General features: G+C 45.3%; 34 protein-coding genes, 5 tRNA genes, 9 rRNA genes and 1 riboswitch (2 of these 49 only partly in view). Of the genes, 36 read left to right on the top strand and 12 right to left on the bottom strand.

The features are described 5' to 3' along the window. From rlmB to rplI, 4 genes are all read left to right on the top strand, one after another. Positions 1-537: the 3' portion of a 23S rRNA (guanosine(2251)-2'-O)-methyltransferase RlmB gene (rlmB, locus tag OCV44_RS13055; protein WP_009847889.1), read on the top strand. It extends 204 nt beyond the left edge of the window; 537 of the gene's 741 nt are visible here — the last part of the coding sequence; its start codon lies off the left edge, out of view; it ends in the stop codon at positions 535-537. A gap of 358 nt (positions 538-895) precedes the next feature. Further along, positions 896-1,309 carry a 30S ribosomal protein S6 gene (gene rpsF / locus OCV44_RS13050; protein WP_004735855.1) on the top strand — a complete coding sequence of 138 codons (414 nt, stop codon included), beginning with the start codon at positions 896-898 and terminating at the stop codon, positions 1,307-1,309. A 132-nt stretch (positions 1,310-1,441) separates the two neighbouring features. Beyond that, positions 1,442-1,669 (top strand): 30S ribosomal protein S18, encoded by a 228-nt coding sequence (gene rpsR / locus OCV44_RS13045; protein WP_000090472.1) that lies wholly within the window; start codon positions 1,442-1,444, stop codon positions 1,667-1,669. Between the two features lie 38 nt (positions 1,670-1,707). Continuing rightward, positions 1,708-2,160, top strand: coding sequence for a 50S ribosomal protein L9 (gene rplI / locus OCV44_RS13040; RefSeq protein WP_009847890.1), 453 nt, complete (start codon positions 1,708-1,710; stop codon positions 2,158-2,160). A gap of 201 nt (positions 2,161-2,361) precedes the next feature. Here the strand turns inward: rplI and OCV44_RS13035 are convergent, their stop codons facing one another. Next, complete coding sequence (locus OCV44_RS13035; RefSeq protein WP_139685858.1) at positions 2,362-3,252, bottom strand: DUF481 domain-containing protein; 891 nt, start codon at positions 3,250-3,252, stop codon at positions 2,362-2,364. A gap of 175 nt (positions 3,253-3,427) precedes the next feature. Here OCV44_RS13035 and OCV44_RS13030 point away from each other — a divergent pair, with 175 nt between their 5' ends. The 3 genes from OCV44_RS13030 to OCV44_RS13020 are packed head-to-tail and all read left to right on the top strand — an operon-like array spanning position 3,428 to position 7,153. Then, entirely contained in the window at positions 3,428-4,819 is a 1,392-nt protein-coding gene (locus OCV44_RS13030) for a replicative DNA helicase (protein ID WP_009847892.1), read from the top strand. Positions 4,820-4,825: 6 nt separating this feature from the next. Beyond that, positions 4,826-5,911 (top strand): alanine racemase, encoded by a 1,086-nt coding sequence (gene alr / locus OCV44_RS13025; RefSeq protein WP_017097257.1) that lies wholly within the window; start codon positions 4,826-4,828, stop codon positions 5,909-5,911. A 36-nt stretch (positions 5,912-5,947) separates the two neighbouring features. After that, positions 5,948-7,153 (top strand): BamA/TamA family outer membrane protein, encoded by a 1,206-nt coding sequence (locus OCV44_RS13020; RefSeq protein ID WP_032499458.1) that lies wholly within the window; start codon positions 5,948-5,950, stop codon positions 7,151-7,153. Between the two features lie 120 nt (positions 7,154-7,273). Here OCV44_RS13020 and OCV44_RS13015 read toward each other — a convergent pair whose 3' ends face one another. Further along, positions 7,274-7,693: a secondary thiamine-phosphate synthase enzyme YjbQ gene (locus tag OCV44_RS13015; RefSeq protein ID WP_139685859.1), complete on the bottom strand. Its 420-nt coding sequence runs from the start codon at positions 7,691-7,693 to the stop codon at positions 7,274-7,276. A 326-nt stretch (positions 7,694-8,019) separates the two neighbouring features. On the opposite strand from OCV44_RS13015, the gene pgi reads away from it, so the two are divergent. Then, the gene (pgi, locus tag OCV44_RS13010) at positions 8,020-9,672 is read left to right on the top strand and encodes a glucose-6-phosphate isomerase (RefSeq protein ID WP_009847896.1); all 1,653 of its coding nucleotides are present in this window, start codon (positions 8,020-8,022) and stop codon (positions 9,670-9,672) included. Positions 9,673-9,810: 138 nt separating this feature from the next. On the opposite strand, the gene OCV44_RS13005 is transcribed toward pgi, so the two are convergent. Both OCV44_RS13005 and zur read right to left on the bottom strand, forming a co-directional pair. Next, positions 9,811-10,272: a chemotaxis protein CheX gene (locus OCV44_RS13005; protein WP_009847897.1), complete on the bottom strand. Its 462-nt coding sequence runs from the start codon at positions 10,270-10,272 to the stop codon at positions 9,811-9,813. Positions 10,273-10,289: 17 nt separating this feature from the next. Next, entirely contained in the window at positions 10,290-10,745 is a 456-nt protein-coding gene (zur, locus tag OCV44_RS13000) for a zinc uptake transcriptional repressor Zur (RefSeq protein WP_012603115.1), read from the bottom strand. A gap of 251 nt (positions 10,746-10,996) precedes the next feature. On the opposite strand from zur, the gene OCV44_RS12995 reads away from it, so the two are divergent. Then, positions 10,997-11,176: a hypothetical protein gene (locus tag OCV44_RS12995; protein ID WP_139685865.1), complete on the top strand. Its 180-nt coding sequence runs from the start codon at positions 10,997-10,999 to the stop codon at positions 11,174-11,176. Positions 11,177-12,169: 993 nt separating this feature from the next. Here the strand turns inward: OCV44_RS12995 and OCV44_RS12990 are convergent. Further along, positions 12,170-12,481, bottom strand: a complete 312-nt coding sequence (locus OCV44_RS12990; RefSeq protein WP_139685860.1) for a tyrosine-type recombinase/integrase — start codon at positions 12,479-12,481, stop codon at positions 12,170-12,172. 161 nt (positions 12,482-12,642) lie between these two features. On the opposite strand from OCV44_RS12990, the gene dusA reads away from it, so the two are divergent. The 21 genes from dusA to OCV44_RS12885 all read left to right on the top strand — a co-directional run bounded on the left by dusA (position 12,643) and on the right by OCV44_RS12885 (position 36,966). After that, positions 12,643-13,644 carry a tRNA dihydrouridine(20/20a) synthase DusA gene (dusA, locus tag OCV44_RS12985; RefSeq protein WP_139685861.1) on the top strand — a complete coding sequence of 334 codons (1,002 nt, stop codon included), beginning with the start codon at positions 12,643-12,645 and terminating at the stop codon, positions 13,642-13,644. 253 nt (positions 13,645-13,897) lie between these two features. Then, positions 13,898-14,119 carry an envelope stress response protein PspG gene (gene pspG / locus OCV44_RS12980; RefSeq protein ID WP_009847904.1) on the top strand — a complete coding sequence of 74 codons (222 nt, stop codon included), beginning with the start codon at positions 13,898-13,900 and terminating at the stop codon, positions 14,117-14,119. Between the two features lie 135 nt (positions 14,120-14,254). Further along, entirely contained in the window at positions 14,255-14,977 is a 723-nt protein-coding gene (locus OCV44_RS12975; RefSeq protein WP_139685862.1) for a TIGR04219 family outer membrane beta-barrel protein, read from the top strand. A gap of 191 nt (positions 14,978-15,168) precedes the next feature. Beyond that, positions 15,169-15,399, top strand: coding sequence for a hypothetical protein (locus tag OCV44_RS12970; RefSeq protein ID WP_004735813.1), 231 nt, complete (start codon positions 15,169-15,171; stop codon positions 15,397-15,399). Positions 15,400-15,522: 123 nt separating this feature from the next. Continuing rightward, positions 15,523-17,388, top strand: a complete 1,866-nt coding sequence (locus OCV44_RS12965; protein ID WP_139685863.1) for an assimilatory sulfite reductase (NADPH) flavoprotein subunit — start codon at positions 15,523-15,525, stop codon at positions 17,386-17,388. Continuing rightward, the gene (gene cysI / locus OCV44_RS12960; RefSeq protein ID WP_139685864.1) at positions 17,388-19,115 is read left to right on the top strand and encodes an assimilatory sulfite reductase (NADPH) hemoprotein subunit; all 1,728 of its coding nucleotides are present in this window, start codon (positions 17,388-17,390) and stop codon (positions 19,113-19,115) included. Before OCV44_RS12965 ends, cysI begins: the two co-directional genes overlap by 1 nt. Then, entirely contained in the window at positions 19,108-19,884 is a 777-nt protein-coding gene (locus OCV44_RS12955; protein WP_102250087.1) for a phosphoadenylyl-sulfate reductase, read from the top strand. The genes cysI and OCV44_RS12955 overlap by 8 nt, the downstream gene beginning before the upstream one ends. A 699-nt stretch (positions 19,885-20,583) precedes the next feature. After that, positions 20,584-22,138 (top strand): 16S ribosomal RNA (locus OCV44_RS12950). A 370-nt stretch (positions 22,139-22,508) separates the two neighbouring features. Continuing rightward, positions 22,509-25,402: ribosomal RNA gene (locus OCV44_RS12945) — 23S ribosomal RNA — on the top strand. Positions 25,403-25,493: 91 nt separating this feature from the next. Further along, positions 25,494-25,609 (top strand): 5S ribosomal RNA (rrf, locus tag OCV44_RS12940). A 396-nt stretch (positions 25,610-26,005) separates the two neighbouring features. After that, a 16S ribosomal RNA gene (locus tag OCV44_RS12935) occupies positions 26,006-27,560 on the top strand. A 67-nt stretch (positions 27,561-27,627) separates the two neighbouring features. Then, positions 27,628-27,703 (top strand) — tRNA-Glu (locus OCV44_RS12930). 300 nt (positions 27,704-28,003) lie between these two features. Next, positions 28,004-30,897 (top strand): 23S ribosomal RNA (locus OCV44_RS12925). A 90-nt stretch (positions 30,898-30,987) separates the two neighbouring features. Further along, positions 30,988-31,103, top strand: a 5S ribosomal RNA gene (rrf, locus tag OCV44_RS12920). A 389-nt stretch (positions 31,104-31,492) separates the two neighbouring features. After that, a 16S ribosomal RNA gene (locus OCV44_RS12915) occupies positions 31,493-33,047 on the top strand. Between the two features lie 66 nt (positions 33,048-33,113). Further along, positions 33,114-33,190: transfer RNA gene (locus tag OCV44_RS12910), tRNA-Ile, on the top strand. A gap of 21 nt (positions 33,191-33,211) precedes the next feature. After that, positions 33,212-33,287 (top strand) — tRNA-Ala (locus OCV44_RS12905). A gap of 313 nt (positions 33,288-33,600) precedes the next feature. Then, a 23S ribosomal RNA gene (locus OCV44_RS12900) occupies positions 33,601-36,494 on the top strand. A gap of 100 nt (positions 36,495-36,594) precedes the next feature. Continuing rightward, positions 36,595-36,710 (top strand): 5S ribosomal RNA (gene rrf, locus OCV44_RS12895). Together the 16S, 23S and 5S rRNA genes with 5 tRNA genes alongside form the textbook arrangement of a ribosomal RNA operon. 67 nt (positions 36,711-36,777) lie before the next feature. Next, positions 36,778-36,854, top strand: a tRNA-Asp gene (locus tag OCV44_RS12890). 35 nt (positions 36,855-36,889) lie between these two features. Then, positions 36,890-36,966: transfer RNA gene (locus OCV44_RS12885), tRNA-Trp, on the top strand. Positions 36,967-37,070: 104 nt separating this feature from the next. On the opposite strand, the gene OCV44_RS12880 is transcribed toward OCV44_RS12885, so the two are convergent. Next, a protein-coding gene (locus tag OCV44_RS12880; RefSeq protein WP_157665725.1) for an IS630 family transposase occupies positions 37,071-38,106 on the bottom strand; the annotation gives its coding sequence in 2 pieces (ribosomal slippage) (positions 37,071-37,646 and positions 37,648-38,106; 1,035 coding nt in all). Between the two features lie 458 nt (positions 38,107-38,564). On the opposite strand from OCV44_RS12880, the gene OCV44_RS12875 reads away from it, so the two are divergent. Further along, positions 38,565-39,758: an ISL3 family transposase gene (locus tag OCV44_RS12875; protein WP_139686334.1), complete on the top strand. Its 1,194-nt coding sequence runs from the start codon at positions 38,565-38,567 to the stop codon at positions 39,756-39,758. Between the two features lie 52 nt (positions 39,759-39,810). On the opposite strand, the gene OCV44_RS12870 is transcribed toward OCV44_RS12875, so the two are convergent. Further along, positions 39,811-41,091, bottom strand: a complete 1,281-nt coding sequence (locus tag OCV44_RS12870; protein WP_139685664.1) for a cation:proton antiporter — start codon at positions 41,089-41,091, stop codon at positions 39,811-39,813. A 168-nt stretch (positions 41,092-41,259) separates the two neighbouring features. On the opposite strand from OCV44_RS12870, the gene metH reads away from it, so the two are divergent. Next, positions 41,260-44,937 carry a methionine synthase gene (gene metH / locus OCV44_RS12865; protein ID WP_139685665.1) on the top strand — a complete coding sequence of 1,226 codons (3,678 nt, stop codon included), beginning with the start codon at positions 41,260-41,262 and terminating at the stop codon, positions 44,935-44,937. A gap of 117 nt (positions 44,938-45,054) precedes the next feature. Here the strand turns inward: metH and lysC are convergent, their stop codons facing one another. Further along, positions 45,055-46,422, bottom strand: coding sequence for a lysine-sensitive aspartokinase 3 (gene lysC / locus OCV44_RS12860; RefSeq protein ID WP_139685666.1), 1,368 nt, complete (start codon positions 46,420-46,422; stop codon positions 45,055-45,057). A 108-nt stretch (positions 46,423-46,530) separates the two neighbouring features. Next, positions 46,531-46,708: riboswitch (Lysine riboswitch) on the bottom strand. Positions 46,709-46,884: 176 nt separating this feature from the next. Between lysC and OCV44_RS12855 the strand changes: the two genes are divergently transcribed. Beyond that, positions 46,885-48,024, top strand: a complete 1,140-nt coding sequence (locus OCV44_RS12855) for a pyridoxal-phosphate-dependent aminotransferase family protein (RefSeq protein ID WP_139685667.1) — start codon at positions 46,885-46,887, stop codon at positions 48,022-48,024. Between the two features lie 104 nt (positions 48,025-48,128). Here OCV44_RS12855 and OCV44_RS12850 read toward each other — a convergent pair whose 3' ends face one another. The 4 genes from OCV44_RS12850 to OCV44_RS12835 form a co-directional block, all read right to left on the bottom strand. After that, on the bottom strand, positions 48,129-49,892 hold the full coding sequence (locus OCV44_RS12850) for a PglL family O-oligosaccharyltransferase (RefSeq protein WP_139685668.1): 1,764 nt from the start codon (positions 49,890-49,892) through the stop codon (positions 48,129-48,131). Positions 49,893-49,988: 96 nt separating this feature from the next. Then, complete coding sequence (gene uvrA, locus OCV44_RS12845) at positions 49,989-52,820, bottom strand: excinuclease ABC subunit UvrA (RefSeq protein WP_139685669.1); 2,832 nt, start codon at positions 52,818-52,820, stop codon at positions 49,989-49,991. 150 nt (positions 52,821-52,970) lie between these two features. After that, a complete protein-coding gene (galU, locus tag OCV44_RS12840; protein WP_086050159.1) occupies positions 52,971-53,843 on the bottom strand; it encodes a UTP--glucose-1-phosphate uridylyltransferase GalU in 873 nt (290 codons plus the stop codon). 154 nt (positions 53,844-53,997) lie between these two features. Beyond that, on the bottom strand, positions 53,998-54,645 hold the full coding sequence (locus OCV44_RS12835; RefSeq protein ID WP_139685670.1) for a LuxR C-terminal-related transcriptional regulator: 648 nt from the start codon (positions 54,643-54,645) through the stop codon (positions 53,998-54,000). A gap of 278 nt (positions 54,646-54,923) precedes the next feature. Between OCV44_RS12835 and OCV44_RS12830 the strand changes: the two genes are divergently transcribed. The 3 genes from OCV44_RS12830 to OCV44_RS12820 form a co-directional block, all read left to right on the top strand. Further along, positions 54,924-55,484 (top strand): single-stranded DNA-binding protein, encoded by a 561-nt coding sequence (locus OCV44_RS12830; RefSeq protein WP_050651991.1) that lies wholly within the window; start codon positions 54,924-54,926, stop codon positions 55,482-55,484. A gap of 161 nt (positions 55,485-55,645) precedes the next feature. Then, positions 55,646-57,661 (top strand): RNase E specificity factor CsrD, encoded by a 2,016-nt coding sequence (gene csrD, locus OCV44_RS12825; RefSeq protein ID WP_139685671.1) that lies wholly within the window; start codon positions 55,646-55,648, stop codon positions 57,659-57,661. A gap of 2 nt (positions 57,662-57,663) precedes the next feature. Further along, positions 57,664-57,671 carry the start of an MSHA biogenesis protein MshI gene (locus tag OCV44_RS12820; RefSeq protein ID WP_139685672.1) on the top strand. Its footprint extends 1,435 nt past the window's final position, so the window shows 8 of its 1,443 coding nt (coding positions 1-8); its start codon is at positions 57,664-57,666; its stop codon lies off the right edge, out of view.

Raw genomic sequence — 57,671 nt, 5'->3', positions numbered from 1 at the left:
CAAGGTCTTATTGCTAAGGTGAAGCCTGCTAAGCAGCTTAATGAAACTCACCTAGACGATATCCTAGCGCAGCACGAACAGCCTTTGCTGTTGGTTCTAGACGGCGTAACAGACCCTCACAACCTAGGTGCTTGTCTGCGTAATGCGGATGCCGCAGGTGTCGCTGCTGTTATCGTACCGAAAGACCGTTCTTCTCCGCTAACGGCAACGGTAAGTAAGGTTGCTTGTGGCGCAGCAGAAACCGTTCCGCTAGTACGTGTAACCAATCTCGCTCGTACAATGCGTGCACTGCAAGAACAGGGTGTATGGTTTGTGGGTACCGCAGGTGAAGCAACGCATGATATCTACCAAGCTAAGCTAACAGGCCCTCTTGCAGTAGTTATGGGTGCTGAAGGTGACGGTATGCGTCGTCTAACGCGTGAAACCTGTGATGATCTGATTAAGATCCCAATGGCTGGTAGCGTGTCGAGCCTGAACGTTTCAGTAGCATCGGGCATCTGTCTGTTCGAAGCGGTACGTCAGCGTTTAGCTCAGTAAACCTAGGTTCAGCAACATTTGACTCAGTCACGCTTGGTTTAGTTGTGTGTCTCTATGTTGTTTAGAGGTACTTGCTATATAAAGAGTTAAATGACTTTAAGTCTATGAATTTATTAGCGCTCACCACTTGCTGGTGGGCGTTTCTTTTTAGGCTGTTATAGCAAAACCCATCGGTTTGTCGGATGGCTAGATGGCGACAGAAAAACTGTTTCATTATTAGCCAAATACCGCTTGCCAATACCGGGTTCTTTCTATAATATTTGCCGTCCTTAAAACTCGGTCATTTTTCTTTAGTTCCTTGCTTCCCTTGGACGACCGAGCCTTTCGTGGAAGCTAATAATCCGTAAGGAGCAACCAAATGCGTCATTATGAAATCGTATTCATGGTTCACCCTGATCAAAGCGAGCAAGTTGCTGGCATGATCGAGCGTTACACTGGTTCAATCACTGAAGCTGGTGGTACTATCCACCGTCTAGAAGACTGGGGCCGCCGTCAAATGGCTTACCCAATCAACAAACTTCACAAAGCTCACTACGTTCTTATGAACGTTGAAGCTGGCCAAGAAGTGATGGACGAGCTAGAAACTGCTTTCCGTTTTAACGATGCAGTTCTACGTAACATGATCATGCGCACTAAAGGCGCTGTGACTGAGCAATCTATCATGCTTAAGCAAAAAGAAGAGCGTGCAGAGCGTGCTCCTCGTCGTGATGACCGTGAAGAACGTGCACCACGTCGTGAAGAAGAAGCTAAGCCAGAAGCTGCTGCTGAGTAATTCTTTTTTGGCCTTTTAGGTCATTAAATTTTATTCAACTCGTTTAGGTATTCCCACTACAAGCATTTGCTTAGACTTATTTATAAGTTCGTGTGAGTACCGCATTATTAAATTTAGATCAGGAGATAGCCCATGGCTCGTTTCTTCCGTCGTCGTAAATTCTGCCGTTTTACTGCAGAAGGCGTACAAGAGATTGACTACAAAGACGTAGCAACTCTAAAAAACTACATCACTGAAGCTGGTAAAATTGTACCTAGCCGTATCACTGGTACAAGTGCTAAATACCAACGTCAGCTAGCTCGCGCTATCAAGCGTTCTCGTTACCTAGCACTACTACCGTACACTGACAAGCATCAGTAATCGGTAATAGTTAATAATAGTTTAAGAGGACTAAGATAATGCAAGTTATTCTACTTGATAAGATCGGTAACCTAGGTGGCCTTGGCGACCAAGTAAACGTTAAATCTGGTTACGCTCGTAACTTCCTTATCCCACAGGGTAAAGCAGTTATGGCAACTAAAGACAACGTTGCTATGTTCGAAACTCGTCGTGCAGAACTAGAAGCTAAAGTTGCTGAGCAACTAGCTGCTTCAGAAGCTCGCGCTGAGAGCGTTAACACTCTAGAAGGCGTTACAATCGCTTCTAAAGCTGGTGACGAAGGTAAACTATTCGGTTCTATCGGTACTCGTGACATCGCTGACGCTATTACAGCGGCAGGTGTTGCAGTAGCTAAGAGCGAAGTACGCCTACCTGAAGGCGCTCTACGTAACATCGGCGAATTCGAAGTAAGCATCCAACTTCACTCTGAAGTTTTTGCTACTGCGAAAATCGCTATCGTTGCAGCTGAGTAATTTCAGTACCAAGACGAATTCTTTCTTTTGAAAGTTTTAAACACCAGCTTCGGCTGGTGTTTTTTTATGTCTGCAATATGAGTTTTAAGCTTTTTGGAACAGGGACTATTGCAGGAATAGAAAGGACTAGAGAGGAGGTAGGTTTACATAGTAAGAACGAGGGGGTTCTTTATCGATACACCGTTATACCCGCTCTCAAATTTAGAATTGAAAAAGTAGATTTACAGACAGTACGGAATCTTCTTTGTTCAACCCTTCAGGTACCTTGTCGTGGTACTGTCGAGAGTGAGCAATTTTTAGTGCGATATTGTCGGTAATATCGTTGATCGCTTCTAGTTCAGTATCAAATTTTAGGTTGCTGTGACCAGACACCAACGTCACATCGGCTTTGAGCTTCAAATTTTTCAATACCTGCCATGATGTATTTACATTGCCACGGAAAATCGCTTCTTCAACGATCTCTGGGAAGATGATGTCATCGTCGTCTAATTCATCGAGATTAGGCTCTTGGTAACGAAAACCCGGCCCAACTTCGACTTCCAACACAAACTCTTCTGTATTCGAAAACTGATAACCTAGACCGCTAGAAACGGTGTAGTCCTTAAAATAAGCACTGTATCGTGAATCGACACCTTTAAAGCTGCCATAGAGATAGGTTTTCGGACTTAACTTGTAGTCACTCTGAGCAGAATACGTCGATTGCCTTTTATCTTCTTCGCCATCTTTGTAGAGATTGTAATATTTCCATTCGCCACTGGTTCTATGACGACCAGCCGTGTACTCACCGTTCAGGCGTGCATTTAGCGAGCGCGAATCAGAATTACCAGTATGCGACTGATATCCAAATTCGACTTCCGTATTCAGTGGGTTCAGCAGGTCTGAATCACTCGGTGCGATATCCAACTCTTTTTCTTCAAGTGTCGGTGCAACGACGATCGGTTCAGCAGCAGGTTCTGCTACCACTATCGAGTCGAGAATTGCATCAACAGAGGCTTTAGCATCATCCGCTAAGGCCAACGGAGTGCTCAGGAGGCCGATGCTTAGAAGACTAGAGCTTAGAACACCAGGACTCAGAGCCAATAATTTGGACACGCATACCTCAGTTATACAGTGAATGAATGGAAGGATCGTAATGCTACCTTTGGTTAATTCCGTCAGCAATAGGTAAATTCTTGCTGAAGAATAAAACAAACTCATAGGATCGGATTACAAACGGATGTTCTTGGGTATAATGAACGATCATTATTAGTTATTGAGTGTAGTCATAGTGGATACCAAAAGTCAGAAATCAGCCAACGATCAGGTGGACGCCATCAAGGTCCCGCCACATTCATTAGAAGCTGAGCAATCTGTTATTGGCGGTTTGTTATTGGATAACGAACGCTGGGATACGGTGGCCGAAAAGGTTGTGGCCAAAGACTTTTATAGCCGTCCTCACCGTCTGATCTTTGAAGCGGTAAAGGATATCCTTGAAGAAAGCTCTCCTCTGGATCTTATTACACTCTCTGAACATTTAGAGCTGCGTGAGCAACTTGAAGAAGTGGGTGGCTTTGCTTACCTTGCTGACCTAGCGAAAAACACCCCAAGTGCGGCAAACATCAATGCTTATGCTGATATCGTGGCACAACGTGCATTGGTGCGTAGCCTGATTGGTGTGGCAAATGAAATTGCTGATTCTGGTTACGACCCTCAAGGTCGTACATCGGAAGAACTTGTTGATCTTGCTGAGAGTAAAGTCTTCGCGATTGCCGAAGGCCGAGCAAGTGAAAATGAAGGCCCACAAAATGTTGATAGCATTCTAGAGAAGACGCTAGAACGTATCGAAATCTTATATAAATCGCCACAAGATGGTGTGACAGGTGTCGATACGGGTTTCAACGACCTCAATAAGAAAACGGCAGGCCTTCAGGGTTCTGACTTAATCATTGTTGCCGCGCGTCCATCGATGGGTAAAACCACGTTTGCGATGAACCTATGTGAAAACGCAGCGATGAAGCAAGACAAGCCAGTGTTAATCTTCTCGCTAGAGATGCCAGCTGAACAGCTGATGATGCGTATGCTTGCATCACTTTCTCGCGTAGACCAAACCAAGATACGTACCGGTCAGTTAGACGATGAAGATTGGGCTCGTATCTCGTCGAGTATGGGTATTCTGATGGATAAGAAGAATATGTATATCGATGATAGCTCGGGTCTAACGCCAACAGAAGTACGTTCTCGAGCTCGACGAATTGCTCGTGAGCATGATGGCATCTCTATGATCATGATAGATTACCTTCAATTAATGCGTGTACCTTCGTTATCTGATAACCGTACTCTAGAGATCGCCGAGATTTCTCGCTCATTGAAAGCACTAGCAAAAGAGCTCAACGTACCAGTTGTGGCACTTTCTCAGCTTAACCGTTCCCTAGAGCAGCGTGCTGATAAGCGCCCAGTAAACTCGGATTTGCGTGAATCAGGTTCGATCGAGCAAGATGCCGACTTAATCATGTTTATCTATCGTGATGAGGTTTATAACCCAGATAGTTCATTGAAAGGCATCGCTGAGATCATCCTTGGTAAGCAACGTAACGGCCCGATCGGTTCGGTTCGTCTTACATTCCAAGGTCAACATTCCCGATTTGATAACTATGCAGGTCCTGCATTTGATGATGAGTAATCACTAATGACTTACATGAAAGCAGCGACGGCGAGTATTGACTTAAACGCGCTTGAACACAACCTGAACCAGATAAAGTCGAAGGCTCCTCATTGCAAGGTAATGTCTGTTGTGAAAGCCAATGGCTACGGACACGGCTTACTGCATATAGCCAAGCATTCAAAAAGCTCTGATGCTTTTGGTGTGGCGCGTATTGAAGAAGCATTACAGCTTCGTGCTGGTGGCATTGTTAAACCTATTTTGTTGCTAGAAGGGTTTTACTCTTCGGGCGATTTGCCAATCTTGGTGACCAATAACATCCAAACTGTGGTGCACTGTGAAGAGCAATTAAGTGCGCTAGAGAATGCGGAATTAGAAACACCTGTCGTGGTTTGGCTAAAAGTCGACAGTGGTATGCATCGCCTAGGTGCTCGTCCTGAGCAATACCAAAACTTTGTTGAGCGCTTACATCAATGTGCGAATGTTGCTAAACCTCTGCGCTACATGAGCCACTTCGGTTGTGCTGATGAACTTGATAGAGCAACCACCGTTGAACAGACCGAGCTTTTCTTATCGCTCACCGACGGTTGTGAAGGTGAGCGTTCACTTGCTGCTTCTGCGGGTCTATTAGCTTGGCCAGACAGCCATCTTGATTGGGTTCGCCCGGGAATTATCTCTTACGGTGTTTCTCCTTTTGCTGATAAATCAGCGCAAGATCTTGGCTTTTATCCTGTAATGACTTTGACCTCTCACCTGATAGCCGTTCGTGATGTTAAAGCGGGTGAAAGTGTGGGTTATGGCGGTAACTGGACCAGTGAGCGAGATACCAAGGTTGGTGTGATCGCGATAGGTTATGGTGATGGTTATCCTCGCACTGCTCCTAACGGCACTCCAGTATTCGTTAACGGCCGAAAAGTACCGATCGCAGGACGTGTATCAATGGACATGCTAACGGTTGACCTTGGCCCTGATGCGGCAGATAAAGTCGGTGATGAAGCAACATTATGGGGTAAAGATTTACCTTCAGAAGAAGTCGCAGAACATATTGGCACTATCGCTTACGAGCTGGTCACTAAGCTGACTTCGCGTGTTGCGATGGAGTACGTGAAGTAGCTAATGTGAAGTAACTATGGATCCTATAAGTAAATGATGTTCATACGAACGACTCGACACTGGTTAATGTCTGCAATGGCATTACTCGGTGTCAGCTTGTCTTCTCCCGCAGTGAGTGAAGAAAAAGATTCAGCCTTTGTTCCTTTCTATTTTAGTACTGAAACCATGGGTAATACCTTCGGGGTTGCTGGTGTCGCAAAGGGTGTTTGGCAGCCTCAAGCAGCTCTGTTTGGCATGGCGCTTTATTCAGATAAAGACAGCTACGTCGGTTTCTTATCAGCCTTTAACTTCGCACTGTCTGAGAACGTATTGTTCAGTACTCAGATGTACCAAGCTCGCTTTAACGAAAACCCGTATTACATTGGCTCTCAAGGCGATAACGATTCATCCATTGATGATAAAACCATTGCCGACGGCTTAGAAGAAAACTATCAGGTTGAGTTTAAGTATCTGCTGCCTTGGGGCAATGTTGCAGAGCATGGCTTGTTAGGGGCTTTCCAACCCATCAAAGATGTGAGCTTTGCTTCCCCATTAGAGTCTGGTGTCAGTTCGATTGTCTTTACGCCTTTCTATACGGCTCGTGAGCTAGAAGGCTTAAACAATAGTGAACAAGCGACAGGTTTTAGTTTGGCGTTTGATTGGGACAACCGTGATAGCACACGCAACCCAACCAAGGGGTCTCATACCAATCTTGAGTTTACTACCGGCGCTGAAAGTTGGTCTAACGATGACTTATGGCTGAAGTGGACATTCCAAAACAGTCAGTATTTTGCATTGGGTCCTTTGGGGAACTTGTTCGATCAACAAGTCGTGGCATTTGATGTCTATACCGCTGACACACCTACGTGGGGCAACTGTTCAGGGCAAGATTGTGCTCGTCCACCGGAAACAGAGCAAGCTCGACTCGGTGGCTTATATCGCTTAAGAGGTTATACCGGAGGCCGTTACCACGGTCGTTCTGCTATTCACTACTCTGCGGAATATCGAGTGCTTCCTGATTGGCAACCGCTGGGCGATATCCCACTGATTAACTACTACGATTTGCCTTGGTGGCAGTGGGTGGCGTTTGCTGAAGTCGGGCGTGTTGCTGATGAGTACGATATCAAAACACTGCACACAGACATGAAATGGAGCCTAGGCGGCGCAGTTCGTTTCCAGGTTGAAGGCATTGTTGTACGTGCTGAATTAGCGCGAGGCGGTGATGAAGGGACCTTTAGGGTTATGATAAACCAGCCTTTCTAATTCTGGTTTTACCAACTCGACTCTCTTATATTTTTAAAGGGTGACACATAACTGTGTCACCCTTTTTTGTTTTCTACCATTATGTTCGTTAAGCGGTATTTCATTGTTGATGACGTAACGTTACTCACCTTGAATGGTCGCAATAACGGTACGGCTTCCACCACAATCCCGGTGTTCACCTAAGTAAATGCCCTGCCATGTCCCTAATGCTAGACGACCATTGGCAATCGGAATTGTCACACTGGTGCCAAGTGTCGATGCTTTAATGTGAGCGGGCATATCATCATCACCTTCGTAGGTGTGCTTGTAGTAGGGGGCTCGTTCGGGCACAAACTTATTAAAGTGTGATTCCATATCGGTGCGGACGGTCGGGTCTGCGTTCTCATTTAGCGTAAGGCTAGCAGAAGTATGCTGAATGAATAGATGTAATAAACCAACAGACAGTGAATGGATATCGGGTATCTGTTGTTCAATTTCATCAGTGATGAGATGAAATCCACGTTTTTGTGCGTGTAGGTGTATCGTCTTCTGAATCCACATACGCCATCCTCTATAATGTATTTGGAAAAAAAGTGGTTTAACGCTATCTTTTGAACTTGAATTTATCAGGTTTCGCTCACATTTAATGATGTGAGCGCTAGAGTCAGTACCGATTCTGCTATCAGGAAATCTAATTCTGATTTATCTCAAGGTACCGCTCTTCATATGCGGCATAATACGTCGTGAAAAAAAATTACAAAGAATCTTTCAGTGGTGATGCGATTTGGTCATCATAGAAAAATATAAACTTTCGCCTAATCGGGGGTTCTATTCATCACTTTGGTGACGTCTAGAATAAAACCTACAGTAACATCGGGATAGATACCATGTTGAAAAATATCAACCCAACGCAAACACAAGCGTGGAAAGCTCTAACTGCACATTTTGAGTCTGCTCAAGATATGGATATGAAAGAGCTATTTGCTCAAGATGCAAAGCGTTTCGAGAGCTTTTCTACTCGTTTCGGTTCAGACATCTTAGTGGATTACTCTAAGAACCTTATCGACGCTGAAACGATGCAGCACCTATTTGCTCTTGCGAACGAGACTGAAGTTAAGTCTGCAATCGAAGCAATGTTCGGCGGTGATGCAATCAACAAGACTGAAGGTCGTTCAGTTCTTCACACTGCGTTACGTAACCGTAGCGACAAGCCAGTAATGGTTGATGGCAAAGACGTAATGCCAGCAGTGAATGCAGTACTAGCAAAAATGGAACTGTTCACACACCGTATCGTTTCTGGTGAGTGGAAAGGTTACACAGGTAAAGAGATCACTGATGTAGTCAACATCGGTATCGGCGGTTCAGACCTTGGTCCATACATGGTAACTGAAGCACTTACGCCATACAAAACTCGCCTAAACATGCACTTTGTTTCTAACGTAGACGGCACTCACATCGTTGAGACACTAAAGCCTCTTAACCCAGAAACAACACTGTTCCTAGTGGCATCTAAGACATTTACCACTCAAGAAACAATGACGAACGCACACTCTGCGCGTGATTGGTTCTTGGCTGAAGCAGGCGACTCAGCACACGTTGCTAAGCACTTCGCAGCACTATCAACAAACGCGGCTTCAGTTGCTGAGTTTGGTATTGATACTGACAACATGTTCGAATTCTGGGATTGGGTAGGCGGTCGTTACTCACTATGGTCAGCGATCGGTCTTTCTATCTCACTATCTATTGGCTTCGATAACTTCGCTGAGCTACTCGATGGCGCACACGAGATGGATAACCACTTTGCTTCAACGGAATTTGAAAGCAACATTCCAGTGATCCTTGCGTTAATTGGTGTTTGGTACAACAACTTCCACGGCGCTGAGTCAGAAGCAATCCTACCTTACGATCAATACATGCACCGTTTTGCTGCTTACTTCCAGCAAGGTAACATGGAATCTAACGGTAAATTCGTTGACCGTGAAGGTAACCCAGTAGAATACCAAACAGGCCCTATCATCTGGGGTGAACCTGGTACAAACGGTCAGCACGCGTTCTACCAACTGATTCACCAAGGCACTAAGCTGATCCCATCAGACTTCATTGCTCCGGCTATCAGCCACAACCCAGCATCTGATCACCACCAGAAGCTAATGTCTAACTTCTTTGCTCAAACTGAAGCGCTAGCTTTCGGTAAGACAAAAGAGACAGTAGAAGCTGAATTCCTAGCGGCTGGCAAAACAGCTGAAGAAGTTGCTGAGCTAGTACCTTTCAAAGTATTTGAAGGTAACCGCCCAACGAACTCTATTCTTGTTAAGCAAATTAACCCTCGCTCTTTAGGTAACCTAATCGCGATGTACGAGCACAAGATCTTCGTTCAAGGCGTTATCTGGAACATCTTCAGCTTCGACCAATGGGGCGTAGAACTTGGTAAGCAACTAGCAAACCAAATTCTTCCAGAGCTTGCAGACGATGCACAAGTAACGTCTCACGACAGCTCTACTAACGGTCTAATCAACGCATTTAAAGCGCTGAAAGCTTAAGACTGTTTAAGTCACACCAAGTCATAACTGTAAACGCCAACCTTTCGGTTGGCGTTTTTTATGTCCGTTGATTTTACGGCAATAAAAAAGGCTGACGTATGTACGTCAGCCTTTCGTTTTTTATTTACTCGATTGTCTCTATTCGAAACAGATCTCGATGAAAGCATTACCCCACTGAGATGAGAAAGGCATGATGATGATAGCGCCTTCACACTTGTGACGAATAGTATGGCCTTTACCTGAAACCACGATTGGCGTTGCCATATCGAAGTCAAAGCCGCTTTCTGCAAGAATACGCTTTGCGCCACCGGTTACCATGTTAGTGATTTCACCCACCATGTCGGTCACTTCTTCGTTCAAACCGTTTGGTCGTTCACCTAGCATGTTTTCCATGATTTCTAGAGCAAGCCCTTCATCAAAGGTGATCGACATTGAGCCACGAGACTGTGTACCAACCATACCAATTAGGCCGGACACATCACCACGAGCGATTTCATCTTTCTTCACTCTTGGTTTCTGAGGCTTTAATTCTAGAGATGCCATCGTTTTTAGTACGTTCATCAAAGAAGCTAAAAACGGGTTTACAAATTCAGCGCGCATAATGTTCTTCTATAATCTTATTCTTTCATTTCGGAGGAGCAAGTTTGGCAAATGCCATGTGATTCAATGACATGGTTGGTCAACTTGAATCCATGCTGCTCGGCGTTACTCGCGAGTAGGGCGACAAGCGCATCGTCTTGTAATTCTATCACAGTGCCACATTTATCGCAGATCAGTAATTGGGAAAAATGCGTGTTGGCATTGCAAGAGCAGCAGCATATAAAGCTATTCGTTGACTCAACTCGGTGAATGAACCCTTGCTCTAACAAAAAATCCAAAGCGCGATAAACTGTAGGAGGCTTGGCTTGCGGTTCACTGACTTTCAATTGCTCTAATAATTCATAAGCACTGGAGGCTTTTTTATTAGATAGGATAAGCTCAAACACTCGCTTTCTTTGGGGTGTTAGCCTAACACCTCGCGATACGCATATCCCTTCAACTTGCTCTATTAATGTGTGGTCCAAATTTTTCACCGTTCAATCAAACATCCCCATTCAGCTCCTATTGCTAGGTAACCTTGTTTGAGGAGACATTGATTTTATTAAAGTCAGGTACAGAGCGTATTGTGACCTACGACTTTGAATAAGACAAGGTAACTCAAAACGACAGTGTGACTCAAGGCATAACTGATTAATCACGCTGAATTAGAGATCTGGTGAATGAGTTTTAAAATACAGTATGCAATAGTGCGCTTAATGGTCAAGGGTTGTCAATCGAGATTGGTCTGTCATCGACTAAAAATGGTTTAGTGTTATTTGGCGCTGGAGCGGCTTTGGTATCTGGTCACCCTGAACTTATCACAGCTAGCGTATCGGCAGATGGTGTTCAATTCGGTGGCATTATTGGCGCAAGTGCTCCAATAGTATTTGGCCTATGGGAAACCCTACGCAATGAGTTCAAGTAATGGCAGAGTATCAAACACTAATTATCACAGTGGTCAGTGCCTTATCTAGTGGGGTTGGTATGGGGATCACATTCAAAACTGATGTTAAGTGGTTGCGCTTGATGATGGAGAAAATGGACGAGCGAATTACAAGGCTTGAAAATTGTAATGGGTAAAAGAGACAGCCTTGCGACTGTCTCTTTAAGTTATTCTTTAATCAAGTCTGCGACTGTATTGACAAAGTAAATCAGACCTTTGACAAAAAAATTAGGTCTTAATTTGAAAATAGTAAAGCCAGTGTTGAAGACCTTACGTAGCAAAGCTTGGACGCTTTTGGGCAACATAATCACACCTATATGGTTGTGTTAATTTGATTGCCAAGCCTGTATCCACGTTCTATAGTCTCGTTGTCAGATATTGAGACTTAGATATCTAGTAGTCACTTTTTGAGTAATTGGCGTTACTCTAGACTTGGCTTCGAATTCGAACCCTGCCTTTTGGTGGGGTTCTTCGTTTCTGGTTAAAATAAATCAGATTCCCTGTACAACTCTCCTCTCTAAACGGTGAATAAAAAACACAATATCCTGTGTTTTTTCTTTCAAGGTTTACAAGATAGAGCTGCAAGCCACTATTTTCAAGGTAAAGAAATGGGGTGGTCTGTGGATAAGTGTTTGATTGAAAAAAAACTGTAAGTGACTACTTACTGACGGTGATACGAGCGGCTTGATTGTATAAAAACTGTGTTTTAATGATGCTTTACTTTTGCGCATCCATAAAAAAAAATCCCTTGATCTTTGTTCAAAACCCATAACCTTATTATTTAGCTGGTATTGCATTTAAGTTGTTAAGTTTTATTGATTTTTTATGGTTAACTAGCGTGAAAGTGTATTGTTGTGCGACAGGGCCTAAAAACTTATCGCCCGTAAATGTTGAAATTAGCCTTCCAGATCCCACCATAACTACAACAAAACTTGTATATCTAATAATGTCCTAATGCATATAAAGAAAATATATTTAAGGTTGTGCTTTTTCATGTAAATAATGCGGAAATAGTTGAGCATAAACCTGCCATAAAATATTCAAATTACGATGGCCAGTCACTTGGGCTACTTCTTCAATGGAGTAGCCCTTTTCAAACAACTGACTTGCTCCCTCTCTTCGTAGGTCGTGGTACCTCAAATCCTCAATACCCAACTCGTTTCTCACTCGCTGAAAGCCTGCACTAACACTGTGCGAGTTGTACGGGGAAATAAGTTGGTCTTTGTTCCTGAATGTTTTCGATTCCCTGTGTATAATCGCCCAATTATTTTTGACTACAATGTCCACTGTGAAGCGTGATTCACCGCTTTTGAGTGTTCTTTTTAATGCTAGATGCCTTCGTTTCACTCCACCAATACGTACTATAGGCGTAGTGAGTGGGTGAGCTTACGGCTGAACTAGCGAGTTTCTGTATATAAATGCAGTGTATAGATTTTGAGTAACGCTTTATGAAACCTGACAATACCAGTAAATACGCGGCTAACCGCTTATCCGTTGCACCCATGTTGGATTGGACTGACCGCCACTGTCGTTACTTTCACCGTTTGCTATCTCAGCAGACGCTTCTGTACACGGAAATGGTCACAACTGGTGCGATCTTACATGGTAAGGGCGACTTTCTAGAGTATAACGAGCAAGAACACCCATTAGCACTTCAACTTGGTGGTTCAAACCCGGTTGATTTGGCGGCTTGTGCCAAGCTTGCTGGTGAGCGTGGCTATGATGAAGTGAACCTCAATGTAGGTTGCCCTTCAGACCGAGTTCAGAATGGGCGCTTTGGTGCTTGCCTAATGGCTGAGCCTGAGCTGGTGGCAGATTGTGTTTCTGCGATGAAAGGAGTCACAGATATTCCAATTACGGTAAAAACGCGTATTGGTATCGACGACCAAGACTCTTACGAGTTTCTGACTAAATTTATTTCAACGGTGTCTGAAAAAGGCGGTTGTGAGCAATTTACTATTCATGCGCGTAAAGCGTGGTTGAGTGGCCTTAGCCCGAAAGAGAACCGTGAGATCCCACCGCTAGATTACGATCGTGCGTACCAAATCAAGAAAGACTTCTCTGATCTAGTGATTGCGGTAAATGGTGGCATTACTACATTAGAACAGACTAAAGAGCACTTGCAGCACCTTGATGGTGTGATGATCGGTCGTGAGGCATACCATAGCCCGTTTATCTTGGCTGAAGTTGATCAGCAGATCTTCGGTTTAGACACGCCAATCAAGAAGCGTTCACAAGTGGTTGAAGAGATGTACCCGTACATTGAGCGTCAGCTTTCGAATGGAGCAAGCCTTGGTCATATCTCTCGTCACATGCTGGGTTTGTTCCAAAGTATGCCGGGTGCAAGACAATGGCGTCGTTACATCAGTGAGAATGCACATAAGAAAGGCGCGGGCATTGAGGTGATTCAGACGGCATTGGCTAAGATCCCTAAAGAGCTAAATGTATAAACACCCTCAAGGTTAAAGCAAAAGCCAAAAGCTAAGAATTAAAAGTTAGAAGCTTAAGGTTTAAAGAACAAGGCTAAATTCGCCATTAGAGGCTAAATTTACCATTGTGAGTTTCCGAAAAGCCACGCATGAAGATGTGTGGCTTTTTATTTGCCTGATAAGTAAGGAGTTTATGGTTGTAGCTAACTTGGTATGGAAGCTGCAATGTTAGAAAGTAGGAAAGATAGGTCATGAACTCATTAGGGAGACCATTATGTTTGAATTAATCTTTGTTCTTATTTTCGTCGCAACTTTACTCGTTACTGGTATTACGTTTATGACGGTACTAGCGGCAACCGGAATCGCGTTAGCGGTCATGCTGGTCTTAGGTATGATGGGCGTTGTGTTTAAACTGCTGCCTTGGCTGATCGTGATTGCAGTGGGTGTGTGGTTTTTCAAAAACTATGTACACAGCTCTAACCAAAGACGTTATTAAGGTCATCGTGTCGTCAAATCTTTACTCGTCAGCGGTTTATCGTTTTAGAATTTAAGATGTGTGGTAGAATTTTCCCCAATAATCTATGAATGTGCATACAATTAGCACAACGATATGGAATTGGAGCTATCTCAAATGAATAAAATGCCATTAATTGCTTTAGTGGGAATGCTTTCTTTAAGCTCGGCAGTGTCCGCTGAAGAAGAGTTTTCTTACACGACTAAGATCGGTGCTGATATGTGGTGGGGAAGTACAAAGCTGAATGAAGCTAGGTCGAGTGACTCAAACTCACCTTCGTTGTATTTCGCATTTGAGCATAATGCCCCTAAGCTGCCAAATGCGAGTTTCCGCTACTCTACTGTTGATACAACATTGTTAGCGTTTGATAAGTATGACTACACGTTCTACTACACAATGTTGGATCACAAGTTGATGAACTTCGATGCGGGTGTGACATTTACTCAGTATGCAAACTCACATTACAAAGATCCGTACAGTTCGAAAACGACAAGTTTTGATGAGTTTACCTGGAGCTTCTACGGTAACGCAGAAATCAATGTCCCTAATACGCAGCTTGATATCATTGGTACGATGGAATTTGGTGATAGCAACGGTATTAAGAGTACCGATTTGATGGCGGGTGTTCAGTACCGTATTCCAGTGGCTGATACTGAAATAGCACTCCGTGGTGGCTATCGTGTGATCGACCTTGATTCGGACAAATTCTTCTCTTCAGAGCTGAATAAACCTCTTGAGACGGACAAAGAACCTGATCCGTTAGATGACCCAAAGCCAGCGCCACCTAAAGCGTTTGTTATGGTTGATGGCTGGTTTGCTGGTGTAGAAGTACGCTTTTAGGCAATTAAAGCGAATCTAGAACGAAATTTAAGAACGTCACTTTATTAAGTGGCGTTTTTTTATATCTATTGGTTATACCTTTCTGGAATTAGTTAGCACACTCATCACTTTCGACCATCCTTAATACAGAGGCCTAATTAGCGTCTATTATTATAAGGTCTATGTTGTGAGGTCAAAGCAAGGGATGGAATATGACACTCAATGAATTACGAAATTTATATCGAGAAAATCTGTTGGTTGAAGCGATCATAGAGCCCTCAATTCAAGAGGGGTCTTGGGTTGTGGAGTTTCGCCATATGGGAGGCGGCTTTGTTTTGCTTACTGATGTTCATGGTGAAGAGTGTCATTACGCGGATTTAGACCTCGCATCTAAGTCGGCAATGGCGGTTGGCTTTCAACAAGTTCGTATTGAAAACCAGTAACTCAATTGACATTTCAATCGGTTTTTACTTCCAAAAAGTTATAAAACATACTTTTCTATTCTTTCTTGTTATTAAAAGGAGTGGTTAATCTATCGTCACGCAATGATTAGGGATGTCGTGACCATGTCTTTAAATAAGAAAGAGTCTTCACAAAATAATAATGCACAGTCTGGGGCTAATGAGTTACCTGGGCTAGCAGCACCACTTAATGACCAACAATTGGGTCATCTTCAGCAAACTGTTTCTGAATTATCTTCTCAACAACTGGCATGGGTCAGTGGTTACCTTTGGGGTGTGAGCCAAACTCAGCCTGTGGGTGCCGCCGCGCCAATCGCTCAAGCAGCCGCTGCAGTAGCGGCAAAGCCTGCGGGTAAGCTCAGCATTATCTTCGCTTCCCAAACTGGTAATGCGAAAGGTGTCGCTGAATCGCTTGAAGCAGAAGCGAAAGCCTTAGGGATTGCTGTCGAGCTTTTTGATGCAAGTGATTATAAAGGTAAGAACTTAGCCAAAGAGACACACGTCATTTTTGTGGCTTCAACCAATGGTGAGGGCGAAGCCCCTGATAACGCTATTGAGTTGCATGAATTCCTTCAATCGAAGAAAGCGCCAAAATTATCAAACCTACAATACGGTGTGATCGGTTTAGGTGACTCAAGCTATGAGTTCTTCTGCCAAACGGCTAAAGACTTCGATAACTACCTCGCTAAGCTTGGTGCTAAATCGTTTGTCGACCGTCTTGATTGTGATGTTGATTACGAAGAGTCAGCAACGGAATGGCGCGCTAAAGCATTAGAGCAAGTAAAAGAGACGCTATCGACAGGCACTGAAGCCGATGTGGTTCAATTACCAGTAGGCCAAGCGGCTGCCGGTCATTCGCAATACACCAAACAAAATCCATACACAGCGACTCTATTAACGAGCCAAAAGATCACCGGTCGTGATTCGGGCAAAGATGTTCGTCATATCGAGATTGATCTTGATGAGTCGGGTATTACTTACCAACCGGGTGATGCGCTAGGCGTATGGTTTGAAAACAGTTCAGAACTCGCTAATCAGATCCTTTCTAAGGTTGGGCTGTCTGGTATCGAAAGTGTCGATGTCGATGGTGACAACTTGTCTTTGCATAGCGCACTCGTCAGTAAATTCGAGATTACATCTTCAAACCCTCAGCTTGTGACTAAGTTTGCTGAGCTTTCGGGCAGCAAGAAGTTAATTAAGCTGGTGGAAGATAAAGACAAGCTTCGTGAATATGCGGGTAATACTCAAGTTGTCGATGTTTTAGCTGAGAAGAAAACCAAGCTATCGGCTGATGAATTGATTGGCCTACTACGTAAGTTAACGCCACGTCTCTACTCTATTGCGTCAAGCCAAGCTGAAGTGGATGAAGAAGTTCACTTGACGGTTGGTCTGGTTGAATACCAAAAGGGCGATGAATCTCGTCTGGGTGGCGCTTCAAGTTTCTTAGCTCAACGCCTTGAAGAAGGTGGTGAAGTTAAGGTGTTTGTAGAGAACAACAATAACTTCAAACTGCCGCAAGACGACAACACACCAATTATCATGGTCGGCCCGGGTACAGGTATCGCACCTTTCCGTAGTTTTGTTCAAGAGCGTGAAAACAATGACGCTGAAGGTAAAAGCTGGTTGTTCTTTGGTGACCGTACCTTTACTCAAGATTTCTTATATCAAGTTGAATGGCAGAGGTATCTTAAATCTGGTGCATTAACCAAGCTTGATGTTGCGTTTAGTCGTGATCAAAAAGAAAAGGTTTATGTTCAAGACCGATTAATTGAGCAGGCAGAGCAGGTTTGGCAATGGCTTCAAGAGGGCGCGTACCTCTATGTATGTGGCGATGCAACTCGAATGGCAAAAGATGTTCATGAAGCGTTAGTTACGATAGCGGAAAAACATGGCAATCAGAGCCGCGAGCAAGCTGAACAATATATTAATGATTTACGTAAAGCGAAACGTTACCAAAGGGATGTGTACTAATGAGCAAGCAAGTAATAGAGCAAGAAGTGCTAGGTCAAGTACTGGGACCTTTGGCTGACAATGAACGTCTGAAGCGTGAAAGTAAAAATCTTCGCGGTACGATTGAACAAGATCTTCAAGATAGAATTACGGGTGGCTTTACTGCTGATAACTTTCAGTTGATCCGCTTCCACGGTATGTACCAACAAGACGACCGTGATATTCGTAATGAACGTACCAAGCAAAAGCTAGAACCTTTACATAACGTAATGCTTCGTGCGCGTATGCCAGGCGGCATCATCACTCCTAAGCAGTGGCTCGCGATTGATAAATTCGCAGATGAAAGCACCTCTTATGGTTCTATCCGTCTTACAACTCGTCAAACCTTCCAGTTCCATGGTGTATTGAAGCCGAACATTAAGTTAATGCACCAAACGCTAAACAGTATTGGTATTGATTCGATCGCAACTGCGGGTGACGTAAACCGAAATGTTTTGTGTACCACAAACCCGGTTGAGTCCGAGCTCCATCAAGAAGCCTACGAGTGGGCGAAAAAGATCAGTGAACATCTATTACCTAAGACTCGTGCTTATGCTGAGATCTGGTTAGATGGTGAAAAGCTAGCAACAACGGATGAAGAACCTATCCTCGGTAGTAACTACTTACCACGTAAGTTCAAGACGACGGTTGTAATTCCTCCACAGAATGACGTAGATGTTCATGCTAACGATCTTAACTTCATCGCGATTGCTAAAGATGGAAAGCTGGTGGGCTTTAACGTATTAGTGGGCGGTGGTCTTGCTATGACGCACGGCGATACTTCTACTTATGCACGTAAAGCTGACGATTTCGGTTTTGTGCCATTAGATAAAACGTTAGATGTAGCAGCTGCGGTGGTAACGACTCAGCGTGACTGGGGTAACCGTTCGAACCGTAAGAATGCCAAAACCAAATACACACTAGACCGTGTTGGTATTGATGTATTCAAAGCCGAAGTAGAAAAACGTGCAGGCGTTGAGTTTTCTGAAAGCCGTCCATATGAGTTTACTGGCCGTGGCGATCGTATCGGTTGGGCGGAAGGCATTGATGGTAAGCACCACTTAGCGTTATTCATCGAAAATGGTCGTTTACTTGATTTCCCAGGTAAAGCGCTGAAAACAGGTGTTGCTGAAATAGCGAAGATCCACAAAGGTGACTTCCGCATGACAGCGAACCAAAATCTCATTGTTGCAGGTGTACCTAAGAGCCAAAAGGCACAAATTGAAAAGCTGGCACGTCAATACGGTCTGATGGATGATGCCGTTTCAGAACAGCGCAAGAACTCAATGGCGTGTGTGGCATTCCCAACATGTCCGTTAGCAATGGCAGAAGCCGAACGTTTTCTTCCTGAGTTTGTAACGGATGTTGAAGACATTCTGAAGAAACACGGATTACCAGAAGAAGATAACATCATCCTTCGCATTACAGGCTGTCCAAACGGCTGTGGTCGTGCAATGTTGGCTGAACTTGGTTTAGTCGGCAAGGCTCCAGGGCGTTACAACATGCACTTAGGTGGCAACAAAGCCGGAACTCGTATTCCTAAGATGTATAAAGAGAACATCACGTCAGCTCAGATTTTAGAAGAGATTGATTCGCTGGTGGGGCGTTGGGCTACGGAACGAACGGATAAGGAAGGGTTCGGTGATTTTACAATCCGAGCTGGCATCATCGAAGAGGTGATCATTTCAAAGAGGGATCTGCATGCATAATTCTGTCGCTTCAAAATTGAAGTTAGCAGAGCTACTCGCATTGACTAAGACGGAGCAGATACTTCGTCTTGGACAAATTAATGCTGAGTTAGAACAGCTAACTGCATTAGAAAGAGTGAAGTGGGCTCTGGAAAACTTAGAAGGAACACATGTGGTGTCTTCTAGTTTCGGAATTCAAGCAGCATTGATGCTGCACTTAGTGACTCAAGCCAAACCCGATATTCCAGTTATTCTGACAGACACCGGGTACCTATTCCCAGAAACGTATCGCTTTATAGATGAGTTAAGTCAGAAATTGACTTTAAACCTTCAAGTCTTTCGCGCACAACAGAGCTCTAATTGGCAAGAAGCGCAATATGGCAAACTTTGGGATCAAGGTATAGAAGGAATAGAGAAGTATAACAAGCTTAATAAAGTCGAACCGATGAGAAGAGCGCTGGATGAACTAGAGGCTGGCACTTGGTTTTCAGGGTTGCGAAGAGAGCAATCTCAATCGCGCGCAAACTTGCCGATCTTATCTATCCAAAATGGTGTGTTTAAGTTCTTGCCAGTAATAGATTGGACAAATAAAGATGTTCACTATTACTTGGAAGAGCATGGCCTTAGTTACCACCCACTTCGTGAGCAGGGGTACCTTTCTGTTGGAGATACTCATACGACTAAGAAATGGGAACCGGGTATGACTGAAGAAGAAACCCGTTTTAATGGCCTAAAAAGAGAATGTGGTCTCCATGAAGACGATGGAGAGCAATATGGCTCTGGGATTTAGACTCATTGCCATTTAAAAAGCTGCCATAAGGCAGCTTTTTTGTTTTCTAGGATGAAAATTAGAGCAATTGTGGATAAGTCTGTGGTTATTCTGTAGGTACTTTGTAGTTAAACTTGCACAAATAAGGCTTTGAGTGTTTATTTGTCATCTAACCGTTATTTTTACATTTTTCTTTAATAAACACTTGCCAATGTGAGGAACATCTCTATAATGCCGCATCACTGACACGGTAGACGCCACAAGGCTTCAGCGAAGAATGTTAGTAAGGCAACTAGCTTTAAGCGATAATTCGCTTCTACTTTTAGAAAGTAGAAATTAATTTTCAAAAGTGTTTGACACTGAGAATTAAAACGCTAGAATGGCCGCCTCTTCCGAAGTGATGTAAGTCACAACGAAGAGAAGCTCTTTAACAATTTAAACCTATCAATCTGTGTGGGCACTCGTTGATGAATATCAAAACGTTTTATCGTTAGATAAAACAGATTCTTCGGAATCAAAATGATTTCAATGAACTGAGTGACCTGAGCTAGAAATAGTTCGAATGCTTTTTGGTTTTGCTTTTTATTAAAAAGTGAAAACAACAAGCGGCACAGTCAATTCATTACCATTCTGTTGGAATGGTAATAGCTTTAGAATTACATGTTCATGTTTACATGAATATTAGTTTTGAAGTCAGTATTCGTTGAGTCACAAAATCTTAAATTGAAGAGTTTGATCATGGCTCAGATTGAACGCTGGCGGCAGGCCTAACACATGCAAGTCGAGCGGAAACGACACTAACAATCCTTCGGGTGCGTTAATGGGCGTCGAGCGGCGGACGGGTGAGTAATGCCTAGGAAATTGCCTTGATGTGGGGGATAACCATTGGAAACGATGGCTAATACCGCATAATGCCTACGGGCCAAAGAGGGGGACCTTCGGGCCTCTCGCGTCAAGATATGCCTAGGTGGGATTAGCTAGTTGGTGAGGTAATGGCTCACCAAGGCGACGATCCCTAGCTGGTCTGAGAGGATGATCAGCCACACTGGAACTGAGACACGGTCCAGACTCCTACGGGAGGCAGCAGTGGGGAATATTGCACAATGGGCGAAAGCCTGATGCAGCCATGCCGCGTGTATGAAGAAGGCCTTCGGGTTGTAAAGTACTTTCAGTTGTGAGGAAGGGTGTGTAGTTAATAGCTGCACATCTTGACGTTAGCAACAGAAGAAGCACCGGCTAACTCCGTGCCAGCAGCCGCGGTAATACGGAGGGTGCGAGCGTTAATCGGAATTACTGGGCGTAAAGCGCATGCAGGTGGTTCATTAAGTCAGATGTGAAAGCCCGGGGCTCAACCTCGGAACTGCATTTGAAACTGGTGAACTAGAGTGCTGTAGAGGGGGGTAGAATTTCAGGTGTAGCGGTGAAATGCGTAGAGATCTGAAGGAATACCAGTGGCGAAGGCGGCCCCCTGGACAGACACTGACACTCAGATGCGAAAGCGTGGGGAGCAAACAGGATTAGATACCCTGGTAGTCCACGCCGTAAACGATGTCTACTTGGAGGTTGTGGCCTTGAGCCGTGGCTTTCGGAGCTAACGCGTTAAGTAGACCGCCTGGGGAGTACGGTCGCAAGATTAAAACTCAAATGAATTGACGGGGGCCCGCACAAGCGGTGGAGCATGTGGTTTAATTCGATGCAACGCGAAGAACCTTACCTACTCTTGACATCCAGAGAAGCCAGCGGAGACGCAGGTGTGCCTTCGGGAGCTCTGAGACAGGTGCTGCATGGCTGTCGTCAGCTCGTGTTGTGAAATGTTGGGTTAAGTCCCGCAACGAGCGCAACCCTTATCCTTGTTTGCCAGCGAGTAATGTCGGGAACTCCAGGGAGACTGCCGGTGATAAACCGGAGGAAGGTGGGGACGACGTCAAGTCATCATGGCCCTTACGAGTAGGGCTACACACGTGCTACAATGGCGCATACAGAGGGCAGCAAGCTAGCGATAGTGAGCGAATCCCAAAAAGTGCGTCGTAGTCCGGATTGGAGTCTGCAACTCGACTCCATGAAGTCGGAATCGCTAGTAATCGTGAATCAGAATGTCACGGTGAATACGTTCCCGGGCCTTGTACACACCGCCCGTCACACCATGGGAGTGGGCTGCAAAAGAAGTGGGTAGTTTAACCTTTCGGGGAGGACGCTCACCACTTTGTGGTTCATGACTGGGGTGAAGTCGTAACAAGGTAGCCCTAGGGGAACCTGGGGCTGGATCACCTCCTTATACGAAGATACTTACGATGAGTGTCCACACAGATTGATGGTTTAGATTTAGTTAAAGCCAGAGCTTTAATTAATAACGTAAGTTATTGATTAAAGCTTTTTGCTTTATGCTCTTTAACAATTTGGAAAGCTGACTGATTGATTTACTTACGAGTAATTCAATCAAATTTAAAAGTTCTCAATGTTTATCTGCTCTTAGTTAATAAGAACGGTATAAACACAACAAACACATTCAAGTGTCTTGTATTCGAATCAAACGTTAGTTTGATTCACAATTGAGTCCGGCAAACAGTCATTGAGAATTAACCCTTCTTAATGACAACCAAAAACCTTGGTTAGTTGCCATACACTAAGACCCTTTCGGGTTGTATGGTTAAGTGACTAAGCGTACACGGTGGATGCCTTGGCAGTCAGAGGCGATGAAAGGCGTAATAACTTGCGATAAGCCCAGATTAGGTAGTAATAACCTTTTGAGTCTGGGATTCCTGAATGGGGAAACCCACTTGCATAAGCAAGTATCCTGTTGTGAATACATAGCAACAGGAGGCAAACCGGGGGAACTGAAACATCTAAGTACCCCGAGGAAGAGAAATCAACCGAGATTCCGAAAGTAGCGGCGAGCGAAATTGGATTAGCCCTTAAGCTTTTAATGAGACAGATGAAGGCTCTGGAAAGTGCCGCAATAAAGGGTGATAGCCCCGTAATCGACATCTCATAATCAGTGAAAACGAGTAGGGCGGGACACGTGATATCCTGTCTGAATATGGGGGGACCATCCTCCAAGGCTAAATACTACTGACTGACCGATAGTGAACCAGTACCGTGAGGGAAAGGCGAAAAGAACCCCTGTGAGGGGAGTGAAATAGAACCTGAAACCGTGTACGTACAAGCAGTAGGAGCACCTTCGTGGTGTGACTGCGTACCTTTTGTATAATGGGTCAGCGACTTAATTTTAGTAGCAAGGTTAACCGTTTAGGGGAGCCGTAGGGAAACCGAGTCTTAACTGGGCGTACAGTTGCTAGGATTAGACCCGAAACCAGGTGATCTAGCCATGGGCAGGTTGAAGGTTGAGTAACATCAACTGGAGGACCGAACCGACTAATGTTGAAAAATTAGCGGATGACTTGTGGCTAGGGGTGAAAGGCCAATCAAACCTGGAGATAGCTGGTTCTCCCCGAAAGCTATTTAGGTAGCGCCTCGGACGAATACTACTGGGGGTAGAGCACTGTTAAGGCTAGGGGGTCATCCCGACTTACCAACCCTTTGCAAACTCCGAATACCAGTAAGTACTATCCGGGAGACACACGGCGGGTGCTAACGTCCGTCGTGGAGAGGGAAACAACCCAGACCGCCAGCTAAGGTCCCAAAGTATAGCTAAGTGGGAAACGATGTGGGAAGGCTCAGACAGCCAGGATGTTGGCTTAGAAGCAGCCATCATTTAAAGAAAGCGTAATAGCTCACTGGTCGAGTCGGCCTGCGCGGAAGATGTAACGGGGCTAAGCTATACACCGAAGCTGCGGCTACGTACCTTAGGGTATGTGGGGTAGGGGAGCGTTCTGTAAGCCGTTGAAGGTGGTCTGTAAGGGCTGCTGGAGGTATCAGAAGTGCGAATGCTGACATGAGTAACGATAAAGGGAGTGAAAAACTCCCTCGCCGGAAGACCAAGGGTTCCTGTCCAACGTTAATCGGGGCAGGGTAAGTCGACTCCTAAGGCGAGGCCGAAAGGCGTAGTCGATGGGAAACGGGTTAATATTCCCGTACTTCTTACAATTGCGATGGGGGGACGGAGAAGGCTAGGTGGGCCTGGCGACGGTTGTCCAGGTTCAAGTACGTAGGCGGAAAGTTTAGGTAAATCCGGACTTTCATTAACGCTGAGATACGATGTCGAGCTACTACGGTAGTGAAGTCATTGATGCCATGCTTCCAGGAAAAGCCTCTAAGCTTCAGATTGTAAGGAATCGTACCCCAAACCGACACAGGTGGTCGGGTAGAGAATACCAAGGCGCTTGAGAGAACTCGGGTGAAGGAACTAGGCAAAATGGTACCGTAACTTCGGGAGAAGGTACGCTCTTATCAGTGAAGTCCCTTGCGGATGGAGCAGACGAGAGTCGCAGATACCAGGTGGCTGCAACTGTTTATTAAAAACACAGCACTGTGCAAAATCGTAAGATGACGTATACGGTGTGACGCCTGCCCGGTGCCGGAAGGTTAATTGATGGGGTTAGACTTCGGTCGAAGCTCTTGATCGAAGCCCCGGTAAACGGCGGCCGTAACTATAACGGTCCTAAGGTAGCGAAATTCCTTGTCGGGTAAGTTCCGACCTGCACGAATGGCGTAATGATGGCCACGCTGTCTCCACCCGAGACTCAGTGAAATTGAAATCGCTGTGAAGATGCAGTGTACCCGCGGCTAGACGGAAAGACCCCGTGAACCTTTACTACAGCTTGGCACTGAACATTGAACCTACATGTGTAGGATAGGTGGGAGACTATGAAACCGCGTCGCTAGATGTGGTGGAGTCGTCCTTGAAATACCACCCTTGTAGTTTTGATGTTCTAACGTTGGTCCCTGAATCGGGATTACGGACAGTGCCTGGTGGGTAGTTTGACTGGGGCGGTCTCCTCCCAAAGAGTAACGGAGGAGCACGAAGGTGGGCTAAACACGGTTGGACATCGTGTGGTTAGTGCAATGGCATAAGCCCGCTTGACTGCGAGAATGACAATTCGAGCAGGTGCGAAAGCAGGTCATAGTGATCCGGTGGTTCTGAATGGAAGGGCCATCGCTCAACGGATAAAAGGTACTCCGGGGATAACAGGCTGATACCGCCCAAGAGTTCATATCGACGGCGGTGTTTGGCACCTCGATGTCGGCTCATCACATCCTGGGGCTGAAGTCGGTCCCAAGGGTATGGCTGTTCGCCATTTAAAGTGGTACGCGAGCTGGGTTTAGAACGTCGTGAGACAGTTCGGTCCCTATCTGCCGTGGGCGTTGGAAAATTGAAAGGGGCTGCTCCTAGTACGAGAGGACCGGAGTGGACGAACCTCTGGTGTTCGGGTTGTCATGCCAATGGCATTGCCCGGTAGCTAAGTTCGGAATCGATAACCGCTGAAAGCATCTAAGCGGGAAGCGAGCCTTGAGATGAGTTTTCCCTGGCACTATAAGTGTCCTAAAGGGTTGTCGTAGACTACGACGTTGATAGGCAGGGTGTGTAAGTGCTGCGAGGCATTGAGCTAACCTGTACTAATTGCCCGTGAGGCTTAACCATACAACACCCAAGGGGTTTTGTGGACTCAAAGACAGACCTTGAATGAGTTTGAAGAGATATTTTAGATAAGCTTTCCGAATTTTAAAATTTGCTTGGCGACCATAGCATTGTGGACCCACCTGATTCCATGCCGAACTCAGAAGTGAAACACAATAGCGCCGATGGTAGTGTGGGGTTTCCCCATGTGAGAGTAGGACATCGCCAGGCTTTAATTTCGACTTTGTCTACTAAGTAGACAAGTCACCATAGAATTCTAAGTTTTCTTAGTATTTTATGGTGACTTTCAAAGTGGAAAGCGTATTATACGCGTCCTGCTTACGTGCTAAAGCACTGAAAGCAAAGCTCTTTAACAATTTAAACCTATCAATCTGTGTGGGCACTCGTTGATGAATATCAAAACGTTTTATCGTTAGATAAAACAGATTCTTCGGAATCAAAATTGATTTCAATGAACTGAGTGACCAATACGTTTAACTACTTGTAGTTATTCGGCACAGTCAATTCATTACCATTCTGTTGGAATGGTAATAGCTTTAGAATTACATGTTCATGTTTACATGAATATTAGTTTTGAAGTCAGTATTCGTTGAGTCACAAAATCTTAAATTGAAGAGTTTGATCATGGCTCAGATTGAACGCTGGCGGCAGGCCTAACACATGCAAGTCGAGCGGAAACGACACTAACAATCCTTCGGGTGCGTTAATGGGCGTCGAGCGGCGGACGGGTGAGTAATGCCTAGGAAATTGCCTTGATGTGGGGGATAACCATTGGAAACGATGGCTAATACCGCATAATGCCTACGGGCCAAAGAGGGGGACCTTCGGGCCTCTCGCGTCAAGATATGCCTAGGTGGGATTAGCTAGTTGGTGAGGTAATGGCTCACCAAGGCGACGATCCCTAGCTGGTCTGAGAGGATGATCAGCCACACTGGAACTGAGACACGGTCCAGACTCCTACGGGAGGCAGCAGTGGGGAATATTGCACAATGGGCGCAAGCCTGATGCAGCCATGCCGCGTGTATGAAGAAGGCCTTCGGGTTGTAAAGTACTTTCAGTTGTGAGGAAGGGTGTGTAGTTAATAGCTGCACATCTTGACGTTAGCAACAGAAGAAGCACCGGCTAACTCCGTGCCAGCAGCCGCGGTAATACGGAGGGTGCGAGCGTTAATCGGAATTACTGGGCGTAAAGCGCATGCAGGTGGTTCATTAAGTCAGATGTGAAAGCCCGGGGCTCAACCTCGGAACTGCATTTGAAACTGGTGAACTAGAGTGCTGTAGAGGGGGGTAGAATTTCAGGTGTAGCGGTGAAATGCGTAGAGATCTGAAGGAATACCAGTGGCGAAGGCGGCCCCCTGGACAGACACTGACACTCAGATGCGAAAGCGTGGGGAGCAAACAGGATTAGATACCCTGGTAGTCCACGCCGTAAACGATGTCTACTTGGAGGTTGTGGCCTTGAGCCGTGGCTTTCGGAGCTAACGCGTTAAGTAGACCGCCTGGGGAGTACGGTCGCAAGATTAAAACTCAAATGAATTGACGGGGGCCCGCACAAGCGGTGGAGCATGTGGTTTAATTCGATGCAACGCGAAGAACCTTACCTACTCTTGACATCCAGAGAAGCCAGCGGAGACGCAGGTGTGCCTTCGGGAGCTCTGAGACAGGTGCTGCATGGCTGTCGTCAGCTCGTGTTGTGAAATGTTGGGTTAAGTCCCGCAACGAGCGCAACCCTTATCCTTGTTTGCCAGCGAGTAATGTCGGGAACTCCAGGGAGACTGCCGGTGATAAACCGGAGGAAGGTGGGGACGACGTCAAGTCATCATGGCCCTTACGAGTAGGGCTACACACGTGCTACAATGGCGCATACAGAGGGCAGCAAGCTAGCGATAGTGAGCGAATCCCAAAAAGTGCGTCGTAGTCCGGATTGGAGTCTGCAACTCGACTCCATGAAGTCGGAATCGCTAGTAATCGTGAATCAGAATGTCACGGTGAATACGTTCCCGGGCCTTGTACACACCGCCCGTCACACCATGGGAGTGGGCTGCAAAAGAAGTGGGTAGTTTAACCTTTCGGGGAGGACGCTCACCACTTTGTGGTTCATGACTGGGGTGAAGTCGTAACAAGGTAGCCCTAGGGGAACCTGGGGCTGGATCACCTCCTTATACGAAGATAGTCACGATGAGTGTCCACACAGATTGATTAGGTTTAGAAAGTAAAAGAGATACTAGTGTCCCGTTCGTCTAGAGGCCTAGGACACCGCCCTTTCACGGCGGTAACAGGGGTTCGACTCCCCTACGGGATACCATCTTTAAGTATTCTCTTATATCAGAGTATTTAAAAATGGTTCATTAGTTTGAATCTAGCTCTTTAACAATTTGGAAAGCTGACTGATTGATTACTTACGAGTAATTCAATCAAATTTAAAAGTTCTCAATGTTTATCTTTATTGATAAACACAACAAACACATTCAAGTGTCTTGTATTCGAATCAAATTTATTTGATTCACAATTGAGTCCGGCAAACAGTCATTGAGAATTAACCCTTCTTGATGACAACCAAAAACCTTGGTTAGTTGCCATACGCTAAGACCCTTTCGGGTTGTATGGTTAAGTGACTAAGCGTACACGGTGGATGCCTTGGCAGTCAGAGGCGATGAAAGGCGTAATAACTTGCGATAAGCCCAGATTAGGTAGTAATAACCTTTTGAGTCTGGGATTCCTGAATGGGGAAACCCACTTGCATAAGCAAGTATCCTGTTGTGAATACATAGCAACAGGAGGCAAACCGGGGGAACTGAAACATCTAAGTACCCCGAGGAAGAGAAATCAACCGAGATTCCGAAAGTAGCGGCGAGCGAAATTGGATTAGCCCTTAAGCTTTTAATGAGACAGATGAAGGCTCTGGAAAGTGCCGCAATAAAGGGTGATAGCCCCGTAATCGACATCTCATAATCAGTGAAAACGAGTAGGGCGGGACACGTGATATCCTGTCTGAATATGGGGGGACCATCCTCCAAGGCTAAATACTACTGACTGACCGATAGTGAACCAGTACCGTGAGGGAAAGGCGAAAAGAACCCCTGTGAGGGGAGTGAAATAGAACCTGAAACCGTGTACGTACAAGCAGTAGGAGCACCTTCGTGGTGTGACTGCGTACCTTTTGTATAATGGGTCAGCGACTTAATTTTAGTAGCAAGGTTAACCGTTTAGGGGAGCCGTAGGGAAACCGAGTCTTAACTGGGCGTACAGTTGCTAGGATTAGACCCGAAACCAGGTGATCTAGCCATGGGCAGGTTGAAGGTTGAGTAACATCAACTGGAGGACCGAACCGACTAATGTTGAAAAATTAGCGGATGACTTGTGGCTAGGGGTGAAAGGCCAATCAAACCTGGAGATAGCTGGTTCTCCCCGAAAGCTATTTAGGTAGCGCCTCGGACGAATACTACTGGGGGTAGAGCACTGTTAAGGCTAGGGGGTCATCCCGACTTACCAACCCTTTGCAAACTCCGAATACCAGTAAGTACTATCCGGGAGACACACGGCGGGTGCTAACGTCCGTCGTGGAGAGGGAAACAACCCAGACCGCCAGCTAAGGTCCCAAAGTATAGCTAAGTGGGAAACGATGTGGGAAGGCTCAGACAGCCAGGATGTTGGCTTAGAAGCAGCCATCATTTAAAGAAAGCGTAATAGCTCACTGGTCGAGTCGGCCTGCGCGGAAGATGTAACGGGGCTAAGCTATACACCGAAGCTGCGGCTACGTACCTTAGGGTATGTGGGGTAGGGGAGCGTTCTGTAAGCCGTTGAAGGTGGTCTGTAAGGGCTGCTGGAGGTATCAGAAGTGCGAATGCTGACATGAGTAACGATAAAGGGAGTGAAAAACTCCCTCGCCGGAAGACCAAGGGTTCCTGTCCAACGTTAATCGGGGCAGGGTAAGTCGACTCCTAAGGCGAGGCCGAAAGGCGTAGTCGATGGGAAACGGGTTAATATTCCCGTACTTCTTACAATTGCGATGGGGGGACGGAGAAGGCTAGGTGGGCCTGGCGACGGTTGTCCAGGTTCAAGTACGTAGGCGGAAAGTTTAGGTAAATCCGGACTTTCATTAACGCTGAGATACGATGTCGAGCTACTACGGTAGTGAAGTCATTGATGCCATGCTTCCAGGAAAAGCCTCTAAGCTTCAGATTGTAAGGAATCGTACCCCAAACCGACACAGGTGGTCGGGTAGAGAATACCAAGGCGCTTGAGAGAACTCGGGTGAAGGAACTAGGCAAAATGGTACCGTAACTTCGGGAGAAGGTACGCTCTTATCAGTGAAGTCCCTTGCGGATGGAGCAGACGAGAGTCGCAGATACCAGGTGGCTGCAACTGTTTATTAAAAACACAGCACTGTGCAAAATCGTAAGATGACGTATACGGTGTGACGCCTGCCCGGTGCCGGAAGGTTAATTGATGGGGTTAGACTTCGGTCGAAGCTCTTGATCGAAGCCCCGGTAAACGGCGGCCGTAACTATAACGGTCCTAAGGTAGCGAAATTCCTTGTCGGGTAAGTTCCGACCTGCACGAATGGCGTAATGATGGCCACGCTGTCTCCACCCGAGACTCAGTGAAATTGAAATCGCTGTGAAGATGCAGTGTACCCGCGGCTAGACGGAAAGACCCCGTGAACCTTTACTACAGCTTGGCACTGAACATTGAACCTACATGTGTAGGATAGGTGGGAGACTATGAAACCGCGTCGCTAGATGTGGTGGAGTCGTCCTTGAAATACCACCCTTGTAGTTTTGATGTTCTAACGTTGGTCCCTGAATCGGGATTACGGACAGTGCCTGGTGGGTAGTTTGACTGGGGCGGTCTCCTCCCAAAGAGTAACGGAGGAGCACGAAGGTGGGCTAAACACGGTTGGACATCGTGTGGTTAGTGCAATGGCATAAGCCCGCTTGACTGCGAGAATGACAATTCGAGCAGGTGCGAAAGCAGGTCATAGTGATCCGGTGGTTCTGAATGGAAGGGCCATCGCTCAACGGATAAAAGGTACTCCGGGGATAACAGGCTGATACCGCCCAAGAGTTCATATCGACGGCGGTGTTTGGCACCTCGATGTCGGCTCATCACATCCTGGGGCTGAAGTCGGTCCCAAGGGTATGGCTGTTCGCCATTTAAAGTGGTACGCGAGCTGGGTTTAGAACGTCGTGAGACAGTTCGGTCCCTATCTGCCGTGGGCGTTGGAAAATTGAAAGGGGCTGCTCCTAGTACGAGAGGACCGGAGTGGACGAACCTCTGGTGTTCGGGTTGTCATGCCAATGGCATTGCCCGGTAGCTAAGTTCGGAATCGATAACCGCTGAAAGCATCTAAGCGGGAAGCGAGCCTTGAGATGAGTTTTCCCTGGCACTATAAGTGTCCTAAAGGGTTGTCGTAGACTACGACGTTGATAGGCAGGGTGTGTAAGTGCTGCGAGGCATTGAGCTAACCTGTACTAATTGCCCGTGAGGCTTAACCATACAACACCCAAGGGGTTTTGTGGACTCAAAGACAGACCTTGAATGCGTTTGAAGAGACTTTTAGATAAGCTTTCCGAATTTTAAAATTTGCTTGGCGACCATAGCATTGTGGACCCACCTGATTCCATGCCGAACTCAGAAGTGAAACACAATAGCGCCGATGGTAGTGTGGGGTTTCCCCATGTGAGAGTAGGACATCGCCAGGCTTTAATTTCGACTTTGTCTACTAAGTAGACAAGTCACCATAGAGTTCTAAGTTTTCTTAGTATTTTATGTTGACTTTCAAAGTGGAAAGCGTATTATACGCGTCCTGCTTACGTGCTAAAGCACTGAAAGCAAAGCTCTTTAACAATTTAAACCTATCAATCTGTGTGGGCACTCGTTGATGAATATCAAAACGTTATTACTTAGGTAGTAACAGTTACTTCGGTAACAAAATTGATTTCAATGAACTGAGTGACCAATACGAATAACCTCGGTTATTTGGCACAGTCAATTCATTATCATTCTGTTGGAATGGTAATAGCTTTAAAATTACACTCTTTATTTATAAAGAATAGTTTTGAAGTCAGTATTCGTTGAGTCACAAAATCTTAAATTGAAGAGTTTGATCATGGCTCAGATTGAACGCTGGCGGCAGGCCTAACACATGCAAGTCGAGCGGAAACGACACTAACAATCCTTCGGGTGCGTTAATGGGCGTCGAGCGGCGGACGGGTGAGTAATGCCTAGGAAATTGCCTTGATGTGGGGGATAACCATTGGAAACGATGGCTAATACCGCATAATGCCTACGGGCCAAAGAGGGGGACCTTCGGGCCTCTCGCGTCAAGATATGCCTAGGTGGGATTAGCTAGTTGGTGAGGTAATGGCTCACCAAGGCGACGATCCCTAGCTGGTCTGAGAGGATGATCAGCCACACTGGAACTGAGACACGGTCCAGACTCCTACGGGAGGCAGCAGTGGGGAATATTGCACAATGGGCGCAAGCCTGATGCAGCCATGCCGCGTGTATGAAGAAGGCCTTCGGGTTGTAAAGTACTTTCAGTTGTGAGGAAGGGTGTGTAGTTAATAGCTGCATATCTTGACGTTAGCAACAGAAGAAGCACCGGCTAACTCCGTGCCAGCAGCCGCGGTAATACGGAGGGTGCGAGCGTTAATCGGAATTACTGGGCGTAAAGCGCATGCAGGTGGTTCATTAAGTCAGATGTGAAAGCCCGGGGCTCAACCTCGGAACTGCATTTGAAACTGGTGAACTAGAGTGCTGTAGAGGGGGGTAGAATTTCAGGTGTAGCGGTGAAATGCGTAGAGATCTGAAGGAATACCAGTGGCGAAGGCGGCCCCCTGGACAGACACTGACACTCAGATGCGAAAGCGTGGGGAGCAAACAGGATTAGATACCCTGGTAGTCCACGCCGTAAACGATGTCTACTTGGAGGTTGTGGCCTTGAGCCGTGGCTTTCGGAGCTAACGCGTTAAGTAGACCGCCTGGGGAGTACGGTCGCAAGATTAAAACTCAAATGAATTGACGGGGGCCCGCACAAGCGGTGGAGCATGTGGTTTAATTCGATGCAACGCGAAGAACCTTACCTACTCTTGACATCCAGAGAAGCCAGCGGAGACGCAGGTGTGCCTTCGGGAGCTCTGAGACAGGTGCTGCATGGCTGTCGTCAGCTCGTGTTGTGAAATGTTGGGTTAAGTCCCGCAACGAGCGCAACCCTTATCCTTGTTTGCCAGCGAGTAATGTCGGGAACTCCAGGGAGACTGCCGGTGATAAACCGGAGGAAGGTGGGGACGACGTCAAGTCATCATGGCCCTTACGAGTAGGGCTACACACGTGCTACAATGGCGCATACAGAGGGCAGCAAGCTAGCGATAGTGAGCGAATCCCAAAAAGTGCGTCGTAGTCCGGATTGGAGTCTGCAACTCGACTCCATGAAGTCGGAATCGCTAGTAATCGTGAATCAGAATGTCACGGTGAATACGTTCCCGGGCCTTGTACACACCGCCCGTCACACCATGGGAGTGGGCTGCAAAAGAAGTGGGTAGTTTAACCTTTCGGGGAGGACGCTCACCACTTTGTGGTTCATGACTGGGGTGAAGTCGTAACAAGGTAGCCCTAGGGGAACCTGGGGCTGGATCACCTCCTTATACGAAGATACCACGATGAGTGTCCACACAGATTGATTAGGTTTAGAAAGTAAAAGAGACGATATTGGGTCTGTAGCTCAGCTGGTTAGAGCGCTCGCCTGATAAGCGGGAGGTCGGTGGTTCGAGTCCACTCAGACCCACCAATATCGACTAGAAACAAAGATGGGGCTATAGCTCAGCTGGGAGAGCGCCTGCCTTGCACGCAGGAGGTCTGCGGTTCGATCCCGCATAGCTCCACCATCTTTAAGTGTTTTTATCTGAAAATATTTAAAAATGGTTTCGAAAGAAATCTAGCTCTTTAACAATTTGGAAAGCTGACTGATTGATTACTTACGAGTAATTCAATCAAATTTAAAAGTTCTCAATGTTTATCTGCTCTTAGTTAATAAGAACGGTATAAACACAACAAACACATTCAAGTGTCTTGTATTCGATTCAAACTTGTTTTGAATCACAATTGAGTCCGGCAAACAGTTATCAAGAATTAACCCTTCTTGATGACAACCAAAAACCTTGGTTAGTTGCCATACACTAAGACCCTTTCGGGTTGTATGGTTAAGTGACTAAGCGTACACGGTGGATGCCTTGGCAGTCAGAGGCGATGAAAGGCGTAATAACTTGCGATAAGCCCAGATTAGGTAGTAATAACCTTTTGAGTCTGGGATTCCTGAATGGGGAAACCCACTTGCATAAGTAAGTATCCTGTTGTGAATACATAGCAGCAGGAGGCAAACCGGGGGAACTGAAACATCTAAGTACCCCGAGGAAGAGAAATCAACCGAGATTCCGAAAGTAGCGGCGAGCGAAATTGGATTAGCCCTTAAGCTTTTAATGAGACAGATGAAGGCTCTGGAAAGTGCCGCAATAAAGGGTGATAGCCCCGTAATCGACATCTCATAATCAGTGAAAACGAGTAGGGCGGGACACGTGATATCCTGTCTGAATATGGGGGGACCATCCTCCAAGGCTAAATACTACTGACTGACCGATAGTGAACCAGTACCGTGAGGGAAAGGCGAAAAGAACCCCTGTGAGGGGAGTGAAATAGAACCTGAAACCGTGTACGTACAAGCAGTAGGAGCACCTTCGTGGTGTGACTGCGTACCTTTTGTATAATGGGTCAGCGACTTAATTTTAGTAGCAAGGTTAACCGTTTAGGGGAGCCGTAGGGAAACCGAGTCTTAACTGGGCGTACAGTTGCTAGGATTAGACCCGAAACCAGGTGATCTAGCCATGGGCAGGTTGAAGGTTGAGTAACATCAACTGGAGGACCGAACCGACTAATGTTGAAAAATTAGCGGATGACTTGTGGCTAGGGGTGAAAGGCCAATCAAACCTGGAGATAGCTGGTTCTCCCCGAAAGCTATTTAGGTAGCGCCTCGGACGAATACTACTGGGGGTAGAGCACTGTTAAGGCTAGGGGGTCATCCCGACTTACCAACCCTTTGCAAACTCCGAATACCAGTAAGTACTATCCGGGAGACACACGGCGGGTGCTAACGTCCGTCGTGGAGAGGGAAACAACCCAGACCGCCAGCTAAGGTCCCAAAGTATAGCTAAGTGGGAAACGATGTGGGAAGGCTCAGACAGCCAGGATGTTGGCTTAGAAGCAGCCATCATTTAAAGAAAGCGTAATAGCTCACTGGTCGAGTCGGCCTGCGCGGAAGATGTAACGGGGCTAAGCTATACACCGAAGCTGCGGCTACGTACCTTAGGGTATGTGGGGTAGGGGAGCGTTCTGTAAGCCGTTGAAGGTGGTCTGTAAGGGCTGCTGGAGGTATCAGAAGTGCGAATGCTGACATGAGTAACGATAAAGGGAGTGAAAAACTCCCTCGCCGGAAGACCAAGGGTTCCTGTCCAACGTTAATCGGGGCAGGGTAAGTCGACTCCTAAGGCGAGGCCGAAAGGCGTAGTCGATGGGAAACGGGTTAATATTCCCGTACTTCTTACAATTGCGATGGGGGGACGGAGAAGGCTAGGTGGGCCTGGCGACGGTTGTCCAGGTTCAAGTACGTAGGCGGAAAGTTTAGGTAAATCCGGACTTTCATTAACGCTGAGATACGATGTCGAGCTACTACGGTAGTGAAGTCATTGATGCCATGCTTCCAGGAAAAGCCTCTAAGCTTCAGATTGTAAGGAATCGTACCCCAAACCGACACAGGTGGTCGGGTAGAGAATACCAAGGCGCTTGAGAGAACTCGGGTGAAGGAACTAGGCAAAATGGTACCGTAACTTCGGGAGAAGGTACGCTCTTATCAGTGAAGTCCCTTGCGGATGGAGCAGACGAGAGTCGCAGATACCAGGTGGCTGCAACTGTTTATTAAAAACACAGCACTGTGCAAAATCGTAAGATGACGTATACGGTGTGACGCCTGCCCGGTGCCGGAAGGTTAATTGATGGGGTTAGACTTCGGTCGAAGCTCTTGATCGAAGCCCCGGTAAACGGCGGCCGTAACTATAACGGTCCTAAGGTAGCGAAATTCCTTGTCGGGTAAGTTCCGACCTGCACGAATGGCGTAATGATGGCCACGCTGTCTCCACCCGAGACTCAGTGAAATTGAAATCGCTGTGAAGATGCAGTGTACCCGCGGCTAGACGGAAAGACCCCGTGAACCTTTACTACAGCTTGGCACTGAACATTGAACCTACATGTGTAGGATAGGTGGGAGACTATGAAACCGCGTCGCTAGATGTGGTGGAGTCGTCCTTGAAATACCACCCTTGTAGTTTTGATGTTCTAACGTTGGTCCCTGAATCGGGATTACGGACAGTGCCTGGTGGGTAGTTTGACTGGGGCGGTCTCCTCCCAAAGAGTAACGGAGGAGCACGAAGGTGGGCTAAACACGGTTGGACATCGTGTGGTTAGTGCAATGGCATAAGCCCGCTTGACTGCGAGAATGACAATTCGAGCAGGTGCGAAAGCAGGTCATAGTGATCCGGTGGTTCTGAATGGAAGGGCCATCGCTCAACGGATAAAAGGTACTCCGGGGATAACAGGCTGATACCGCCCAAGAGTTCATATCGACGGCGGTGTTTGGCACCTCGATGTCGGCTCATCACATCCTGGGGCTGAAGTCGGTCCCAAGGGTATGGCTGTTCGCCATTTAAAGTGGTACGCGAGCTGGGTTTAGAACGTCGTGAGACAGTTCGGTCCCTATCTGCCGTGGGCGTTGGAAAATTGAAAGGGGCTGCTCCTAGTACGAGAGGACCGGAGTGGACGAACCTCTGGTGTTCGGGTTGTCATGCCAATGGCATTGCCCGGTAGCTAAGTTCGGAATCGATAACCGCTGAAAGCATCTAAGCGGGAAGCGAGCCTTGAGATGAGTTTTCCCTGGCACTATAAGTGTCCTAAAGGGTTGTCGTAGACTACGACGTTGATAGGCAGGGTGTGTAAGTGCTGCGAGGCATTGAGCTAACCTGTACTAATTGCCCGTGAGGCTTAACCATACAACAACCAAGGGGTTTTGTGGACTCAATAGAAAGACCAGACCTTGAATGCGTTTGAAGAGAAATACTTTTAAATAAGCTTTCCGAATTTTAAAATTTGCTTGGCGACCATAGCATTGTGGACCCACCTGATTCCATGCCGAACTCAGAAGTGAAACACAATAGCGCCGATGGTAGTGTGGGGTTTCCCCATGTGAGAGTAGGACATCGCCAGGCTTTAAATTAAATCTTTAGGTTGACCAACCTGGAGATATGGACGCTCACTTAGTGAGTTGACCACTGCGGAGTGGTAGTTCAGTTGGTTAGAATACCGGCCTGTCACGCCGGGGGTCGCGGGTTCGAGTCCCGTCCACTCCGCCACTTATTCAGAGTTTCAGCTCTTTAAAACTGAAAATAGGGGTGTAGCTCCAATTGGCAGAGCAGCGGATTCCAAATCCGCGTGTTGGGAGTTCGAATCTCTCCACCCCTGCCATATTTAAGGCTCTAGCAGAAATGCTAGAGCCTTTTTGCTTTCTGAATCTGATATATATCATTAGCAGAGCTGCGGATTTCCCCGACTTATACCAATCCGGAAAATTAACTGATCAGGTTTATCCAATCCCTTCTGCTCATTTTTGTGACACGATCTTTGCACTCAAGAAATTCATTCCAAGCGCGACAAACCTTGGAAACAATGTCGTTATAATCAGTGAAACTTTGATTCGCTAGATAATGTTGTCGCAACCAACTCCAAACTTGCTCTATAGGGTTAAGCTCTGGCGAGTAGGGAGGAAGCTTAATAGTACTGACGTTATTAAACTCTCTCGCAATATCATCGGTATGCCAGCCTGCACCATCCATTATAACGACAGCATGACGTCCTTTTTCAGTAGCTTTAGATATCTGCTCTAAGTGATTTGTCATTATGTCCTTGTTAACCCAAGGAACCACTATGGCTTCGCCAATTCCTCTTTCAGGGCATACCGAACCAAACAAATAAGCGTATTCAAATTGCTGTTGTTTTACCACGCGAGGCCTCGTTCCACGAGTCGCCCAAAGACGTGTCGTTGTGTTCTGTTGGCCAAACCTAGCTTCGTCTTGAAACCAGACATCAACACTCTCTAGCCCAATATGGCCGGGGATCTTAAGGATCGTTTCTATTTTGAATTTTTTTAAAATCGTCTTGGATTTGCTGTGATTGTTTAGGGTGTTTGGAGCGAGAAGTTATCCAAGAGAAGCCCATGTGGTCGAGGAGATAATAGATAGAATTAGGGTGGTAGTATTTATCAAAGTTTTTCACGATGTAGTCATGTATATCGCTCCCGACAAGGCGCCCGCCTGAAGGGGACTCTGCTTCTTTCTTAATGAATGCACTGAGTTGTTTTCGTTGTTCTGCATTGAGGTATGCAGGTCTGCCTGTGCGAGGTTTTTCTTGAAGCCCTTCCAATCCTTCTTCAAGAAATACTTGAACCCATTTGTTTACACTAGTTCGACTGACTTTAAGGTATTTGGCAATTTGAGTGCGCGAGTGACCTTCTTTGAAGTGGGCAAGTGCTAGCAAGCGAACCTTCATTTGAATGGTTTTTTGTTGGCTTGCTAGCTTTTTAAAATCAGTATTATTAAGGCTATCCATGGCGATTTTCTGTAAGAGTTCGACGGCCTTAATTAGATCATATTTTTACTTTAATTGGTATAACGCTATAGCAACGAGATGTTAAGTCTCGTTATTTCAGCTTTCAGGTGAAAGCTTTTCGATTTATGCTTATAAAACTTGAGGGTGGTTTATTAGGTAGACTGGCGAGTGCGCATAAGAATGAATTATCTGCGTGGCTTAACTTCCTGAAATAGTTCTGGCCAAATTTAATGTTCACCCTACATTAAGTTTTTTGAGTACTCCAATAATAGTGCATCAACTACCCGAGGTAAGCTCTATGCTCCTTCAGTTTGTGTTCCAGTAAGGAAATCGGTGGATCTGACTTTCATTAGGTATAAAAAAGGTTCATCGCGGATTAGCGGGAATTGAAAACAAAAACGGTAGTAAGTGATATGGTTTAGTCGCCAAACAAAAATCATACACAAACTACCGTTTCCATGCAGAATCATACTTTCCTATCTTCATTCTGGGAAGGCTTTCAAATAGTAAAGTCTCACCAGACAGCAACACTTATTACCCTTACTCTTAAACCTAACTCTGAGGCTAAGTGCCTTTGTGGTCTTGAAGCCGAAGCTATCCACGAGTATCAATGGCGTCATGTGAAAGAGGCCATGTTGCTCGGGGTTCCTGTTGAACTTTCTGTTCAAACACGAAGAATTAAGTGTCGTGACTGCGGCATAAAAACAGAGTCTCTACCTTGGTTGGAGCCTTATGCTCGTATAACGAAGCGCCTAAAAAGCTATATAGAGCAGCTACTACCTCTTCTTCCCATTAAGCATATCTCCCAGTTAACGAACGTTCATTGGCATACCATTAAAGAGATAGATAAACGCCGACTTAGAGAAGTGGTACCGCCAGTGAAATGGGAGGGACTAAGGCAACTCGTCATGGACGAGTTCGCCATCTTTAAAGGACATCGATATGCCACAGTCATCGCTGACGCTAAGACTCACCAAGTCATTTGGGTAGGGTTAGGCCGTAGCCGCAAGGACATACGACCGTTCTTCGAGCAGTTAGGCAAGCATGGCAACAATATCGAGGCGGTCGCGATGGACATGAATACGGCTTTTGACCTTGAAGTTCAAGCGCACTGTCCGAATGCAAAAATCGTTTACGATTTGTTCCATGTTGTCGCTAAGTTCGGTCGAGAGGTGATGGATAGAGTCAGAGTCGACCAAGCCAACAAACTCAAGCAAGATAAAAAAGCGAGGCAATGGGTCAAGCGCTCACGCTGGGTACTGTTGAAAAACAGAGGTAACTTAAATGCACGACAAGATAGCTATCTGACTGAAATATTGAATATCAATAAGGACTTGATGACCACTTATATACTCGGAGCCCAACTCAAAGAGCTTTGGTATTGTGAGTCAGAAAGGCACGCTAAGGGGCTCTGGGATGCGTGGTATGAACAGGTACAAGAGAGTGGAATTAAGCCATTGAAAGAGTTCGCACGAAAACTGAGCTCCTATCTTCACGGTATTATCGCATCGGCAAGTTATCCATTAAACACCTGCACACTTGAAGGGATAAACAACAAGATAAAGTTAATCAAGCGAATGGGGTATGGATATCGAGATACAGACTACTTCTTCTTAAAGATAAAAGCGGCTTTCCCCGGAAAGCCGCGATGAACCATAAAAAAGGCCACCTACAGTAGGCGGCCTTAGTTGATCTATTTAGATGTTAATCTAGCTCTTTCTCAGCTTGTTTCGCTTTTTCTATCATTGGAGTGATTGTTGATCCTTGAACCAGAATAGAGAACACAACAACAGCATAGGTCATAACGAGGATTATCTCTTTAACATCTATTGCTTTGTCTTCAATCACCCAGATACCTGAAGGGATTGAAAGTGCCATAGCTAGAGCTAAGCCTCCGCGTAGACCACCCCAAGTTAGAATCTTAGTCGACCATGGGTTGTAAGTTCTAAAGCGTTTAAATCCAATATAAGACAAGAAAACACTTAGATAGCGTGCACTCAATACTAGAGGGACTGCGAACGCCATCAAAATCCAATCTTCTTGGTGGAACTTGAATAGCAGCATAGACATACCAATCAATAAGAATAGTACGCCATTTAAGAACTCATCTATTAATTCCCAGAAATGGTCTAGGTGATCCTCACTTTCCTTAGAAAATCCGATGAAGCGTGTCCAGTTGCCTATCATGATACCAGATACCACCATTGCTAATGGTCCAGATACATGCAGAACCTCTGCAAAAGCATAACCAGCTGTAGGAATACCGATGGTTAATAGCAACTCCATCGAGTGGTCATCTGTGTTGCTGATTAGATAGTGGAATATCAAACCTAGAACAAATCCGTAGACGATACCGCCAATAGCCTCTTGGACGAATAACATGGTCACGCTACCTACAGTCGGAGCTTCTGTACCGAATGCGATAGTAAATAGGGTTACGAAGATAACTAAACCAAAACCATCGTTAAATAGAGACTCCCCCTCGATTTGAGTAGAGATTCGTCTAGGAGCATCGAGCTTCTTCACTATTGCTAATACAGCTATTGGATCGGTTGGAGAGATTAGTGAACCAAACAGTAAGCAATAAATTAGGTCAAATTGAATACCGATAAGCTGACAGAAGCCATAAAGTACAAAGCCAATAAAGAATGTCGAAAATAGTGTAGCGCCAAGAGCGAGCACAGTTATTTCCCACTTCTGATCTTTTAAGTTTGGTAACTTGATCCCCAAGCCGCCAGCAAAGAGTAAGAAACCTAGTATTCCTTTCAGGAGGAAATCTTCAAAGTTGATACTGGCTACTGTCTCTGAGGCGATGTCTGCCAATTGGAACCAATTGTTTTGTCCTGCAATGATAATCAATAGAGATAGCATCATTGAGCCTGCTGTTATGGCGATGGTTGTCTGCATTTTACCAATTTTGGTATTCACGAAAGCAATAAGCATGGCTGCAGCGGACAAGAAGCATAAGGTGTAATAGACCGACATTGGGATTCCAATATGTAACAAAGTATGAAAATTAATTTTCGTTGTCTCATGCTTAAATAGCAAACACTTTTTGTCATAGCTTAGTAATCAATTTCCTTTTTTAGACGTCTAGACTCCTTTTTAATGTGTGATAGGATGGAGGGATAATTAAAGGAATGAGGCTGTACCGTGGGAAGTAATGTAAGGCAAAAGATTGAGGCTCTGTTAAAGCAACGAATTTTACTGATTGATGGTGGCATGGGTACCATGATTCAGGATTATAAATTGGAAGAGCAGGACTATCGTGGTGAGCGCTTTGCTGATTGGCATAGTGACTTAAAAGGTAACAATGACCTTTTGGTACTTACACAGCCTAAGCTTATCAAAGGTATCCACACGGAGTATTTGGAAGCGGGTGCAGATATCCTCGAAACCAATACCTTTAATGCAACAACCATTGCTATGGCCGACTACGATATGGAAAGTCTTAGCGAAGAAATTAACTATGCTGCTGCTAAACTGGCTCGTGAAGCGGCAGATGAATGGACAGCGAAGACTCCTGATAAACCTCGTTTTGTGGCGGGTGTTTTAGGTCCAACTAACCGAACTTGTTCTCTCTCCCCAGATGTTAATGATCCGGGCTATCGTAATGTGAGTTTTGACGAACTTGTTGTGGCTTATTCTGAATCGACTCGTGCTCTTATCAAAGGCGGGTCAGACCTTATTCTTATCGAGACTATCTTCGATACACTCAACGCGAAGGCGTGCTCTTTTGCCGTTGAATCGGTCTTTGAAGAAATGGGTATCACTTTACCCGTTATGATCTCCGGTACTATCACCGATGCATCTGGTCGAACGCTTTCCGGACAAACGACGGAAGCATTCTACAACGCCCTTCGTCATGTAAAACCAATCTCATTTGGTTTGAACTGTGCATTAGGCCCCGATGAACTGCGCGAATACGTTGGTGAGATGTCTCGTATCTCCGAATGTAATGTTTCCGCTCACCCTAACGCGGGTTTACCTAACGCATTTGGTGAGTATGACCTTTCTCCAGAAGATATGGCTGAACACGTTAAGGAATGGGCTGAAAGTGGTTTCTTGAACCTAATTGGTGGTTGTTGTGGTACGACGCCAGAACATATACGCCAAATGGCAGAAGCTGTTGAAGGCGTAACACCGCGCCAGCTACCAGATTTACCCGTCTCTTGTCGCCTCTCTGGCTTAGAGCCATTGACGATTTCCAAGGAATCTCTGTTTGTTAACGTGGGTGAGCGAACTAACGTTACCGGCTCTGCTCGCTTTAAACGTCTTATCAAAGAAGAACTCTATGATGAAGCTTTAAGTGTGGCTCGAGAGCAAGTTGAGAACGGTGCTCAAATCATCGATATCAACATGGATGAAGGAATGCTAGACGCTGAGGCGTGTATGGTTAAATTCCTTAATCTATGTGCATCTGAGCCTGAAATCTCGAAAGTGCCAGTCATGGTCGACTCTTCAAAATGGGAAGTTATAGAAGCGGGTCTGAAATGTATTCAGGGTAAAGGCATCGTTAACTCTATCTCATTGAAGGAAGGGAAAGAGAAGTTTGTCGAACAAGCTAAACTGGTTCGCCGATATGGTGCAGCCGTTATCGTGATGGCGTTCGATGAAGTTGGCCAAGCTGATACTCGAGAGCGTAAGGTTGAGATTTGTACTAATGCCTACAATATTTTGGTTGATGAAGTAGGTTTCCCACCAGAAGACATTATTTTTGACCCGAACATTTTTGCGGTTGCGACGGGTATTGATGAACATAACAACTATGCGGTCGATTTCATTGAAGCAGTAGGAGACATCAAACGAGACTTACCCCATGCAATGATCTCTGGTGGTGTATCGAATGTTTCGTTCTCATTCCGAGGTAATAACTACGTTCGTGAGGCAATCCACGCAGTATTCCTATATCACTGTTTTAAAAACGGTATGGATATGGGCATCGTAAATGCTGGGCAATTAGAGATTTACGATAATGTCCCAGAGGATTTACGTGAAGCCGTTGAAGATGTGGTTCTAAACCGCCGAGATGATTCTACTGAGCGCTTGCTCGATATTGCGACTGAGTATCTAGAGCGTGCAGTGGGGAAAGTTGAAGATAAATCTGCTTTAGAGTGGCGTACTTGGCCAGTAGAAAAGCGCTTAGAACACTCTTTAGTGAAAGGTATTACCGACTTTATTGTTGAGGATACAGAAGAAGCTCGTGTTAATGCTTCTCGCCCTATTGAGGTGATTGAAGGCCCATTAATGGATGGCATGAACGTGGTTGGTGACCTCTTTGGTGAAGGTAAGATGTTCCTTCCTCAAGTAGTTAAATCTGCACGTGTTATGAAGCAAGCGGTAGCCCATCTAGAACCATTTATTAATGCAACCAAAGACGTTGGTGCGACTAACGGAAAAATCTTACTTGCGACCGTAAAAGGCGATGTTCACGATATCGGTAAAAACATTGTGGGCGTTGTCTTGCAGTGTAATAACTACGAAATTATCGATTTAGGCGTGATGGTTTCATGTGAGAAAATCCTTAAGGTCGCTAAAGAAGAGAACGTCGATATCATTGGGCTTTCGGGTTTGATCACCCCTTCTCTTGATGAAATGGTGCATGTGGCTAAAGAGATGGAAAGACAAGGCTTTAAGCTGCCTCTTCTGATCGGTGGAGCAACGACATCTAAAGCGCATACAGCCGTTAAGATTGAACAGAACTACTCTGAACCTGTGGTCTACGTAAACAATGCTTCACGTGCGGTGGGTGTGTGTACTTCATTGCTATCTAACGAATTGAAGCCCGCCTTTGTTGAGAAGTTGGATATTGATTACGACCGTGTGCGAGATCAGCACAATCGTAAAAAACCACGAACTAAGCCTGTTACGCTTGAACGCGCTCGTGCTAATAAAGTAGCGATTGATTGGAGAGCTTATACGCCACCGGTACCTGCTAAGCCGGGAGTGCACATCTTCAATGATTTTGATGTCGCGACTTTACGTCAGTACATCGACTGGACTCCATTCTTTATGACATGGTCGCTAGTCGGAAAGTACCCTGCAATTCTTGAGCATGAAGAAGTGGGCGAGGAAGCGAAACGCTTATTCAAGGATGCGAATGATTTATTGGATCGAGTACAGAAAGAGAAGTTACTTGAAGCTCGTGGGATGTGTGCGATGTTCCCTGCCAACAGTGTTGGTGATGATATTGAAGTGTATACCGATGAATCTCGCACTGAAGTGTTAAAGGTTTTGCACAACCTTCGTCAGCAAACAGAGAAGCCAAAAGGTTTTAACTACTGTTTGTCTGATTACATTGCGCCGAAAGATAGCGGTAAAGCAGACTGGATTGGTGGCTTTGCGGTGACTGGTGGTATCGGTGAGCGAGAGCTTGCTGATGAATACAAAGCCAACGGTGATGACTACAACGCGATTATGATTCAGGCGGTTGCTGACCGATTGGCTGAAGCGTTCGCTGAATACCTGCATAAAGAAGTGAGAAAGGACATTTGGGGCTACTCGCCGGATGAGGACTTGTCTAATGACGATTTGATTCGCGAGAAGTACCAAGGTATTCGTCCTGCTCCGGGTTACCCTGCCTGTCCTGAACATACTGAAAAAGGTACGTTGTGGGAGTTGATGGACGTTGAAAAAGCGATCGACATGTCATTAACCACGAGCTACGCAATGTGGCCTGGTGCTTCAGTGTCTGGTATGTATTTCTCACATCCTGATGCTAGATACTTTGCAATTGCACAGATTCAACAAGATCAAGTGGATAGCTATGCTGATCGTAAGGGCTGGGACATGTTGGAAGCTGAGAGGTGGTTAGGTCCAAACATTAACTAGCTTTTAGGCTATGACGAGTTTTGATTCGTAAAGTAAAAAAGAGAAAGGGTTGCTTAATAGCAACCCTTTTTGTATCTGTAGCTTGGTGATTTTTAAACTAATCTATCAACCGTCTTTTTATTCAAACAGCTCTTGGTGAAGCTTTTGAATCGCTAGCTTAGACACTGATTCATCTAGTAAGAAGCACAAGTTGTGTGGGCTTGCGCCGTAGCAAATCATGCGTAGGTTGAAGTCTTCAAGAGTGCCGAATACCTGTTTCGCATAGCCTTTGCTTTCACTCATGTTATTACCAATAAGAGCAACAAGGCATAGGTCGTGTTCAATATCCACGGAACACAGTTCTTCAAGCTCAATGCGAGCGGCTTCTGGTAACTCAGGGGCACCACCAGAGGTATCTGTTTGATCGAGTGTCAGTGAGACACTGATCTCTGAGGTAGTGATAAGATCGACAGAGATCTTATGCTTAGCGAGGATCTCGAACACTTTTGCTAGGAAGCCATAAGCATGGAACATATTGGCGCTGCGTAGCGTAACCATGGTTTGGTTGCAGCGTAGGGCAAGCGCTCTGAACAGAGGGGAGCTTTCAACTTGTTGACGAATCCATGTGCCACCGAGCTCTGGTGCTTTTGATGAGCCGACAAATACCGGGATTTGATGGCGTAGTGCCGGGACTAGAGTCGAAGGGTGTAATATCTTCGCGCCAAAGTTTGCCATTTCCGATGCTTCGCTGAAGCTGATCTCTGGGATAGGAGATGCTTTCGATGCGATACGTGGATCCGTGGTGTAGATGCCCGGAACATCAGTCCAGATTTCTAAACCAATCGCTTGTACAGATTCTGCAATCAGTGCCGCTGAGTAATCACTGCCGCCACGACCTAATGTTGTGGTGTTACCTTCGTTATCGGCACCGATAAAGCCTTGGGTAACGACAACTTGCTGTTGGCATAGTGGTATCAATTTCTGTTGCGCTAAGGCTGCAATATCTTTTAACTGTGGCTCTGCTTTGCCGAAGTCATTGTTGGTGCGCATCACTTCTCTGATATCAAAACGGACAGCGGGTGTGCCACGCTCGCGAATGATTTGAGCGAGGATATGTGTTGACATCAGTTCGCCACATGCCACTAGGTGATCGGTGAGTTTAGTACTGGTTTGGAATGATGCCGCTTCGGCTGCACTCGCAATGTCATCGAGAATGCTATGGACCTCTTTCTCGATACCGCTTGGATCGGCTAACTGAGCAAGAATCGTATTATGAATGTCGGTTAACTGTGTCACTAGTTCTTGGCGACGAGTTTTATCTTGAACACCATTCGCGAGTTCAACGAGCAGGTTAGTCACGCCAGAGCACGCGCTGCTCACGACCAGTTTCGTATTCGAGTTATTTTCAATAATGGCAGCACAACGGCTCATTGCTTCAAAGTTGGCAACACTTGTTCCACCAAACTTAGCGACATTAAAAGAACCAGCTACATTAGATGCACTCACTATATATCTCCCACGATTTCCTAAAATAAAATTACGGTTGGGTAATCCAACGTCCGATGTTGTTCGAAGAGAGTTTTAGAGCAAATAGAGAGGAATTATTAGAATAGTAACCTCAGAAGCTCTTCACCATATAGAAATGGTGACAGTTGACGGGATTCAGCCCGCTCAACCGATAATAAAGGTCCTGCATCCTTTTATTATCTCGGCACTGCTCCCCATAAATGTTTTGTGTTGGAAATGCGGTTCCACAAAACACCTGCCTGGGCAGTGCTCCTCTTCTGCTAGATAGCCATTTCATTGAACGTGTTTGCGGTAATAATGTCAATCCGTAACTTGAGATAATTGAAAAATAATTTTAACAATTATGTGACACTGGTGTGACCTCTATACTTATGGCTAATTGCTGAGATAATCAATTTGCTTTAGGGTGGATTGTTCACAACATTAACGTAAGGGATGTACATGTCTAATTTAACACTCACTACTGCTATTGATAGCTTTTATCCGCCACACCGAACGTTAATGGGGCCGGGGCCTTCAGACATTTCTCCTCAAGTTTTACAGGCCTTAAGCCGTCCAACCATTGGCCACCTAGACCCGCTATTTATTGCGATGATGGATGAGCTTAAACAGCTTCTCAAATACGCTTTTCAGACGGAAAACGAATTTACGATTGCCGTTTCTGCACCAGGGAGTGCAGGTATGGAAACCTGTTTTGTTAACATGATTGAGCCAGGTGAGAAGGTGATTGTTTGTCGCAATGGTGCTTTTGGTGAACGTATGCGAGAAAATGTTGTGCGCTGTGGGGGTGAAGCGATCCTTGTTGATGATGAGTGGGGCAAGTCTGTTTCCGTTGAAAAGGTAGAAAAGGCATTGGCAGAAAACCCTGATGCTGTTGCTGTCGCATTTGTGCATGCAGAGACCTCTACTGGATCGTTATCGGATGCTCAAGCGATTTCAGCAGTTGCTCGTCAGTTTGATGCATTGTCGATTGTGGATGCGGTGACATCATTAGGTGGTGTGCCATTGTTGGTTGATGAATGGCAACTCGATGCGGTTTATTCAGGCAGTCAGAAGTGTCTGTCTTGTGTACCTGGTTTATCTCCCGTGACGTTCTCTCAACGTGCTGTCGATAAAATGAAAGCACGTCAAGCTCCCGTACAAAGCTGGTTCTTGGATCAGAGCTTGGTATTAGGTTATTGGAGTGGAGAAGGTAAGCGTAGCTATCACCATACTGCGCCTGTGAACAGCCTATATGCTCTGCATGAGTCGTTGGTTTTATTGAAGAATGAAGGCCTGGATAATGCGTGGTCACGTCACCATGCGATGCACCAAGAGCTTAAAGAAGGAGTAGAAGCACTAGGATTAAAGTTTGTGGTAGATGAAGAGAGTCGCCTACCTCAATTGAATGCGCTTTACTTCCCTGAAGGGATTGATGAAGCCAAAATAAGAACGCAGCTGTTAGAAGAATATAATCTTGAAATCGGTGCAGGCCTTGGCTCTTTAGCTGGGAAGGCTTGGCGTATTGGTTTAATGGGTTATGGCGCTCGAAAAGAGAATGTCGCTTTGTGCTTAAAAGCGTTACAAGACGTTTTAAAATAACGGTAATAAACTGAAGTTTAAAAGAAAAGCGCACGAGAGATCGTGCGCTTTTTTGTGCCTAACCGAAAGGTCAGAAATGGTGCTTTAGTTCCGAGAGCTAAACATCACTCAGCAGACGACAGGTTATCTTCTTCTTGTGATACTTTCTTATACTGAACCTTTGAAAAGTCTCGATTTGGGAACAAGAAGCTCGCTTCACTGCGAATTTGTTCTGCTTTGCTGTGATCGCCCAAGCCTTGATACGCGAGAATCAGGTTGCTGTAGAAAGCAGGCCTTGGCTTACTCTTTATGATCTCTAACGACCACTCTATATAAGGCTGGATCAGGCTAGAATCGGCTTTGTAGAGGCCGATATTTAGAAAGGTACTGTACACGTCCCAATCATAGCGATCTTTCCATACTACGGGGTTCGTTACCTGCTTAAGAATGTCCGGGTTTTTCGGCTTAGACATTTCAAATTTAGTGAGTACATAATTGGTGTGTAAGGCACTCAGCATGTAAAAACTCACTAAGATAGGAACGATTAAGCTCGACACTCTGAGTAGGGTTTTACTGACGATACTAAACGGCTGCTGATAGTGGCGAGAAGCCCGTTGATCGACCCAGTAAATCAAAATGATAAAGGTTATCCAGTGAATCGCCGAGTGGTAAAAAGGATACTCGAGCTGAGAGTGTAAGAGTATAGGAATAAATAGCGCGAACAGTGCTAGACGTGTTCCTTTCGCTGAGCTTGCTATGCGTGACATCACCAACACTGCAGCAATCAAGATCCCGATGATTGGTACTATTCCGCCTTCAACCCCCCAAAACAGGAACTCATTGTGTGGGTGATCCATTGCAGGAAGGCCGGGATGATAATTTGAGTTAAGTTGATGTTGGCGGGCTGTGTATAGCGTGTATTCGGATTCGAACTTTCCGTAGCCATAACCGGTAAATGGTTTTTCGATCATCATATCGAGCGCTTGTGGGAAGGTATAAGCTCGTGGACTTTCTAAGTTGGTTCTTTTACTTGCGAGGCTATCAGTTGCACTAAGGCTGATAACCGAAAAAGCGACGACGATACCGACGAGCACTGATGCACACCACCCGTAGAAGCGTTTCTTGGTTGAGAACTTGTATAGATAAGGCAGAATGCATACAAACCCAATGACGGCAGCCAACCATCCGGTACGTGATGCGATGATGATCAGCAAAGGTACGGTTAAGGCTGGTGTTAAATAAAGTAGAAGCGACTCGCTAATTTGGTGATTATATTTAGTTGGTTGCCTTGCTAAAAGATAAGCTGACAGCACAAAACCAGTAGCAAGAAAGCTTGCCATTACATTAGGTTGTTGGAATATCCCATATGGTCGGTTTACAGCAGTGTTGTAGCCAAATAGGTTGCCTGGTTCTAATAGGAAATATTGCACATAGCCAAATAGTGCCTGTATGACAACAGCAAGCACAATGAACCACAACATGCGCTGCTTGTGCTTATTGCTGAACTTAAATTGCTGAAGTACGACGAATAAAGCGAAGCCCGCCCATAATCCCAGTAGTCGACCAGATACGGCTTGAGGAAAGGCGTTACTGTAGAGCGTGGGTAGCGTAAGTATTACGCAGCTAATCAGTAAACCAACGGTTAGCTTGGAATATTTGAGTTCTCGGTTAGTCGCTAGCTGATAAAAGCCAATCGCTAACGTAAAGCTTAGTGCTAACCAAGTCATAGGGTTAAAGGATAAAGCTAGGCCCGAGCCTCCAGGATTCGGCATGAAAAAATGCATGGCTAACAAGAATACAACAGCTAAAGAAGCCAGAAATGCTTTATTGAGTGGTAGCTGAGTTACCTGATTTTCTAGTTGGGTACCGCTAGTGTGTATTGTTGCCATAAATCCCTAACCTTATAAAAACAGAGCTTGTTCCTTCTGAAACAAGCTCTGTTACTTTAACATTTTTCTGTCTGCCCGCAGGGCGCTATTTTACACCTACTTCAAATTTAACATAGGCTTAAGGAAGCGAGCAGTGTGTGAACCTTCGACTAACGCCACATCTTCAGGTGTACCCTCTGCAACAATCTCACCACCACTTTGACCACCTTCAGGGCCTAAATCTAGTATCCAATCTGCGGTTTTGACGACATCTAGGTTGTGTTCAATCACCACTACTGTATTACCGTGATCACGCAGCCTGTGTAGAACCGTGAGTAGCTGTTGAATATCATGGAAATGAAGGCCAGTAGTTGGTTCATCTAGAATGTATAAGGTTTTTCCCGTGTCTCGTTTAGACAATTCACGCGCTAATTTAACGCGTTGTGCTTCACCACCAGATAAAGTTGTCGCTGCTTGTCCGAGGCGAATGTAGGAAAGACCAACATCCATCAATGTTTGCAGCTTACGAGCGATTACAGGAACAGGGTTGAAGTATTCTCGAGCATCTTCTACGGTCATCTCTAGAACTTCGTCAATGGTTTTACCCTTGTAGCGAACTTCTAAAGTTTCACGGTTATAGCGTTTACCTTTACACACATCACATGGCACATACACATCGGGCAAAAAGTGCATCTCTACCTTGATTACGCCATCACCTTGACACGCTTCACAGCGACCACCACGAACGTTAAAACTGAATCGCCCTGGTTTATAGCCTCGAGATCGCGACTCTTGTGTACCCGCAAATAACTCACGGATAGGAGTGAAAATCCCAGTGTAGGTTGCTGGGTTTGATCTAGGGGTGCGACCGATAGGGCTTTGGTCAATATCGATCACTTTGTCGAAATGCTCTAAGCCTTTTATCTTTTTGTGCTGCGCCGGAACTGCAGTGGTTGCACCGTTTAATTGAGTGTGGGCGACTTTAAAGAAGGTGTCATTGATTAGTGTAGATTTACCTGACCCCGAAACACCTGTAATACAGCTGAACAAGCCTACAGGGATCGTCGCAGTGACATTCTTTAGGTTGTTCCCCGTTGCGCCCACGATCTCGACGACCTTTTTCTTGTCGATAGGCGTTCTTTGTTTTGGCACTGCAATTTCTTTAGCGCCACTCAGGTATTGCCCTGTTAAAGAATTCGGGTTTTCGATGATGTCTTGCATGGTGCCTTCGGCGACCACGTGACCGCCATGAACACCAGCTCCAGGACCGATATCGATAACATGGTCAGCACAACGGATTGCGTCTTCATCATGTTCAACGACAAGAACGGTATTTCCTAAGTCTCTTAGGTGAACCAAAGTTTGCAGTAGACGTTCATTATCGCGCTGGTGGAGGCCAATTGATGGTTCATCGAGTACATACATAACACCCACTAAACCAGCACCAATTTGACTTGCGAGACGAATCCTTTGCGCTTCACCACCAGACAGTGTTTCTGCACTGCGTGATAGGTTCAGGTAATTCAAACCAACGTTCACCAAGAAATGCAGACGATCATTGATCTCTTTCATTACTTTATCAGCGATCTGACCACGCTGACCGCTGAGCGATAAGTTTTGGAAAAACTCTAGTGCATCAGCAATGCTGAGCTGAACGATTTCTGGCAGTGTGGTATCGCCAATGAAGACATTTCGAGCTTCTAATCTTAAACGAGTGCCATCACAGCTAGAACACGACTTCGTTGATATGTACTTGGCAAGATCTTCACGCACCGCGCTAGATTCAGTATCGCGGTAACGGCGTTCCAGCGTATTTAAAATACCTTCAAATGGGTGACGTTTGACTCGAATATCACCCCGGTCATTGATGTACTTGAATTCCACTTCAGTACGCCCTGAGCCTTTAAGAATGATCTCTTGAGTTTTCTTTGGTAAAGAATTAAATGGCGCATAAAGGTCAAAACCATAATGGTCTGATAGCGATGTCAGCATCTGAAAATAGTAATAGTTTTTCTGATCCCAGCCTTTTATCGCACCTTCTGCAATGCTTAGGTTTTCATCTAAAATCACTCGACTTGGATCAAAATATTGTTGAACTCCAAGCCCATCACAAGTACCACATGCACCAGCAGGGTTGTTAAATGAGAATAGGCGCGGCTCAAGTTCCTGCATGCTGTAACCACATATAGGACAAGCGAAGTTTGCAGAGAACACGATCTCTTCTTGTTCTTTATCATCCATCCAACCGACAACAGCGATGCCGCCAGATAGTTCTAATGTTGTCTCGAATGATTCAGCCAAACGTTGTTGAAGATCTGGACGAACCTTGAATCGATCAACGACCACCTCGATGGTGTGCTTCTTGTGCAGCTCCAATGTTGGTGGGTCGGATAGGTCACAAGTTTCTCCGTCAATTCGAGCGCGGATAAAACCTTGAGCAGCTAGATTCTCAAGCGTTTTAACATGCTCACCTTTACGTTCTTTGACGATCGGTGCCAACAACATCATCTTTGAACCAGCAGGAAGTTCTAATACTTTATCGACCATTTGGCTGATAGTTTGTGCTGCAAGAGGAGTGTTGTGAGCAGGACATCGTGGTTCACCGACACGAGCATAAAGTAGTCTTAAGTAATCATAGACTTCAGTGATGGTGCCAACAGTTGAACGAGGATTGTGAGAGGTCGATTTTTGTTCGATGGAGATGGCAGGAGATAAACCCTCGATGTGGTCGACATCGGGTTTTTCCATGAGAGATAGAAATTGACGAGCATAGGCCGACAAAGATTCAACATAACGACGTTGACCTTCTGCGTAGAGGGTATCAAACGCAAGTGACGACTTCCCTGAACCTGACAAACCGGTGATAACCGTCAGCTTATCTCGAGGTATGGTTAGGTTAATGTCTTTGAGGTTATGCGTACGAGCGCCTCTAATTTCTATTTTATCCATCTCAACAGACCATGTAATTTTAAGTGGCTAAAGTATTACATAGAGTGAGATTTGTGCAAAGTTTTACTGGATAAAAAAACAGTAAACAAAAAAGGGTGACTCAAAGAGCCACCCTTTCTACAAATTAAAACGTTGGTTATTAACCTGTCGTTATGCTTCTTTCTTTGTCGAGTGCTTGCCTAATTCGATTTGCTTTTGGTCTTTCTTGTATAGGTTTTCAAAGCAGTAGTTCGTTGCTTCGATATAGCCTTCAACGCTACCGCAGTCAAAACGTTGGCCTTTAAATTTGTAAGCCAATACACAGCCTGCTTTTGCTTGTTTTAGCAGAGCATCAGTGATTTGGATCTCGCCGCCTTTACCTGGTTCTGTCTGTTCGATCAGTTCAAAAATGTCTGGAGTCAGAATGTAACGGCCAATGATCGCTAAATTACTTGGTGCAGTGCCTGGTTCTGGCTTCTCAACCATATCGTCAACACGGAACAGGTCATCTTTGATCATATCACCAGATATTACGCCGTACTTGTGAGTCTCTTTTTCTGGAACTTCTTGTACTGCAACAATTGAACAACGAAACTGTTTGTATAGCGCAACCATCTGAGCCAGTACGCCTTGCTGCTCATTAACACAAAGGTCATCGGCAAGTACAACTGCGAATGGTTCATCACCCACAAGCTCGCGCCCCGTCAAGATCGCATGACCTAGGCCTTTCATTTCACGTTGACGAATGTAAGTGAAGTTTGCCGCTTCAATGGTCTCGCGGATGTTAATCAGCAAATCTTCTTTATTGGTACCGCTAATTTGGTGTTCAAGTTCGTAGTTCTTATCAAAGTGATCCATCAATGAGTGCTTACCACGGCCAGTAACAATGCACATACCATCCATACCCGCTTCGATGGCTTCTTCAACGCCGTATTCAATCAGAGGTTTGTTCACAACAGGCATCATCTCTTTAGGCATTGACTTCGTTGCTGGTAGGAAGCGTGTACCGTAGCCAGCTGCCGGGAAAAGGCACTTTTTGATCATGATAAGACCCTTTATCTGTAATAATTATTGATTCAACTGATTTGTTGATATTTCTGAGGGCAACTCTAGCATATGTTATGTCGAAAATTCAGCAACAATACCTATGATTACTCGAGCTTCCCTCAAAATTATTGTCAGATTAGAGGCGGAGCGGTTATGCAAGCAAGTTTTGGTTTGCCCATGCAATAGCTTGAACTCTATTCTTTACCGCTAATTTACGAAATATTTGATAGAGATGAGACTTGACCGTAAATTCACTAATAAAAAGATCATCGGCTATTTGGGTATTTGACGATCCCGATTGAAGACAGCGAATAACTTGGATCTCACGAATAGTTAAATCGACATTGGTTGGGGTTGTGTTGGTATTGACCATATTACGATAATAAAACAGAAGTTGATTAGTCACCTTCCTAGGTAGCCAATTATCACCATCGATGACTTCTTGAAGACCACGAGCAATTTTATCTTTTTGATCTGTGTTGTAAAAGAGTCCTTTTAACACCCCGTAGGTCAGCAGCTCAGAGGTAGGAAGTTGTAGAGGAACATTGAATAAGATGATCTCATGATTCTTCCACATTACGGTTAGGTTAGGACAAATAGCCAGTAGCTGTTTTACCTCTTTGTAATCAACAAGCAGGATACGATTGCTCTGCTTCCTATCAACTAGCATCAATTCACCTGGTGTCATTTTATAGAGAATTATGGATAAGTGTTTTTCTATCTCTTTAACATGTAGGTAGGTGTCGTTCGGGTCGATGCACAGAAAGTGTAAAGTGCGAGCGTATCGAGATTTTCTCATAGAAACGTCCTGTTTATATTTAATGAGATTTCACGTTGCCATGCACACTTTGACTTCTCTAGCATTCTCGTTATGACTTGCGTTGAATATCAATTCAAAAAGTAAATGAGTGGTTTGTAAGTGGAGAAAAAAGCAACATCGCTCTGAATATCATGATTTGTTACGTTTTTAATCTTTGTGGTAAGGAGAGAATAGGAATGCGATTTATCACTGCATAAAAGCATGCTATTCTTGTGCGCTAAAATTTCCAGAGACTATGAATTTAGACGGAGCAAATCATGGCTAGCCGTGGAGTTAACAAAGTTATATTAGTGGGTAACCTAGGTAATGACCCTGAAATTCGTTACATGCCAAATGGCGGCGCAGTAGCGAACATTACCATTGCAACGTCAGAGTCATGGCGTGATAAAGCAACTGGCGAACAGCGTGAAAAAACAGAATGGCACCGTGTTGCTCTGTTTGGCAAGCTGGCGGAAGTTGCTGGTGAGTACCTACGTAAAGGTTCTCAAGTTTACATTGAAGGTCAACTTCAAACTCGTAAATGGCAAGATCAAAGCGGTCAAGACCGCTACACGACAGAAGTTGTTGTTCAAGGCTTCAATGGTGTAATGCAAATGCTTGGTGGCCGTGCTCAAGGCGGTGCTCCTGCTCAAGGTGGTATGGGTAACAACCAACAGCAAGGTGGTTGGGGTCAGCCACAGCAGCCACAACAACAGCAGCAACAACAATACAGTGCGCCTGCTCAACAGCAGCCAAAAGCACCTCAACAAGCTCCTCAGCAGGCTCAACCTCAATATAATGAGCCGCCGATGGATTTTGATGATGACATCCCATTTTAAACTCTGTTTTTAATATATTATAAAAACAGTATTAAATTGGAAGAAGCCGCGTTCATCGCGGCTTTTTGTTACCTACAATTCTTAACGCTTTATTTACAACGTCAATTTATAGTATAAGTAGCAATACGGTATAATGTGAGTTGAAAAGGATTTCGTTATTCATGAGATATACCCCGACACTAAAATTGAGCACTCGATTGGTCGCATTTGTCACCGTGATAGTGATCAGTGCGATGTTCATTCTTTTTATTGGTGGCACACTTTCCTTTAAGCGTATTGGACAGGAATATTTAGACCATTATTTGGTTGGTATTGTCGACGTCGTAGATAAAGAGATGGAAGATCCAGATGCTGCGTATTCAATGCAACGTTGGATGCCTAAGATGTTGCAGGCAAGCAATATCGTTGAGATGAAGCTTTCAAACAAGACCGGTATCGTTTACCGATTTAAAGATACCTCCCCACAAATTGATCCAAACCGTCTCTATGAAAGAAGCTTCATTTTAGACCGAAATGAAGGCTATCAAATCGAATTTAAAGCACTCCCTCCTTATATTGGTTACAACTATTCGATTGAAGCTATGTGGTCGATTACTTTGGCGGTGGCATTGATCCTTTTCTGTTTGGCTCGTGGTGTTCGTTGGTTAAAAGAACAGTTAATGGGATCAGAGATTTTGGAAGAGCGAGGGAGAATGATCCTTGCTGGGCAGGTAGAGGCTCATTCAAAAGGGGACGAGCGAGAATGGCCATATACGGCAAGTGAAGCGCTTGATGTACTGATTGAAGAGTTGAAAGATGCACGCCAAGAGCGAAGTCGCTTTGATACTTTTATTCGCACCCATACTTTTCTAGATAAGCTCACTGGTACAGCCAACCGAGTACTATTTGATAACAAACTTGAATCTGTACTGCATGAAAGTGGCGCTCGTGGAGGCGTTTTACTGATACGTATCGACGAGTGGGAACAAGTTCGAGATGCCAATGACAAGCAGATCACCGACGGATTTATTATTGAAGTTGGTGAAGTATTGTCGAATATTGTTCAGCGTTATCCCGATGTTATTTTTTCTCGCTATTACGAAGCAGACTTTGCCGTGTTTATTCCGCATCAAGGAACAAAGGATATTGCGACGTTGGCTGCTCAATGTTTAAGGCAATTAGATAAATTGACTCCACCGGATCCTTTGGAATCAGATAACTGGTGCCATATTGGCGTGACAATGTATGTCGAAGGTGAACGTCATAGCCAAATCATGGATGAAACGGAAACAGCGTTAAAGAGCGCTCAGTTAGAGCGCATTAATAACTGGAGCCGTTACCCAAAAGAAAATAAAAGTGAGATAGATAGAGGCAGTGTTCGCTGGAGAACATTACTTGATAAAGCCTTGCTACCTGAAAATTTAGTAATCTTTGCTCAGCGGTGTTATCTTATGCCGGATTCAGGTCAAGCTAATGAATTGCATAAAGAAATATTTATTAGAATTCAAGATCCAGACAAAGGTTTATTGAAATCATCTCGCTTTATGTCTGCGGTAGAACAAGTCGGTTATCAAGCTCAAATGGATCAATCGGTTTTGAAGGTTTTGTTTAAGTCGCTGAAAGTATCAACACAGCCTGTCAATTATTCTGTGAACTTGAGTGTCACTCCGTTTGCAAATAAATCACATTTTAAATGGTTCAGAAGTGAGTTGTTACAGCTCTCTGCTCAGCATCGTTCTCAGCTTGCTTTTGAGTTTTCAGAAGGCCATCTAATTACTCACCTTGATTATATGCGACCAGTGGCGAAAATGTTACGAGGGTTAGGGTGTAAAGTGGTGGTTGGCCAAGCTGGGCGAACCATTGTTAGTACTCATTATATAAAGGATTTGAAGGTTAACTATATTAAGCTTCATCGAAGTTTGGTAAAGAAAATCGATCAAAGGCATGAAAACCAACTGTTTGTTCGAAGTCTGATTGGAGCATGCGGTGATTCTCCAACTGAAGTGATCGCGGTCGGAGTTGAGACAAAACAAGAAAAGAATACCTTGATAGAGTTAGGCATTAACGGTTATCAAGGAAGATATTTCGACGAAGAACAACAAATAATCCCCTTGCCTACTCAAGGGGAGAAGACAGTGAAAGCTGAATCCGTTGTAAAAGTCGGTCGAAGAAATCGATGGCGTAAGAGTAATAGTTAAGCATGAATTT

The organism is Vibrio tasmaniensis (assembly GCF_024347635.1).
Taxonomy (GTDB): Bacteria; Pseudomonadota; Gammaproteobacteria; order Enterobacterales; family Vibrionaceae; genus Vibrio; species Vibrio tasmaniensis.
The sequence above is the reverse complement of the archived record's forward strand: the minus strand, read 5'-3'. Positions and strand labels throughout refer to the sequence as shown.

Coding starts and splice junctions, on each gene's coding strand:
- rpsF (WP_004735855.1), top strand. CDS start 896: ATGCGTCATTATGAAATCGTATTCATGGTTCACCCTGATCAAAGCGAG.
- rpsR (WP_000090472.1), top strand. CDS start 1,442: ATGGCTCGTTTCTTCCGTCGTCGTAAATTCTGCCGTTTTACTGCAGAA.
- rplI (WP_009847890.1), top strand. CDS start 1,708: ATGCAAGTTATTCTACTTGATAAGATCGGTAACCTAGGTGGCCTTGGC.
- alr (WP_017097257.1), top strand. CDS start 4,826: ATGACTTACATGAAAGCAGCGACGGCGAGTATTGACTTAAACGCGCTT.
- OCV44_RS13020 (WP_032499458.1), top strand. CDS start 5,948: ATGTTCATACGAACGACTCGACACTGGTTAATGTCTGCAATGGCATTA.
- OCV44_RS13015 (WP_139685859.1), bottom strand. CDS start 7,693: ATGTGGATTCAGAAGACGATACACCTACACGCACAAAAACGTGGATTT.
- pgi (WP_009847896.1), top strand. CDS start 8,020: ATGTTGAAAAATATCAACCCAACGCAAACACAAGCGTGGAAAGCTCTA.
- OCV44_RS13005 (WP_009847897.1), bottom strand. CDS start 10,272: ATGCGCGCTGAATTTGTAAACCCGTTTTTAGCTTCTTTGATGAACGTA.
- dusA (WP_139685861.1), top strand. CDS start 12,643: ATGAAACCTGACAATACCAGTAAATACGCGGCTAACCGCTTATCCGTT.
- pspG (WP_009847904.1), top strand. CDS start 13,898: ATGTTTGAATTAATCTTTGTTCTTATTTTCGTCGCAACTTTACTCGTT.
- OCV44_RS12975 (WP_139685862.1), top strand. CDS start 14,255: ATGAATAAAATGCCATTAATTGCTTTAGTGGGAATGCTTTCTTTAAGC.
- OCV44_RS12970 (WP_004735813.1), top strand. CDS start 15,169: ATGACACTCAATGAATTACGAAATTTATATCGAGAAAATCTGTTGGTT.
- OCV44_RS12965 (WP_139685863.1), top strand. CDS start 15,523: ATGTCTTTAAATAAGAAAGAGTCTTCACAAAATAATAATGCACAGTCT.
- cysI (WP_139685864.1), top strand. CDS start 17,388: ATGAGCAAGCAAGTAATAGAGCAAGAAGTGCTAGGTCAAGTACTGGGA.
- OCV44_RS12955 (WP_102250087.1), top strand. CDS start 19,108: ATGCATAATTCTGTCGCTTCAAAATTGAAGTTAGCAGAGCTACTCGCA.
- OCV44_RS12875 (WP_139686334.1), top strand. CDS start 38,565: ATGCAGAATCATACTTTCCTATCTTCATTCTGGGAAGGCTTTCAAATA.
- OCV44_RS12870 (WP_139685664.1), bottom strand. CDS start 41,091: ATGTCGGTCTATTACACCTTATGCTTCTTGTCCGCTGCAGCCATGCTT.
- OCV44_RS12855 (WP_139685667.1), top strand. CDS start 46,885: ATGTCTAATTTAACACTCACTACTGCTATTGATAGCTTTTATCCGCCA.
- OCV44_RS12850 (WP_139685668.1), bottom strand. CDS start 49,892: ATGGCAACAATACACACTAGCGGTACCCAACTAGAAAATCAGGTAACT.
- uvrA (WP_139685669.1), bottom strand. CDS start 52,820: ATGGATAAAATAGAAATTAGAGGCGCTCGTACGCATAACCTCAAAGAC.
- galU (WP_086050159.1), bottom strand. CDS start 53,843: ATGATCAAAAAGTGCCTTTTCCCGGCAGCTGGCTACGGTACACGCTTC.
- OCV44_RS12835 (WP_139685670.1), bottom strand. CDS start 54,645: ATGAGAAAATCTCGATACGCTCGCACTTTACACTTTCTGTGCATCGAC.
- OCV44_RS12830 (WP_050651991.1), top strand. CDS start 54,924: ATGGCTAGCCGTGGAGTTAACAAAGTTATATTAGTGGGTAACCTAGGT.
- csrD (WP_139685671.1), top strand. CDS start 55,646: ATGAGATATACCCCGACACTAAAATTGAGCACTCGATTGGTCGCATTT.